At 66.6% G+C, this 52,343-nt stretch carries 45 protein-coding genes and 1 pseudogene; 23 read left to right on the top strand and 23 right to left on the bottom strand.

Annotation, left to right across the window (positions count from 1 at the left end; translation table 11 throughout):
- Positions 1 to 1,097: dimethylsulfone monooxygenase SfnG (gene sfnG, locus H3O04_RS09450; RefSeq protein ID WP_202587562.1), on the bottom strand; the 1,097-nt coding region annotated here is incomplete at its 3' end.
- Between the two features lie 37 nt (positions 1,098 to 1,134).
- A complete protein-coding gene (gene msuE / locus H3O04_RS09445; protein WP_185921428.1) occupies positions 1,135 to 1,695 on the bottom strand; it encodes an FMN reductase in 561 nt (186 codons plus the stop codon).
- A gap of 238 nt (positions 1,696 to 1,933) precedes the next feature.
- Between msuE and H3O04_RS09440 the strand changes: the two genes are divergently transcribed.
- The 3 genes from H3O04_RS09440 (at position 1,934) to dhaL (ending at position 5,230) form a co-directional block, all read left to right on the top strand.
- Entirely contained in the window at positions 1,934 to 2,152 is a 219-nt protein-coding gene (locus tag H3O04_RS09440; protein ID WP_185642901.1) for a hypothetical protein, read from the top strand.
- The gene (locus H3O04_RS09435) at positions 2,149 to 3,276 is read left to right on the top strand and encodes a sigma-54 interaction domain-containing protein (protein WP_124476948.1); all 1,128 of its coding nucleotides are present in this window, start codon (positions 2,149 to 2,151) and stop codon (positions 3,274 to 3,276) included. The genes H3O04_RS09440 and H3O04_RS09435 overlap by 4 nt, the downstream gene beginning before the upstream one ends.
- Positions 3,277 to 3,520: 244 nt before the next feature.
- A complete protein-coding gene (gene dhaL, locus H3O04_RS09430; protein WP_006481022.1) occupies positions 3,521 to 5,230 on the top strand; it encodes a dihydroxyacetone kinase subunit DhaL in 1,710 nt (569 codons plus the stop codon).
- A 17-nt stretch (positions 5,231 to 5,247) separates the two neighbouring features.
- Here dhaL and H3O04_RS09425 read toward each other — a convergent pair whose 3' ends face one another.
- Positions 5,248 to 5,535 (bottom strand): DUF1330 domain-containing protein, encoded by a 288-nt coding sequence (locus H3O04_RS09425; RefSeq protein ID WP_202587561.1) that lies wholly within the window; start codon positions 5,533 to 5,535, stop codon positions 5,248 to 5,250.
- A 262-nt stretch (positions 5,536 to 5,797) separates the two neighbouring features.
- On the opposite strand from H3O04_RS09425, the gene H3O04_RS09420 reads away from it, so the two are divergent.
- Positions 5,798 to 7,183: an MFS transporter gene (locus tag H3O04_RS09420; protein ID WP_105798406.1), complete on the top strand. Its 1,386-nt coding sequence runs from the start codon at positions 5,798 to 5,800 to the stop codon at positions 7,181 to 7,183.
- A gap of 303 nt (positions 7,184 to 7,486) precedes the next feature.
- The gene (locus H3O04_RS09415; protein ID WP_185921432.1) at positions 7,487 to 8,419 is read left to right on the top strand and encodes an MBL fold metallo-hydrolase; all 933 of its coding nucleotides are present in this window, start codon (positions 7,487 to 7,489) and stop codon (positions 8,417 to 8,419) included.
- Between the two features lie 140 nt (positions 8,420 to 8,559).
- Here the strand turns inward: H3O04_RS09415 and H3O04_RS09410 are convergent, their stop codons facing one another.
- From H3O04_RS09410 to H3O04_RS09355, 12 genes are all read right to left on the bottom strand, one after another.
- Positions 8,560 to 9,954 (bottom strand): aspartate aminotransferase family protein, encoded by a 1,395-nt coding sequence (locus H3O04_RS09410; protein ID WP_124548357.1) that lies wholly within the window; start codon positions 9,952 to 9,954, stop codon positions 8,560 to 8,562.
- A gap of 20 nt (positions 9,955 to 9,974) precedes the next feature.
- Positions 9,975 to 11,453 (bottom strand): NAD-dependent succinate-semialdehyde dehydrogenase, encoded by a 1,479-nt coding sequence (locus tag H3O04_RS09405; protein WP_202587560.1) that lies wholly within the window; start codon positions 11,451 to 11,453, stop codon positions 9,975 to 9,977.
- 121 nt (positions 11,454 to 11,574) lie between these two features.
- Complete coding sequence (locus H3O04_RS09400; protein WP_077220271.1) at positions 11,575 to 12,045, bottom strand: Lrp/AsnC family transcriptional regulator; 471 nt, start codon at positions 12,043 to 12,045, stop codon at positions 11,575 to 11,577.
- Positions 12,046 to 12,058: 13 nt separating this feature from the next.
- The gene (gene doeB, locus H3O04_RS09395) at positions 12,059 to 13,087 is read right to left on the bottom strand and encodes a N(2)-acetyl-L-2,4-diaminobutanoate deacetylase DoeB (protein ID WP_202587559.1); all 1,029 of its coding nucleotides are present in this window, start codon (positions 13,085 to 13,087) and stop codon (positions 12,059 to 12,061) included.
- 4 nt (positions 13,088 to 13,091) lie between these two features.
- A complete protein-coding gene (gene doeA / locus H3O04_RS09390; protein WP_202587558.1) occupies positions 13,092 to 14,300 on the bottom strand; it encodes an ectoine hydrolase DoeA in 1,209 nt (402 codons plus the stop codon).
- Between the two features lie 10 nt (positions 14,301 to 14,310).
- Complete coding sequence (locus H3O04_RS09385) at positions 14,311 to 15,315, bottom strand: cyclodeaminase (RefSeq protein WP_202587557.1); 1,005 nt, start codon at positions 15,313 to 15,315, stop codon at positions 14,311 to 14,313.
- A gap of 1 nt (position 15,316) precedes the next feature.
- Entirely contained in the window at positions 15,317 to 16,288 is a 972-nt protein-coding gene (gene eutB / locus H3O04_RS09380; protein WP_202587556.1) for a hydroxyectoine utilization dehydratase EutB, read from the bottom strand.
- 107 nt (positions 16,289 to 16,395) lie between these two features.
- On the bottom strand, positions 16,396 to 17,808 hold the full coding sequence (ehuR, locus tag H3O04_RS09375; RefSeq protein ID WP_202587555.1) for a MocR-like ectoine utilization transcription factor EhuR: 1,413 nt from the start codon (positions 17,806 to 17,808) through the stop codon (positions 16,396 to 16,398).
- Between the two features lie 181 nt (positions 17,809 to 17,989).
- Entirely contained in the window at positions 17,990 to 18,814 is an 825-nt protein-coding gene (locus H3O04_RS09370; protein WP_202587554.1) for an HpcH/HpaI aldolase/citrate lyase family protein, read from the bottom strand.
- A gap of 19 nt (positions 18,815 to 18,833) precedes the next feature.
- Complete coding sequence (locus H3O04_RS09365; RefSeq protein ID WP_202587553.1) at positions 18,834 to 20,012, bottom strand: CaiB/BaiF CoA transferase family protein; 1,179 nt, start codon at positions 20,010 to 20,012, stop codon at positions 18,834 to 18,836.
- A 12-nt stretch (positions 20,013 to 20,024) separates the two neighbouring features.
- Positions 20,025 to 21,188, bottom strand: a complete 1,164-nt coding sequence (locus H3O04_RS09360; RefSeq protein ID WP_202587552.1) for an acyl-CoA dehydrogenase family protein — start codon at positions 21,186 to 21,188, stop codon at positions 20,025 to 20,027.
- A 38-nt stretch (positions 21,189 to 21,226) separates the two neighbouring features.
- Positions 21,227 to 22,087, bottom strand: coding sequence for an FAS1-like dehydratase domain-containing protein (locus H3O04_RS09355; protein WP_202587551.1), 861 nt, complete (start codon positions 22,085 to 22,087; stop codon positions 21,227 to 21,229).
- Positions 22,088 to 22,410: 323 nt separating this feature from the next.
- Between H3O04_RS09355 and H3O04_RS09350 the strand changes: the two genes are divergently transcribed.
- From H3O04_RS09350 to H3O04_RS09320, 7 genes are all read left to right on the top strand, one after another.
- Positions 22,411 to 22,890 carry a MarR family winged helix-turn-helix transcriptional regulator gene (locus H3O04_RS09350; RefSeq protein ID WP_053526009.1) on the top strand — a complete coding sequence of 160 codons (480 nt, stop codon included), beginning with the start codon at positions 22,411 to 22,413 and terminating at the stop codon, positions 22,888 to 22,890.
- The gene (locus H3O04_RS09345; RefSeq protein ID WP_105798408.1) at positions 22,887 to 25,010 is read left to right on the top strand and encodes an FUSC family protein; all 2,124 of its coding nucleotides are present in this window, start codon (positions 22,887 to 22,889) and stop codon (positions 25,008 to 25,010) included. Before H3O04_RS09350 ends, H3O04_RS09345 begins: the two co-directional genes overlap by 4 nt.
- Positions 25,011 to 25,044: 34 nt before the next feature.
- Entirely contained in the window at positions 25,045 to 25,257 is a 213-nt protein-coding gene (locus tag H3O04_RS09340; RefSeq protein WP_006481008.1) for a DUF1656 domain-containing protein, read from the top strand.
- Between the two features lies 1 nt (position 25,258).
- Positions 25,259 to 26,233, top strand: a complete 975-nt coding sequence (locus H3O04_RS09335) for an efflux RND transporter periplasmic adaptor subunit (RefSeq protein WP_124591830.1) — start codon at positions 25,259 to 25,261, stop codon at positions 26,231 to 26,233.
- Entirely contained in the window at positions 26,230 to 27,726 is a 1,497-nt protein-coding gene (locus H3O04_RS09330) for an efflux transporter outer membrane subunit (RefSeq protein ID WP_202587550.1), read from the top strand. The genes H3O04_RS09335 and H3O04_RS09330 overlap by 4 nt, the downstream gene beginning before the upstream one ends.
- A gap of 174 nt (positions 27,727 to 27,900) precedes the next feature.
- Entirely contained in the window at positions 27,901 to 28,326 is a 426-nt protein-coding gene (locus H3O04_RS09325; RefSeq protein WP_200161106.1) for a TOBE domain-containing protein, read from the top strand.
- A 75-nt stretch (positions 28,327 to 28,401) separates the two neighbouring features.
- The gene (locus tag H3O04_RS09320) at positions 28,402 to 28,989 is read left to right on the top strand and encodes a nitrogen fixation protein NifQ (RefSeq protein WP_202587549.1); all 588 of its coding nucleotides are present in this window, start codon (positions 28,402 to 28,404) and stop codon (positions 28,987 to 28,989) included.
- A 94-nt stretch (positions 28,990 to 29,083) separates the two neighbouring features.
- On the opposite strand, the gene H3O04_RS09315 is transcribed toward H3O04_RS09320, so the two are convergent.
- The 3 genes from H3O04_RS09315 to H3O04_RS09305 all read right to left on the bottom strand — a co-directional run bounded on the left by H3O04_RS09315 (position 29,084) and on the right by H3O04_RS09305 (position 31,560).
- The gene (locus H3O04_RS09315) at positions 29,084 to 29,317 is read right to left on the bottom strand and encodes a hypothetical protein (RefSeq protein WP_201317202.1); all 234 of its coding nucleotides are present in this window, start codon (positions 29,315 to 29,317) and stop codon (positions 29,084 to 29,086) included.
- Between the two features lie 23 nt (positions 29,318 to 29,340).
- Positions 29,341 to 30,402 (bottom strand): DMT family transporter, encoded by a 1,062-nt coding sequence (locus H3O04_RS09310; RefSeq protein ID WP_201317201.1) that lies wholly within the window; start codon positions 30,400 to 30,402, stop codon positions 29,341 to 29,343.
- Between the two features lie 486 nt (positions 30,403 to 30,888).
- A complete protein-coding gene (locus H3O04_RS09305) occupies positions 30,889 to 31,560 on the bottom strand; it encodes a ProQ/FinO family protein (protein WP_202587548.1) in 672 nt (223 codons plus the stop codon).
- 654 nt (positions 31,561 to 32,214) lie between these two features.
- Here H3O04_RS09305 and H3O04_RS09300 point away from each other — a divergent pair.
- Positions 32,215 to 32,799: a DUF2889 domain-containing protein gene (locus tag H3O04_RS09300; protein WP_011549355.1), complete on the top strand. Its 585-nt coding sequence runs from the start codon at positions 32,215 to 32,217 to the stop codon at positions 32,797 to 32,799.
- Between the two features lie 117 nt (positions 32,800 to 32,916).
- Here H3O04_RS09300 and H3O04_RS09295 read toward each other — a convergent pair whose 3' ends face one another.
- Together H3O04_RS09295 and H3O04_RS09290 are read right to left on the bottom strand one after the other, a co-directional pair.
- Positions 32,917 to 33,408 carry a flavodoxin family protein gene (locus tag H3O04_RS09295; protein WP_011549356.1) on the bottom strand — a complete coding sequence of 164 codons (492 nt, stop codon included), beginning with the start codon at positions 33,406 to 33,408 and terminating at the stop codon, positions 32,917 to 32,919.
- 203 nt (positions 33,409 to 33,611) lie between these two features.
- Positions 33,612 to 34,265: a TetR/AcrR family transcriptional regulator gene (locus tag H3O04_RS09290; RefSeq protein WP_011549357.1), complete on the bottom strand. Its 654-nt coding sequence runs from the start codon at positions 34,263 to 34,265 to the stop codon at positions 33,612 to 33,614.
- A gap of 83 nt (positions 34,266 to 34,348) precedes the next feature.
- On the opposite strand from H3O04_RS09290, the gene H3O04_RS09285 reads away from it, so the two are divergent.
- From H3O04_RS09285 to H3O04_RS09270, 4 genes are all read left to right on the top strand, one after another.
- The gene (locus tag H3O04_RS09285; protein WP_200161102.1) at positions 34,349 to 35,473 is read left to right on the top strand and encodes an MBL fold metallo-hydrolase; all 1,125 of its coding nucleotides are present in this window, start codon (positions 34,349 to 34,351) and stop codon (positions 35,471 to 35,473) included.
- A gap of 127 nt (positions 35,474 to 35,600) precedes the next feature.
- Entirely contained in the window at positions 35,601 to 36,617 is a 1,017-nt protein-coding gene (locus tag H3O04_RS09280) for an AraC family transcriptional regulator (protein WP_011549359.1), read from the top strand.
- Between the two features lie 1,786 nt (positions 36,618 to 38,403).
- Complete coding sequence (locus tag H3O04_RS09275; RefSeq protein ID WP_202587547.1) at positions 38,404 to 39,099, top strand: ParA family protein; 696 nt, start codon at positions 38,404 to 38,406, stop codon at positions 39,097 to 39,099.
- The gene (locus tag H3O04_RS09270) at positions 39,092 to 40,123 is read left to right on the top strand and encodes a ParB/RepB/Spo0J family partition protein (protein WP_202587546.1); all 1,032 of its coding nucleotides are present in this window, start codon (positions 39,092 to 39,094) and stop codon (positions 40,121 to 40,123) included. The genes H3O04_RS09275 and H3O04_RS09270 overlap by 8 nt, the downstream gene beginning before the upstream one ends.
- Positions 40,124 to 40,218: 95 nt before the next feature.
- On the opposite strand, the gene H3O04_RS09265 is transcribed toward H3O04_RS09270, so the two are convergent.
- Positions 40,219 to 41,535 carry a replication initiation protein gene (locus H3O04_RS09265; RefSeq protein WP_006480994.1) on the bottom strand — a complete coding sequence of 439 codons (1,317 nt, stop codon included), beginning with the start codon at positions 41,533 to 41,535 and terminating at the stop codon, positions 40,219 to 40,221.
- 2,391 nt (positions 41,536 to 43,926) lie between these two features.
- On the opposite strand from H3O04_RS09265, the gene H3O04_RS09260 reads away from it, so the two are divergent.
- A complete protein-coding gene (locus H3O04_RS09260; protein ID WP_034175578.1) occupies positions 43,927 to 44,289 on the top strand; it encodes a hypothetical protein in 363 nt (120 codons plus the stop codon).
- 165 nt (positions 44,290 to 44,454) lie between these two features.
- On the opposite strand, the gene gcvA is transcribed toward H3O04_RS09260, so the two are convergent.
- The gene (gcvA, locus tag H3O04_RS09255) at positions 44,455 to 45,345 is read right to left on the bottom strand and encodes a transcriptional regulator GcvA (RefSeq protein WP_006480992.1); all 891 of its coding nucleotides are present in this window, start codon (positions 45,343 to 45,345) and stop codon (positions 44,455 to 44,457) included.
- 140 nt (positions 45,346 to 45,485) lie between these two features.
- Here gcvA and H3O04_RS09250 point away from each other — a divergent pair, with 140 nt between their 5' ends.
- The 3 genes from H3O04_RS09250 (at position 45,486) to H3O04_RS09240 (ending at position 49,279) form a co-directional block, all read left to right on the top strand.
- Positions 45,486 to 46,784, top strand: coding sequence for an adenylosuccinate synthase (locus H3O04_RS09250; RefSeq protein WP_202587545.1), 1,299 nt, complete (start codon positions 45,486 to 45,488; stop codon positions 46,782 to 46,784).
- Between the two features lie 300 nt (positions 46,785 to 47,084).
- The gene (locus H3O04_RS09245) at positions 47,085 to 48,035 is read left to right on the top strand and encodes a LysR family transcriptional regulator (RefSeq protein WP_006480990.1); all 951 of its coding nucleotides are present in this window, start codon (positions 47,085 to 47,087) and stop codon (positions 48,033 to 48,035) included.
- 272 nt (positions 48,036 to 48,307) lie between these two features.
- Positions 48,308 to 49,279 (top strand): sulfonate ABC transporter substrate-binding protein, encoded by a 972-nt coding sequence (locus tag H3O04_RS09240; protein ID WP_202587544.1) that lies wholly within the window; start codon positions 48,308 to 48,310, stop codon positions 49,277 to 49,279.
- A 61-nt stretch (positions 49,280 to 49,340) separates the two neighbouring features.
- Here H3O04_RS09240 and H3O04_RS09235 read toward each other — a convergent pair whose 3' ends face one another.
- On the bottom strand, positions 49,341 to 50,315 hold the full coding sequence (locus H3O04_RS09235) for an AraC family transcriptional regulator (RefSeq protein WP_202587543.1): 975 nt from the start codon (positions 50,313 to 50,315) through the stop codon (positions 49,341 to 49,343).
- 596 nt (positions 50,316 to 50,911) lie between these two features.
- Here H3O04_RS09235 and H3O04_RS09230 point away from each other — a divergent pair.
- Both H3O04_RS09230 and H3O04_RS09225 read left to right on the top strand, forming a co-directional pair.
- Positions 50,912 to 51,793 (top strand): LysR family transcriptional regulator, encoded by an 882-nt coding sequence (locus H3O04_RS09230; protein WP_012337166.1) that lies wholly within the window; start codon positions 50,912 to 50,914, stop codon positions 51,791 to 51,793.
- Positions 51,794 to 52,018: 225 nt separating this feature from the next.
- Positions 52,019 to 52,343: pseudogene (locus H3O04_RS09225) on the top strand (biotin/lipoyl-binding protein); the annotation flags it as partial.

Here is a 52,343-nt window from a genome sequence, read left to right as displayed (position 1 = left end):
GCAACGGCCTGCCGCTGCGCCTCGAGTTCGCGCACGAGCGGCAGCACGCGCTTGCCGAAATACTCGACTTCCTCGATGAAATGCAGGAACCCGGCCAGCACCAGATCGACGCCGATCGCCTTCAGCGCGACGATCCGCTCGGCGATCTGCTGCGGCGTGCCGATCAGGTTCGTGCGGAAGCCGTCGTTGTACTGCACGAGATCCTCGAACGTCGATTTCGCCCAGTTGCCTTCGCCTTCGGGCGACGCCTTGCCGGCCTGCTTCACCGCATCGCCGAACGCGTGCACGGCCTCGACGTGCGCATGCCGGATGATGTCGTCGAGCACGGCCTTCGCTTCTTCCTCGGTGTCGCGCGCGATCACGAACGCATTGACGCCGATGCGCACGCGATGGTTGTTCGCCGCCGCCTTCGCGCGAATGTCGTCGATCTGCGCCTTCAGGTTCTCCGGCGTATTGCCGTTCGTGAAATACCAGTCCGACACGCTCGCCGCGTTGTCGCGCGCCGCGCGCGAGCTGCCGCCCTGGAAGATTTCCGGATGCGGCTTCTGCACCGGCTTCGGGCTCAGCGTGTAATCGTTGAAGCGGTAGAAGTCGCCCTTGAACGTGAAATTGTCCTGCGTCCAGATACCCTTGAGCGCCTGGATGAATTCCTTCGAGCGTCGATAGCGTTCGTCGTGCTCGAGCCATGGCTCGCCGATCGCGGTGAATTCGCCCTTGAACCACCCGCTCACGACGTTGATCGCGATGCGTCCGTTCGAGATGTGGTCGATCGTCGCGAGCTGCTTCGCGACCACGGCCGGATGCCACGGCCCCGGCAGGATCGCGGCGAGCACCTTGAGCTTCGTCGTCGCATGCAGCAGCGCCTGGCTGAACGACACCGACTCGTGCTGGTATTCCGCGCCGTAGCCGGCCGTGAAGCGGATCTGGCTCAGCGCGTAGTCGAAGCCGGCCGCCTCGGCCGTGCGCGCGAGCTTCTGGTTGTATTCGAGGCTCCAGTCGGTGCGCTGCTCGATCGTGCTGACGACGAGGCCGCCGCTGACGTTCGGCACCCAGTACGCGAATTTGACGCCATCGGCGGAAGGGTCGGGAAGGCTCATGAAGGTGTCCTGGTCGAAGGGGAAACAAAAAAACGGCTTACGCGGCCGCGGCGGAAAGCACGGGCGCGCGCAGTTGCGGCACCGCGCGATTCACGGCGAGCGCGATGCGCTCGCGCAACGCCGGACTGGCGATCTGGTACTGGTCGAAATCGCTTTCGGACGCATACACGCCGATCGGCAGCGTGCGCGCCTGGAAGAAGCTGAACAGCGGGCGCAACTGATGGTCGATCACGAGCGCGTGCCGCTCGCTGCCGCCGGTGGCCGCGAGCAGCACCGGCACGTCGACGAGCGCGTCATGGCGCACGAGGTCGAACAGGTGCTTGAAGAGGCCCGTGTACGACGCGCGATACACCGGGCTCGCGACGACGAGTGCGTCAGCCGTCTCGATCGCGCGGATCAGCGCATCGAGATCAGGCGGTACCTGCGCACGCGTGAGCGCGCCGGCCAGCCGGCTGCCGATCTCGCCGAGTTCGATCAATCGCGTCTCGATCGGCAGCGCGGCGCCGAGCGCCGTGACGATCGCGTCGGTCAGCGCGAGCGTGCGCGACGGCCGCTGCAGGCCGCCCGATATCGCGACGACGTTGAGGGTATGGCTCATGCAATGCGTTCCCGTGGTGAAGCCGCGCGCAATGCGGCGATACCGGTTCGGGTCAGCAAGGAGCGTGCCATTGGTTCGGGTGCGTGACGGAAATTTCGTCTGCACCGCGAAGTTTCTCGCCATCGCCCGTCAGAAATGGCGCTCGACCAAATGCGCGGCAGTGGCAAGCGTTCCGGCTCACGCGTCACATCGATATTCCGTCACGCGATGAACCCCGTGCAGCGGATCTGCTGATGCGATGCTGATCAGGCAGCAGCGCATCACGCGCGATAGCGCTGAATTTGATGCCGTGACATCACTGCACCGCCGCTCTTCCGCGCCATGGCGGGTTCCGCAGCAATCGCGCTTTGGTTATCAGAAATCGATGCTTTTCGCGCGCGGCGAAACGTTCAACACTTTGCTGGTTACGCAGCAGCCGGCCCGCATTGCCCGGCCATCCAACGGTTCATCGCCATGACTTCCATTTCCGCATCGCCGCGCCCGCTCAATCTTCGTGTCGTTACCGCTTCCCGCGACCCCGCAGGCCTTCAAGCCGCGGCGCCCGTGCACACGCTGCCCGAACGTCACGCGCAGGCCCGCGCGCAGGCGCAGGTGTTCGCCGATCCGTGTTCGCTCGCGCTGCTCGAACAGGTTCGCCGCGTCGCGCCGAGTGACGCGAACGTGCTGATCGTCGGCGAGACGGGCACCGGCAAGGAACTGATCGCGCGCCACGTGCACGAGCTCGGCGCCCGTCGCGACGGGCCGTTCGTCGCGGTGAACTGCGGCGCGTTCTCTGAGACGCTCGTCGACAGCGAACTGTTCGGCCACGAGAAAGGCGCGTTTACCGGCGCATTCAGCGCGAAGCCCGGCTGGTTCGAAGCCGCGCACGGCGGCACGCTGTTTCTCGACGAAATCGGCGACCTGCCGCTCGCGATGCAGGTCAAGCTGCTGCGCGTGCTGCAGGAGCGCGAGGTCGTGCGGCTCGGTTCGCGCACCGGGATTCCGGTCGACGTACGGGTGGTCGCGGCGACCAACGTCGACTTGCAACAGGCGGTCGCGGCCGGGAAGTTTCGTGGCGACCTGTTCTACCGGCTCAACGTCGTGCAGCTCCCGGTCCCGCCGTTGCGCGACCGCCCGGGCGACATCCTGCCGCTCGCGCGCCACTTCTTCGACATTTACCGCGACCGGCTCGGCGGCGGCCCGCGCCGCATCGATCCGCGCGCCGAGCGACGGCTCCAGGCGCACGGCTGGCCCGGCAATATCCGCGAACTGGAGAATGTGATCCATCATGCGCTGCTCGTGAGCCGTCACGACGTGCTGCAGGACACCGACCTGCACATCGCGCCGCCGTGTGTGCCGGTCGTGACCGCGCAGGCAACCGAGTCGTCCGCCGATGCACAGGCGGCGCTCGAGCATGCGCTGCGCGACCTGTTCGATGACGGGCACGGCAACCTGTTCGAACACATCGAGGACACCGTGATGCGTGTCGCGTTCGAATTCAGTCACCGCAACCAGATCCGCGCCGCGCAGTTGCTCGGCATCAGCCGCAACGTGCTGCGCGCGCGACTGATTCGCGCGAAGGCGATCACCGCGCTGAAATAGCGGCACCCGGCGGGCGCCGTCGCTCGACCCCGGCGCCATCGCAGCGCGATCCGTGCCGCAACGTCCGAACCTGATGTATCTTGGCGCGAAGCGTACGTTTCGTTGTCCACCCCGCACCCGGTCGCCCGTTACGCGGCCATCCGCGACCGGCAACGACGCACGCACGATCCTCCGCAACACGAAAGCCGTCCGGCGCCCGTGCGCGCCCGGCCGAGCCCTGTTCACCCGTCCGGAATCCGTCGCCATGAAGAAGCTTGTGAACCGCCCGTCCGACGTCGTGCGAGAAATGCTGGAAGGCATCGCACGGCAATCGCCGCATCTCGCGATCCTCGGCGACGAGCACGTGCTCGTCCGCCAGCCGCTGCCGGAGCCGTCGCAGCGGCCGGTCGCGATCCTGTCCGGCGGCGGCAGCGGCCACGAGCCCGCGCACGGCGGCTACGTCGGCGAAGGGATGCTGAGCGCCGCCGTGTGCGGCGAAGTGTTCACGTCGCCGTCGACCGACGCCGTGCTCGCCGCGATCCGCGCGAGCGCCGGCCCGAACGGCGCGCTGCTGATCGTGAAGAACTACACCGGCGACCGGCTCAATTTCGGGCTCGCCGCCGAACTGGCGCGCGCGGAAGGCATTCCGGTCGAAACCGTCATCGTCGCCGACGACGTGTCGCTGCGCGGCCGCGTCGAGCGCGGCCAGCGGCGCGGGATCGCCGGCACGGTGCTGATCCACAAGCTCGCGGGCGCCGCCGCCGCGCGCGGACTGCCGCTGGCCCGCGTCGCGAGCATCGCGCGCGACGCGGCGGCCGAGCTCGGCACGATGGGCGTCGCGCTCGACGGCTGCACGATCCCGGGCGCAGACAAATCGGGCTTCAGCCTCGCCGATCACGAGATCGAGCTGGGCCTGGGCATCCACGGCGAGAAAGGCGTCGAGCGCCGCGCGCCGCTGCCGGCCGATGCGCTGGCCGACACGCTGCTGTCGAGCATCGTCGCCGATCTCGTGCTCGACCGCGACGAACGCGTCGCGCTGTTCGTCAACGGCCTCGGCGCGACGCCGGACATGGAGCTCGCGATCGTGCTGCGCGCCGCGTTCGACAACCTGAGCCGGCGCGGCATCGTCATCGCGCGCGCATGGGCCGGCACGTTCCTGTCCGCGCTGAACATGCCGGGCTGCTCGATCTCGGTGCTGCGGCTGAACGACGAACGCGCGGCGCTGCTCGACGCGCCGACGCAAGCGCGCGCCTGGCCGGGCGGCGGCCTCGTGAACACGCGGATTCGCATGGCCGCAGCCGTGTCGCAAGATGCACCGCCGCCGCCGCTCGATGCGGCCGGCCGCGCGTGGGCCGCGCGCCTGCAACCGGCGCTGCACGCGGTGGCGCAGACGCTGATCGACCACGAGCAGACGCTGACGGATCTCGACGCGGCAGCCGGCGACGGCGATCTCGGCGCGAGCATGCGGCGCGCCGCGCAGGCGATCCTCGAATTGCCCGACACCGCGTACGGCACGCCGTCCGGTGCGCTCGCGGCGCTCGGCGCCGCATTGCGCCGCGCGATCGCCGGCAGCTCCGGGCCGTTCTATGCGACCGCGCTGCTGCGCGCGTCACGCCGGCTGGCCGGTGGCGCCGATAGCGCCGAGCCGTCGCCGCGCGACTGGGCCGCGGCGTTCCGCGCGGCGGTGGATGCGATCAGCGAACTCGGCGGCGCGCAGGCGGGCGACCGGACGATGCTCGATGCGCTGGTGCCGGCCGTCGACGCATTCGGCCGCGCGCTCGACGGCGATCGCGATCCCGCGAGTGCCTGGGCGGCGGCCGTCGAAGCGGCGGAACGAGGCGCGGAGGAAACGACACGCATGACGCCGCGCGCGGGACGGGCCAGCTATCTCGGCGAGCGCGCGATCGGCACGCCGGACGGCGGCGCGGTGGCCGTGTCGTACTGGCTGCGCGCGCTGCTGCCGCACGTGCGATAACGCGCGCGCAGCCGCGCTCAGACGCCCTCGACCAGCACCGCGCGATAGCGCGCGCCCTTGAACCGGTGCTGGACAACCGCCTGGTATTCGGGGCCGCGATACCACGCGTGCGCGGCCTCCTTCGACGGGAACTCGACGATCACGACGCCTTCCGGGCCTTCACCCTCGAGGATTTCCTGCGGCCCATAGGCGGCGAGCACCTTCACCGGATGGCCGGCAAGGGTCGCGCCGACCTTGCTCGCGTAGATGTCGAGCTCATGCTGGTCCTGCGTGCTTTCCCGCGTAAAGACGATGTAGGTCGCCACGATATGCGCTCCTGATCAAGGGTGAAAAAAGGGACGCCACGCGCGGCACGGTCCGAGGAATCCGGCGTGGCAGCGCGCAGCTTACCGCCGTTCGCCGGCCGGCGCCGCGACGAGCCGGCCACGGCCTGCGCGTGCCGCCCCCCCGGCGCGGGAAAACCCCGATTCCCACATCGTCCTATGACATCCGGCATCGCAAATTGGCGGGATTACTTTGATCCTCGTCGGCGCCCGCCCGGGCGCATGCTGATAGCGAGGACCCCTCATGCGATACGTGCCATCGTGGACTTCCGTTTCCGCCGCGTCGTCGATTCCCGACGACGCGACCACCCAACGCGGCGACGAGCCGCACAGCCTGCCGCGGGTCGCGATCGCGGCCGCCGCGCTCGGCAATGCGACCGAATGGTTCGATTACGGCATTTACGCGTACGGCCTCGCGTACATTTCCGCCGCGCTGTTTCCCGGCAACACCGCGAGCGCGACGCTGTTCGCCCTCGGCACGTTTGCGATCTCGTTCCTGATCCGCCCGCTCGGCGGGCTGTTCTGGGGGCCGCTCGGCGACCGGCTCGGCCGCAAGCGCGTGCTCGCGCTGACGGTCCTGACGATGTCGGGCGCCACGTTGCTCGTCGGCGTGCTGCCGAGCTATGCGACGGCCGGCTGGCTCGCGCCGGCCGCGCTGATCGTGCTGCGCATGGTGCAAGGCTTCTCGACCGGCGGCGAATACGGCGGTGCAGCGACCTTCATCGCCGAATACGCACCCGATTCGCGGCGCGGCCTGTGCGGCAGCTTCCTCGAATTCGCGACGCTCGCCGGCTTCTCGCTCGGCGCATTCCTGATGCTCGGCTTCGCGCTGCTGCTCGGCGATTCGGCGATGCATGCGTGGGGCTGGCGCCTGCCGTTCCTCGTCGCGGCGCCGCTCGGCCTGATCGGCTTCTACCTGCGCTCGCGCCTCGAGGAAACGCCGGTGTTCCGCGAGCTGGAGGAACAGGCGCACCGCCGCGAGAAAAACGCCACCGCCGCGCTGCCGATCCGGCTGCTGCTGGTGCGCTATGCGAAGCCGCTGCTGCTGCTCGGCGGGCTGGTCGTCGCGCTGAACGTCGTCAACTACGTGCTGCTCGCGTACATGCCGACCTACATGCACAAGGAACTCGGCGTGAGCGAGAACATGTCGCTGCTGATTCCGCTGATCGGCATGCTCGCGATGATGGTGCTGCTGCCGTTCGCCGGCTGGCTGTCGGACCGCGTCGGCCGCAAGACGATGTGGTGGTTCTCGCTCGTCGGGCTGTTCGTCGCGGCCGTGCCGATGTTCACGCTGATGACGCACGGCCCGCTCGGCGCGTTCATCGGCTTTGCGGTACTCGGCGTGCTCTACGTGCCGCAGCTCGCCACCATTTCCGCGATGTTCCCGGCGATGTTCCCGACCCACGTCCGCTATGCGGGCATGGCGATCGCATACAACGTGTCGACGTCGCTGTTCGGCGGCACCGCGCCGATCGTCAACGACTGGCTGATCGGCAAGACCGGCAACGCGCTGATTCCCGCGTACTACATGATGGCTGCGTGCGCGGTCGGGCTGGTCGCGCTGCTGGCGGTGATCGAGACGCGCGGGTGTTCGCTGCGCGGGGAAACGCTTCCCGGTCAGCCGGGTTGACCCGCGCGCCGGCGGTTCCCGGCATCCCATAAACGGCATCCATTGCATCGCCCGCCTTCCGGCAACGGACGGCGGGCGATGCGCATTTCGGGCGGCGAAGGCCGCTGTCGGATTGTTGTCGTCCGGACAACACGATGTGCACCCCTGCGGCGCTGTTGGCGTGTGTAGGCCGTCACTACAATCGCTGACATGCTCGATCGGAATCCGGGCGCACCGAAATGCGCGACCTTCGCGATCGCGCTCGCGAACCGCTCTGCGCCGCGCAGTGCGGACTACCTCACTCAAAGAACAGGATTACTGAACATGAACGCACCCATCCGCAACGTCCAGCCGGTCATCGACCGCCTGGGCAACGAAGGTTCAGGCGAGCTCGTTCCGTCCCGCTACGCCGTGCGCATCGGCGATGTCGACGTCGTGCTGATCAGTGACGGCGTACTGCCGCTGCCGACTTCCACCATGTCCACCAATGTGAGCGAAGCGGACCGCAACGCCTGGTTCGACGGCCGTTTCCTGCAACGCGACATGTTCGACTGGGCGCTCAACATCGCGCTCGTGCGCAGCGCCGATCGCCTGATCCTGATCGATTCGGGCGTGGGCGATGGCTTCGAATACTTCACGCGCGCCGGGCGCTCGGTGATGCGCGTGGAATCGGCCGGCATCGACCTGGCCGCGATCACCGATATCGTGATCACGCATATGCACATGGATCACGTCGGCGGGCTGAACGTCGACGGCGTCAAGGCGAAGCTGCGCCCCGACGTACGCATTCACGTATCGGCAGCGGAAGTGGCGTTCTGGAACAATCCGGACTTCAGTAAGACGGTGATGCCGGACACCGTTCCGCCCGCGCTGCGCAAGGCGGCGGCGAGGTTCGTCGAACTGTATGGCGAAAACATCGTGCAATTCGACCGCACCGTGGAAGTCGCCGCGGGCGTGTCGGCGCGCGTGACGGGCGGGCATACGCCGGGGCACTGCGTGGTCGACATCGCATCGAACGGGGAAAAGCTGACGTTCGCGGGCGACGCGATCTTCGAAGTCAACTTCGACCATCCCGACTGGCAAAACGGCTTCGAACACGATCCGGACGCGGCGGTCGACGTGCGTCTCGCGCTGTTCAACGAAGCGGCCGACACTGGCGCACTGCTGGCCGCGGCGCATGTCGCGTTCCCGTCCATCGGGCATGTTGCACGGAACGGCGACGGCTTCCGTTTCGTTCCGGTCGTGTGGGATTACTGAATGACGATCGGTAGCCGGCGCGCACCGTACACCACGCATTGACGTTTTCCCGCACCGTACCGGCAAGAAAAAACGCCGCCGCACTTGCATGCGGCGGCGTCATCTCGCGCGTCGAAACGCGCATCAGGACCGCTCGAATATCACGCGACAGCCGAAATATTCCGCTCGGCGACCTCGTCCACCGCCTTCTTCACGATCCCGACGATCTCGTCGGCTTCCTCGCGCGTCATCACGAGCGGCGGCGCAAAGCCGAGAATGTCGCCGTGCGGCATCGCCCGCGCGATCACGCCGCGCTGCAGCGCGGCTGCCGACACCTGCGCACCGATCTTCAGCGCGGGATCGAACGGCGTGCGCGCGTCCTTGTCGGCCATGAACTCGAGCGCGGCCAGCATGCCGACGCTGCGCACCTCGCCGACGAGCGGATGCGTGCCGAAGGCGTCGCGCAGCTTTGCGCCGAAATACGCGCCCACTTCCGCCGCGTTGCCGACCAGGTTCTCGCGCTCCAGAATCGCGAGATTCGCAAGCGCGGCGGCCGCGCATACCGGATGGCCCGAATACGTCCAGCCGTGCCCCATCGGCCCGTGTTCCTGCGAGCCGCGCGCGATCACGTCCCACACCTTCTCGCCGACGATCACGCCCGACAGCGGCGCATACGCACTCGTCAACCCTTTCGCGACGGTAATCAGGTCGGGCTCGATCCCGAAGTGCTGCGCACCCATCTTCGAACCGAGCCGCCCGAACCCGCACACGACTTCATCGGAGATCAGCAGGATGTCGTGCTTGCGCAGCACGGCCTGGATCGCGGGCCAGTAGCCGGCCGGCGGCTCGATGATGCCACCCGTGCCCATCACCGGCTCCGCGATGAACGCGGCGACCGTATCGGCGCCCTCGCGCGCGATCAGCTTCTCGAGTTCGTCGACGCAGTACGCAACGAACTGCGCCTCGCTCATGCCCGCAGGCGCCTTGCGATACCAGTGCGGACACACCGTATGCTTCACGCGGTCGATCGGCAGGTCGAAATGCTGGTGGAAGCTCGGCAGGCCCGTGAGGCTGCCCGTCACGATGCCCGAGCCGTGATAGCCGCGCTCGCGCGAGATGATCTTCTTCTTGTTCGGGCGGCCGAGCACGTTGTTGTAGTACCAGACGATCTTGACCTGTGTCTCGTTCGCGTCGGAACCCGACATCCCGTAATAGACCTTCTTCATCCCCGCCGGCGACCAGTCGATGATGCGCGACGACAGCTCGATGATCGCGTCCGACGAATGGCCGACATACGTGTGGTAGTACGCGAGCTGCTTCGCCTGCTCGTACATCGCGTCGGCCACTTCGGTGCGGCCGTAGCCGATGTTCACGCAATAGAGCCCGGCAAACGCGTCGATATAACGCTTGCCCTGGTGATCCTCGATGCGAATGCCTTCGCCGCCGCGCACGATCTTGCCCGGCAGCGCGCCGGTCTCGTGGTCGTACGCGTGCGTCGACGGGTGCATGAAGTGGGCGCGGTCCTCGCGCAGCAGTGCGTCGATCGATTTTTGCATGGTGTGCTCCTTTGAATGGGTCAGGCCGTCGCCGCGACAGGCAGGCCGAGATTGCCGAGGCAGAAGTATTTGATTTCGGTGAACGGCTCGAAGCCTTCGGCGCCGCCTTCGCGCCCGAGGCCCGACGCCTTCATCCCGCCGAACGGGATCGGCGCACCGGTGAATTTCACGCCGTTGACCGACACCATCGCGAAGTCGAGCCGCCGCACGAGCTGGAAGATCGTGTCGATGCGCGTGGCGCACACGTAGGCGGCGAGGCCGTACTCGGTGTCGTTGGCCGTTTCGACCGCTTCGTCGAGCGTGTCGAACGCGCTGACGGCCGAGATCGGCGCGAAGTTTTCCTCGTCGACCACGCGCATGCCGGGCGCGGCATCCGCGATCACGGTCGGCTCGTAGAACCAGCCGCCGAGCGCATGCGGCCGGCCGCCCGCGACGATGCGCGCGCCGCGCGCCCGCGCGTCCTCGACGCGCGCCACGGTCGCGTCGAACGCGGCCTGATGCATCAGCGGCCCGACGTCCACGCCCTGCTCGAACGCCGGCCCCGTCTTCAGCGCGCGCACCGCGTGCGCATACCGTTCGACGAACGCGTCGTACAGCGGGCGCGCGACGAGCATCCGGTTCGCCGCGCAGCAGTCCTGGCCGGAGGTCTGGAACTTCGCGCCGACGGCAATCCGCACGGCCTGATCGAGATCCGCATCCTCGGTCACGATGAACGGCGCATTGCCGCCCAGTTCGAGCGCGACCTTGCGGATGCCCGCCTTCGCGGCGGTTTCGGTCACGAGCCGCCCGACGCGCGTCGAGCCGGTGAAGCTCACCGCACGCACGCGCGCATCGCCGACCAGCGTTTCCATCGCCATCTGCGGCTCGCCGAGCACCACGTTGAACACGCCGGCCGGCAAGCCGGCCTCGTCGGCGAGTTGCGCGAGCGCGAGCGCGGAGAACGGCGTCTCGTGCGCGGGCTTCACGACCACCGCGCAACCGACCGCGATCGCGGCCGCCGCCTTGCGCGTGATCATCGCGGCCGGGAAATTCCACGGCGTGATCAGCGCCGCGACGCCGACCGGCTCCATCACGGTGCCGAGATGCGCGCCGTCGATGTGGGTCGGGATCGTGCGGCCCGCGACGCGTTTCGCCTCGTTCGCGAACCATTCGACGAAGCTCGCCGCATAGCGGATCTCGCCGCGCGCTTCGGCCAGCGGCTTGCCCTGTTCGAGCGACAGCAGCGCGGCCAGATCGTCGACGTGACGCAGGATCAGCGCATGCCAGCGCAGCAATGCGGCGCTGCGAACGGCTTGCGGCGTCCAGCGCCAGGTGTCGTACGCGCGCTGCGCGGCGTCGACGGCCGCGACGATCTGCGCGCGTTCGAGCATCGGCACGTGGCCGATCACGGCCTGGTCGGCGGGGTTCACGACGGCGACCGTCGCGGCACTGTCGCTGTGGATCCAGCGACCGTCGACGTAGCAGGTCGACTTGAACAGAACGGGGTGTCCGGGCAGCATGCTGCGTCTCCTCGTTGGTGGGCACGGACTTCATTGTGTCGCGCCGGCGCATCCGGAAATTTCGGTTTGCACGGCTCGAAATGCCGGTTTTTTCCGTATTGCCGCGCGCCGGCGCGAACTTTTACAGCCAGTCCGGCGCGCCGCCGGATGCGCACTTCACGACCTTCGTCACGATGTACGTGAAGTAGCGCTCGATGCCGAGGTCTTCCATCAGCAACGCATCGATGAAGCGCTGGTAATGGTCGATGTCGCGCGCGACCACGTGCAGCACGTAATCGACGCCGCCGCCCGTCGCATAGCATTGCGCGACCTCGGGTGCCGCGGCCACGCGATCCTCGAAGCGTCGCATGTCGGGCGCGGTGTGCCGCGACAGCGTCACCTCGACGACGATGCGGCTGCCGGAGAACGTGCCGATCCAGTCGACGTCCGCGCGATAGCCGCGGATCACGCCGCTTTCCTCGAGCTTGCGCACGCGCTCCCATGCCGGCGAAATCGACAGGTTCACGGCTTCCGCGAGCTTCGACTTCGTGATGCGCCCGTCGCGCTCGAGCAGGCGCAGGATCGCGAGGTCGTATCGGTCGAGCTTGATCACGTCGTGCGTGTCCTCATACGGCCACCGGAATGTTGCGCTCGACGATGTCGGCGACCACCGCGATCGTGTCGCCCGGCTGCACGATGCCCGGGAAGTGCCGGGCCGCGAGCAGCCCGCGCCGCCGCGCGACGTATTCGATCGGCGTGACGCCCGTGCGATCGATGTCGTGCACGCGCGCGAGCACGTCGCCGGCCTCCACCTCGCTGCCGAGATCGCGGCACATTTCGAGCAGCCCGCGATGCTCGCTGGTCGTGAAGCACGAGCCGTCCGGCATGTCGAGCAGCGTCGTCGTGCTGCGACGGGCATTGCCGTCGATGACGTCCTTCGCGATCACGCCCGCATGCGCGAGAAATCCATATACGCCGCGCTCGGCGATCGCGACGCTCGCCGCCGTCGACGTGCCGCCACCGCCCAGCTCGGTCGACACGAACACCTTGCCGGCTTCCTCGGCCGCGCTGTCGTAGAGGCCGACGCTGTCGAGTTCCAGCATGCGCATCGAATACGGCGCGCCGAACGCGCGCATCGCACGCTCGCAGCGTGCTTCCTGATCGCGGTTCTCCAGCACGTGAATCGCCGCGAACGGCACGAAGTCGAGCGTGCGGCCGCCCGCGTGAATGTCGAGCACGTGCGTCGCGAGCGGCAGCAAATGGCGCTGGAAGTAGTCGGCGATCTTCTCGGTCACGGTGCCGTCCGGGCGGCCCGGGAAGCTGCGGTTCAGGTTCCCGGCATCGATCGGCGACGTGCGGCAACCGGCGCGGAACGCCGGGTAGTTCATGAACGGCACGACGATCACGCGGCCGGTCACGTCGGCCGCCTTCAGCGAACCGGCGAGCTTCGACAGCGCGACCGGCCCTTCGTATTCGTCGCCGTGATTGCCGCCGGTCAGCAACACCGTCGGCCCGTCGCCGCGCTTCACGACGGTCACCGGAATCATGATCGAGCCCCACGCGGAATCGTCGCGCGAGTAAGGCAGCTTCAGGAAGCCGTGCTGTTCGCCGTCCGCGTCGAAATCGACGGTCGGCGTAATCGGGGAAGCACGCATCGCCCTACTCCTTCACGAACAGCTTGCGCGGCACGTTGCAGAACGTCTCGGCGCCGGTCTCGGTGATCAGGATGCTCTCCGTGATCTCCAGCCCCCAGTCGTCGAGCCACAGCCCCGGCATGAAATGGAACGTCATGCCGGGTTCGAGCACCGTCCGGTCGCCCGGACGCAGGCTCATCGTGCGCTCGCCCCAGTCGGGCGGATAGCTCGCGCCGATCGGATAGCCGCAGCGGCTGTCCTTGTCGATACCGGCGCGGCGCAGCACCGCGAAGAATGCGTTCGCGATGTCCTCGCATACGTTGCCGGGTTTCGCGGCCGCGAGCCCGGCCTCGATCCCTTCGACCGCCGCGCGCTCGCCTTCGATGAAGTGCGCGGGCGGCTTGCCGAGATAGACGGTGCGCGACAGCGGGCAGTGATAGCGGCGGTAGCAGCCGGCGATTTCGAAGAACGTGCCGGCGCCGCGCGCGAACGTCGAGTCGTCCCACGTCAGGTGCGGCGCGGCCGCGTCGGCGCCGGTCGGCAGCAGCGGCACGATCGCCGGGTAGTCGCCGCCGAAGCCGTCGGCGCCGCCGATGCCGGTCGCGTAAATCTGCGCGACCAGGTCGCTCTTCTTCATGCCCGGCTCGATCGTCTCGACGATGTGCGCATGCATCCGCTCGACGATGCGCGCGGCCACGCGCATGTATTCGATCTCGCGCGGCGACTTCACCGCGCGCTGCCAGTTGACGAGCGCGGTCGCGTCGACCCAGCGCGCGCCCGGCAGATGCTTCTGCAACGACGCGTACGCCGCCGCGCTGAAGTAGTAGTTGTCGAGCTCGACGCCGATGCGCAACGTGTTCCAGCCGCGCGCCGCGATCACCTCGGTCGACAGGTAATCCATCGGATGGCATGCGCTCGACTGCACGTAATGGTCGGGATAGCCGACGATGTTCTCGTGCGCCATGAACGCGGTGCGCTTCGCGCCGTTCGCGTCCTGGTTGCGGCCGAACCACACGGGTTCGCCGTCCAGCGCGAGCAGCACGCACTGGTGCACGTAGAACGACCAGCCGTCATAGCCGGTCAGCCAGCCCATGTTGGTCGGGTCGGTGACGATCAGCAGGTCGATGCCGGCCCGCTCCATCGCCGCGCGCGTCTTCGCGATCCGCGCGGCATATTCGCTGCGCGCGAACGCGAGACGCGGCGCGGCTGTCTGGGTTTCGATGACTGCGGACATCTGTCTCCTCTCAAGTCGTGAGGTCGTTGTGAAAGATCGTGCCTGCTTGCGCCGCCCGCGCGCGTTGCAGCGCGAGCACGGCGATTGCGGTGTCCTGCGCGCCGGTGCCGGTCAGGTCGCAGATCGTGATGTCGTCGCGATGCGTGCGGCCGTCGCGGCGGCCGGCGATCACTTCGCCGAGTTCGGGAAACACGGCGTCGGCTGCAACGGCCCCGGCCGCGATCGCGTGCGCGAGTTCGCCGGCCACGCGGGTCTGCTGCAGCCGGTCGCAAAAATACCGTGCGGCGCCGAACACCGACGGCGCGAGTTCGGTCTTGTAATCGGCGTCCGAGCCCATCGCCGTCACGTGCAGCCCCGGGTGCAGGTCTTCCGCGTGCACGAGCGGCGCTCGGCTCGGCGTGGTCGTCACCGCGATGTCTGCGTCGGCCAGTGCCTCATGCACCGAGCGCGCGACGATCGCGTCGATTCCATGCGCGGCACGCACGTCGGCCGCGAAGCGCGCGGCACGTTCGGCGTCGCGCGCCCACACCGTCACGTGCGAGATGTCGCGCACCAGCATCAGCGCGGCCAGTTGCAGCCGTGCCTGCTCGCCCGCGCCGACGATCGCCGCGCGGCGCGCATCGGCGCGCGCGAGCCGGCGCGCGGCCACGGCGCCGGCCGCCGCGGTGCGCACGGCCGTCAGGTAGCCGTTGTCGAGCAGGACGGCCTCGGTCAGGCCGGTGCGCGCGGACAGCACGAGCATCAGCCCGTTCAGGCTCGGCAACCCGAGCGACGGGTTGTCGAAGAAGCCGGGGCTGACCTTGATCGCGAAGCTGTCGAAGCGCGGCAGGTATGCGGTCTTCACGTCGACTTCGGCGTGGCGCGCCGGCAGCGCGAGATTCAGGATCGGCGGCATCACGACCGCGTCGGTCGCGAGCGACGCGAACGCGGCCTCGACCTGGTCGATCGCGGCGAGATCGAGCGGCACCAGCGCACGCAATTGCGCCTGGCCGAGCAACGTGACGGGATGGGCCATGTCAGTTCTCCGAAACGAGCCGGCGATGCGCGGCCATGTCGATGTTCGCGCCGCTCACGACGACCACGATCGGGCCGCCGCGGTCGCGGCGCACGATCCGCTCGTCCAGCAACGCGGCGAGGCCGACCGCACCGGCGCCTTCGACGACGAGCCGCTCTTCGCGATACGCATGCGCGATGCCGCGCGCGATCGACGGCTCGTCGAGCAGCACGACGTCGTCGGCCAGCGCGCGCGTCATGTCGAACGTGTAGCGGTTGTCGAGGCCGATGCCGCCGCCAAGCGAATCGGCCAGCGTCGGCTGCTCGGCGACGTCGACCGGGCGGCCGGCCGCGAGGCTCGCATGCATCGCGGCGCCGCGCGCCATCGATACGCCGATCACCTCGATCGGCGGCCGAATCGCCTTCGCGGCAAACGCGACGCCGCTGAACAGGCCGCCGCCCGACAGCGGTACGACGAGCGTCGCCGTATCGGGCAGCGCTTCGAGGATCTCGACGCCGATCGTCGCCTGGCCCGCGATGATGCGCGGATCGTCGAACGGCGGTACGTACGCATAGCCTTCGTCGCGCACCAGGCGCCGTGCTTCGGCCTGCGCGTCGTCCTGGCTCTCGCCGACGATCACCACGCGCGCGCCGAGCGCCGCGACCGCCTCGACCTTGTTGGCCGGCACCAGCGACGACATGCAGACGGCCGCGTCGATGCCGAGCGCGCGTGCCGCATGCGCGACAGCGCGGCCGTGGTTGCCGGTCGACGCGGTGACCACGCGCGTCACGCGTTGCGCGGCGATTTCCGCGAGTGCATTGGTCGCGCCGCGCAGCTTGAAGCTGCCGGTCGGCTGCAGCGTTTCGAGCTTCAGGTAGACGGGGGCGCCCGCGCGCGCGGACAGCGCGGCGGACGCGACGAGCGGCGTACCGTCGGCGCGCCCGGCGAGGCGACGGCGCGCGCGGTAAACGTCGGACAGCGACAGGAAAGACATGGAACGCGCGCCTCGCGACGAATGTGATGCGATCCAGTCTAATGTTCCAAATCGCGCTTTCGAATGTCCTGATACATTGCGCGCGACATCGCGGCAGCGCCGCCGGTTCAGTGGAAATCGTTCAGGTGCGGATACTGTTCGAACACGCCCGCGATCGTCTCGAGCGCCGCGTTGCACGCGGCATCGGAGGTTTCGGCGCCGATGCACACGCGTACCGCGTTCGGCCGCTCCGTGCCGCCGACGAGAAACGGATCGGGCGACGTCACCGCGATCTTGCGGGAGCGCAGTTCGCGCACGATCCGCTCGGCCTGCCAGTAGTCGGGCACGCGCAGCCAGGCCGACAGCGCGTTCGGGTGCGCACCGAGCACATACGGCCCCAGCGCGGCCTTCACCCTCTCCTGACGCGCCGCGAGCCGCTGGCGCTGCAGTTCGACGAGCCGCCGCGCGGTGCCGTCGGCGATCCAGCGCGTCGCGATCTCCGCGATCGGCGACGTCGCCATCCAGCAGCTCACGCGCAGCACGCTCTCGACGCGCAACGCGAGCCGCCGCGGCATCGCGAGATAGCCCGTGCGCAATCCGGTCAGCACCGATTTCGTCATGCTCGTGCAGTAGAAGCCGAGCTCCGGGATCAGGCTGGCGATCGGCGTGCCCGTCTTCTCGGGCAGCGGGCCGTACACGTCGTCCTCGATCACGTACACGCCGTAGCGCGTCGCGATGCGCGCGATCGAGCGCCGCCGCGACTCGGGCATCAGCGACACGGTTGGGTTATTGAGGGTCGGCGTGCAGACGAGCGCACTGATCCGTTCGCTGTCGCACATCTCCTCGAAATGTTCGGGACGGATGCCGTGCTCGTCCATCTCGAGCCCCTTCAGCGTAAACCCGAGCACGTTCGCGGAGCCGATCACGCCGTGATCGGTCAGGCTCTCGCACAACACGGTGTCGCCCGGCCCGACGATCGACGCGAGCGCGAGAAAGATGCCATGCGCCGCGCCGTTCGTGATCAGCAATGATTCGCGGTGCACCGGCATGTTCAGCGACGCGAGCCATGCGGCGCCGGCGTCGCGATGCGCATCGAGGCCGGCGATCGGCCGGAACGAGCGAATCCACGGCTGATCGTCGGTGCCGGCCAGCGCCGTGCACACGCTGCGCCACGCGGCATCGTGCTCGGGCGTGTGCACGATGCGGGCGATCGAGAAGTCGACCAGTTCGCGCTCGGTCGTATCGAGGATGTAGTTCGACATCGATTCCGTCACGCGCGCGGCCACGAAGCTGCCGCGGCCGACCTCGCAGCGGATCAGCCCCTGGCGCTCCAGTTCCTTGTACGCGTTGGTGACGGTCTGCACGCTGACGCCGAGGCTCGACGCGACGTCGCGCTGCGGCGCGAGCCGGGCGCCCGGCGCGAGCGCGCCGTTCTCGATGTCGCTGGCGATCGCCTTCACGAGCCGCTTGTATTTCGACTCGATGCCGTGCACCGCGCCGAGCGCGTCGCGCCAGCCTGCCGATACCTCGGTCCGTCCCATCTCGATGTCTCCGTCGTGGCTTCCGCATGGTCGCTCAGAAAGACACCCTGAAAATATTGTCCTAGTGCAATCGCGCGCGCGAAAGCAGGACGTTGCGGGTCGAATCGGACGGTGCAATCGGCGTGCCCGCACGGACGCCGGCGCGGCACCTCGATTGTTCGGAGGAATGTCGCGGGAGCGGCTACCCGCGCAGAATGCGCCGTGCCTTCAGGATCACCGGCATGTCGACCATCCTGCCGTCGAGCGCGACCGCCGCGCCGCCGCTCGCGTCGACGGCATCGAGCACGCGCCGCGCCCACGCATGCTCCGCGTCGGTCCACGCATACGCGCGATGCACCGCGTCGAGCTGCTTCGGGTGAATGCACAGTTTTCCGCCGAAGCCGAACCGCCGCGCGTGGCGCGCATGCCGTTCGATCGCGGCGGGATCGTCGATGATCGTCGACACGCCGTCGACCGGCGGCGCGATGCCGGCCAGCCGCGACGCGAGCACGATCCGCGAGCGGAATGCGTTCAACTCTTCCCCGTCGCCGTCGATGCCGAGATCGACCTGGAAATCGAGCGTGCCGAACGCCACGCGCACGACGCGCGGCGCGGCACACACCTGATCGAGCCCTGCGATCCCGGCCGCCGTCTCGACGATCGGCAGCAGTTCGAGCGCGCCGTGCGCGTGCGCGAGCACGGCATCGAGCTGCGCACGTGTCTCGCATTTCGGCAGCATCACGCCGGCTGTGCCCGGATGCGCGGCGATCGCGGCGAGGTCGTCGGCGAACCACACGGTATCGACCGCATTCACACGCACCCACACGGGCCGCGCGGCATCGAGCCGCGCGACGACCGCGTCGCGCGCCGTCGGCTTGCCGTCCGGCGGCACCGCGTCCTCGAGATCCACGATCACCGCGTCGGCGCCGGCCGCGCGCGCCTTCTCGAAGCGCTCCGGCCGATTGCCGGGAACGAAGAGCCACGAACGGGCGCAGGCGGAGGCAGTGGCGGGAATCGTGTTGGTCATCGTCGTCGTGAAAGCGCAATCAGATCGTGCCGTTCGCGCGCAGCGCATCGATCCGCGCGCGGTCGTAGCCGAGTTCCGTGAGGATCGCGTCGGTATGCTGGCCGAGCGCCGGCACCGCATCCATGCGCGGCTCGACGCCGGCGGGCAACCCGGGCGGCAATAGCGCGGGCACCGGGCCCGCGGCCGTGTCGACGCTGCGCCAGCGCACCCGCGCCTGCAATTGCGGGTGCCGCCATACGTCGTCGAGCGTGTTCATCCGTGCGTTCGCGATCCCGGCCGCGTCGAGCCGCTGCATCACGTCGGCGGCCGTCAGCGTCGCAAATGCATCGACGATCAGCGCATCCACCACGTCGCGCGCCGCATGCCGTTTCGAATTCGCATTGAAACGCGGATCGTCGGCCAGCGCCGGCTGCCGCAGCACCTGCTCGCAGAACAGCTTCCATTCGCGCTCGTTCTGCAGCCCGAGCATCACGGTCTTGCCGTCGCCGGCCGGGAACGGCCCGTACGGGCAGATCGTCGCGTGCGACGCGCCCGACGGCGCGGGCGAGCTTTGACCGTCGATCGCGTAGTAGAGCGGGTAGCCCATCCACTCGACCATGCTCTCCAGCATCGACACGTCGATCCGGCAACCTTCACCGGTGCGGCCGCGCATCAGCAGCGCGCTCAGGATGCTGGTGTACGCGTACATGCCGGCCGCGATGTCCGCGATCGAGCAGCCGGCCTTCGCCGGTTGCCCGGTCGAACCCGTGATCGACAGGAACCCGGCTTCGCTCTGGATCAGCAGGTCGTAGGCCTTGCGGTCGCGATACGGGCCGTCGCCGCCGTAACCCGAGATGTCGCAGACGATCAGGCGCGGATGCGTGTGCTTCAACGCGTCGTGGCCGAGGCCGAGCCGCTCGGCCGCACCGGGCGCGAGATTCTGCACGAGCACGTCGGCATCCGCGAGCAGCGCGTCGAGCACGGCGGCCGCATCGGGTTGCTTGACGTCGAGCGTCAGGCTCTCCTTCGAGCGGTTCACCCACACGAAGTGCGACGACAGCCCGTGCACGCGTTCGTCGTAGCCGCGCGCGAAATCGCCGCTGCCGGGCCGTTCGATCTTGATCACGCGCGCGCCGAGATCGGCGAGCTGGCGCGTGCAGAACGGCGCCGCGATCGCATGTTCGAGGGTGATCACCTTGATGCCGTCGAGGGGTCGCATCGTCGGCCTCCGTCAGAACGAGCGCGGCAGGTCGAGGATGTGCTCCGCGACGTAGGCCAGGATCAGGTTGGTCGAGATCGGCGCGACCTGATACAGCCGCGTCTCGCGAAACTTGCGCTCGACGTCGTATTCGCATGCGAAGCCGAAGCCGCCGTGGAATTGCAGGCATGCGTTCGCGGCCTCCCACGACGCGTCGGCCGCGAGCAGCTTCGCCATGTTCGCCTGCGCGCCGCACGGCGCGTGCGCATCGAACCGGCGCGCGGCGTCGAAACGCATCAGGCTCGCGGCCTCGACGTTCACGAACGCGCGCGCGATCGGAAACTGCACGCCCTGGTTCTGCCCGATCGGGCGACCGAACACGACGCGCTCCTTCACGTACTGCGACACCTTGTCGATGAACCAGTAGCCGTCGCCGATGCATTCGGCCGCGATCAGCGTGCGCTCCGCGTTCAGCCCGTCGAGGATGTACTTGAAGCCTTGCCCCTCCTCGCCGATCAGGTTCTCGGTCGGAATCTCGAGGTTGTCGAAGAACAGCTCGTTGGTCTCGTGATTGACCATGTTCGGAATCGGCCGCACCGTCAGCCCGTGACCGATGGCGTCGTGCAGGTCGACGACGAAGATCGACATCCCTTCGGACTTTTTCTTCACGTCGGCGAGCGGCGTCGTGCGCGCGAGCAGGATCATCAGGTCCGAATGCTGCACGCGCGAGATCCATACCTTCTGCCCGTTGATCACGTAACGATCGCCGTGCCGCTCGGCGGTCGTCTTGATCTTCGTCGTGTCGGTGCCGGTGGTCGGCTCGGTCACGGCCATCGACTGCAGGCGCAGCTCGCCGCTCGCGATCTTCGGCAGGTACGCGCGCTTCTGTTCGGCCGAACCGTGGCGCAACAGCGTGCCCATGTTGTACATCTGTCCGTGGCACGCGCCGGAGTTGCCGCCCGCGCGGTTGATCTCCTCCATGATGATCGACGCCTCGGTGAGGCCGAGCCCCGAGCCGCCGTATTCCTGCGGAATCAGCGCGGCGAGCCAGCCGGCCTTGGTCAGCGCGTCGACGAACGCGTCGGGATAGCCGCGCGCGTCGTCGATCTGGCGGAAATACTCGCCGGGAAACTGGCTGCACAGGTCGCGCACCGCTTCGCGGATGTCCTGGTACGGGTCGTGTTGCGTCGTCTGCATGTCCGTCGTCGATGAAGGAAGAAAGGAAAGGAAGCGCGTCATGCGAGGGCCGCGGTGGCCTGCATCGTCAACCAGCCGTCACGGTCCTTCGCCCACAGCTCGATCGTGCGGCCGTCGTCCGACGGCTTGCCGCACAGCGTGAACGGCTGCCCGTCGAAGGTCGGGCGCACCGCGCGAAACGCAAAGCTCGCGAGCGTCGCGTCCGGCCGTTCGCGGTGCACGAGATCGACGAGCAGCGTCGCGATCAGCGGGCCGTGCACGACGAGCCCCGGATAGCCTTCTTCCTGCGTCACGTAGCTGCGGTCGTAGTGAATGCGATGGCCGTTGAAGGTCAGCGCCGAATAGCGGAACAGCATCACCGCGTCGGCCGTGACCGTGCGCGACCACGCTTCGCCGGCAGGCGGCGCGACCGGCTTCGGTGCGGGCGCACCCGGCTGCGGCGCGTCGCGATAAACGATGTCGTGCTCCTCCTCGACGCACAGCGCGCCGCCGGCTTCGATCCGGTGCTGCACCGTCACGAACACGAGCCGGCCGCTGCGACCGGTCTTGTCCTCGATGTTCGCGATCGTCGATTCGCGTGTCGCACGCTGGCCGGCGCGCAGCGGCGCATGGAACGTCAGCCGGCCGCCGGCCCACATGCGGCGCGGCAGCCGCACCGGCGGCAGGAAGCCGCCGCGCTTCGGGTGGCCGTCGGGGCCGACCTCGGCCAGCGGCGCGACCGGCAGAAAGTAGAGCCAGTGCCACATCGGCGGCACGACGTCGCCGGGCGACGGGCGGTCGAGCGTGGCGGCCAGCGCGTTCAGCGGGAACGCGGTGATGTCGTCGCCAAGCGTTTCGGTCTTGCCGAGCCACGCGTCGAGCGACGCGGGGGCGGCAGGCTGCGGGGATGAGGTCGGCACGTCGGTCTCCGGTGCGCTTGCAATGACCCTGAATATGCACGCCACGCGCGGCTTCGCGAAGTCGGCTTTCCCGAACCGGGGCTTCGAATTTGCTTAACGCGCGCGGGCATGTGCCGTGCTGCCGGACGGTTCTCGTCTGACTATTCAATATAGTCGGCCCGCCGAACGTGCGCGGTTCGCGGTCGCCGGCCTTGCCGCTTGACCCCGGACGACACGCCGCCTAAATTGCTTCAGACTGGCCGGCCGGGCCGCATGCGACGTGTCATCCGGGTGACAAAAACGATAGTTTGCTATCGAATGTTTTTGCCCCTATCATCTCGCCCATGACCAATCTGCACGACCTCCGCCTCGCCGTCAGCAGCCTGCTCGTGCTCACCGCGCGCAAGTGGCGCCGCACCAGCGACGGCGTGCTGACCGCGTACAACGTGTCCGAGGCCTGCGCGACGCCGCTGCTGATCGCCGGGCGCCTCGGTGAAGGCGTGCGGCAAGGCACGCTCGCCGAGCACGTCGGCATCGAAGGGCCGTCGCTCGTGCGCCTGCTCGATCAATTGTGCGCGGCCGGCCTCGCACGCCGCGACGAGGACCCGCACGATCGCCGCGCGAAGACGATCTCGCTGACGGCTGCCGGCCGCGCGGTCACCGCGCAGATGGAGGACGACCTGCGCGCGCTGCGCGCCCAGGTACTCAAGGGTGTGTCGCGCGCCGATCTCGAAGCCACGCTGCGCGTGCTGAACGCGTTCAACGCAGCCGACCCGCATCCGCCGGCGTCGCGCCCGCCCCACTCCGCCGATTCCGCGTCATGACCTATCCGAGCCTCCGCGACTGGCTGTTCTCGGGCAAGACGTTCGCCGCGTCGATGCTGGCGCTGTACCTCGGCCTGTATTTCCAGTTGCCGCGCCCGTACTGGGCGATGGCGAGCGTCTACATCGTGTCGAACCCGTTCGTCGGCGCGACGCGCTCGAAGGCGCTGTACCGCGCGCTCGGTACCGCGCTCGGGGCGGCCGCCGCGATCTTCTTCGTGCCGCCGTTCGTCGAGACGCCGCTCCTGTTCAGCATCATCGTCGCGACCTGGTGCGGCACGCTGCTGTACCTCGCGATCTCCGACCGCACCGCGCGCAGCTACGTCTTCATGCTCGCCGGCTATACGATGCCGCTGGTCGCGCTGCCCACCGTCACCGATCCGTCCACCATCTTCGACGTCGCGATCGCGCGCACCGAGGAAATCGTGCTCGGCATCGTGTGCGCGAGCGTGGTCGGCAGCGCCGTGTTCCCGAACCGGCTCGCGCCGACGCTGATCGAGCGCACCGACGCGTGGTTCAAGGACGCCGCGTTCTACGGCCGCGAAACGCTGTCCGGGCACCTGGCCGGCAAGGCGCTGTCCGCATGCCGGCAGCGGCTCGCCGCGACCATCACCGGCCTCGAGTTCCTGCTGAGCCAGCTGGGCTACGACCATGCGCATCCGCGCGTGCTGGCCCGCGCGCAGGCGCTCGCGGGCCGGATGCAGCTGTTCCTGCCGCTGATGTCGTCGCTCGCCGATCCGCTGATCGCGCTGATGCGCGACCTACACGTGCGCCCGCCCGCGCTCGACGCGCTGCTGGCCGACGCCGCGAAGTGGTTCGACGCGCCGCTGCCGGCGGTGAAGACCGGCACCGACGGCGCCATGGCGCACGATCCGGTCGCGGACGACCTGCGCGAGCGCATCGCCGCGCTGCAGCCGCCCGACAGCGCACTGGCGAGCTGGGACGGCGCGCTGCTGTCGAATGCGCTGTGGCGGCTGCGCCAGGTCATCGACATCTGGCAGGACTGCCGTTCGCTGCGCGCATTGATCGCGAACGAGTCGGGCGTGTGGCAGCCGCGCTACCGGCACTGGCGGCTCGGCGGCACCGAACGCTTCTTCGATCGCGGGATGATGCTGTTCTCGACGCTGACCGTCGTGTTCGCGATCGTGTTCGCGTGCTGGCTGTGGATCTCGTCCGGCTGGCACGACGGCGCGGCCGCCGTCACGCTCGTGGCGGTGTCGTGCAGCTTCTTCGCCGCGCTCGACGAGCCCGCGCCGCTGGTGTTCAAGTTCTTCCTGTCGACCACCGCGAGCGTCGTGTTCGCGGGCCTGTACCTGTTCGTCGTGCTGCCGCACGTGCACGATTTCGCGATGCTCGTGCTGATGTTCGCGGGCCCGTTCATCCTGATCGGCACGCTGCTGCCGCGCCCGCAGTTCAACATGGTGACCATGCTCGTCGCGGTGAACACGGCTACCTTCATCAGCATCCAGAGTGCGTACGAGGCCGATTTCTTCGTGTTCCTGAACAGCAACCTCGCAGGCGTCGCCGGGCTGCTGTTCGCATACGTGTGGACGCGCGCGACGCGACCGTTCGGCGCCGAACTCGCGGTGCGGCGCCTGCTGCGCTCGGGCTGGGAGGACGTCGCGCGCTCCGCATCGACGCAGCCGCTCGACGATCAGCGCAACCACGCATCGCGGATGCTCGATCGCGTCACGCAACTGCTGCCGCGCCTCGGCGCGTCCGACGACCACCGCCACCCGTCGATCGAAAGCTTTCGCGACCTGCGCATCGCGCTGAATGCGCTCGACCTGCGCCGCTCGCGGCGCCGGCTGTCAGGCGACGTGCCCGACGCGATCGATCGCGTGCTGGCCGGCGTCACCGATCACTACACCCGCTGCGCGGCCGCGAACGCGCGCCAGCCCGTGCCGCCCGCGCTGCTCGCGACGATCGACGACGCGCTGCGGCGCGTGGCCGGCCGCAACCTGCCGGCCGCCGCGCAGGCCGACGGCGCGGCCGCGCCCGCGGTGCCGGCCACGCATCGCCGGCTGCGCGACACGCTGCATGCGCTCGTCGGCCTGCGCCTGTCGCTGTATCCGGCCGCGGCCGCGCAAGCGCCGCAGGCGCCGGACGGAGCGCGCGCATGAGCCGGCTTTCCACCTTGTCATTCCGACCGCGACCATGATCGGCGAAATCGATATCTTCGGCGTGTTCGTGCCGGCCCCGCTCGTGCTGATGCTGATCGCATACCTGATCAACATCGTCGTGCGCGCGGTGCTCGAACGCGTCGGCTTCTACCGCCTCGTCTGGCACCGTTCGATCTTCGACCTCGGCATCTATGTATTCGTGCTGGCCGCCGTCGTGATCGTGTCCCACCAACTCGTGGCTACCTAACGTGAAAAAAACCTGGCTCTCGGCAGGGCAAGTCCTGCTCACCCTGATCGTCGTCATCGTGGCCGGCCTCGTGCTGTGGCGCATCATCAACTACTACATGTTCTCGCCGTGGACGCGCGACGGGCACGTACGCGCCGACGTGATCCAGGTCGCGCCGGACGTGTCGGGCCTCATCACGTCGGTGCAGGTGGCCGACAACCAGGAGGTCAAGCGCGGCCAGGTGCTGTTCGTGATCGACCAGGCGCGCTACACGCTCGCGGAGCGGCTCGCCGAAGCGACGCTCGCGCAGCGTCGCGCGACGCTGGCGCAGGCGAAGCGCGAATACGCGCGCAACCTGCAGCTCGGCAACCTGGTCGCGAGCGAACAGGTCGAGGAAAGCCGCACGCGCGTCGAGCAGGGCGAAGCCAGCGTCGCCGATGCGCAGGTGTCGCTCGACACCGCGAAGCTGAACCTGCAGCGCACGACGATCGTCAGCCCCGTGGACGGCTACCTGAACGACCGCGCCCCGCGCGTCGGCGAATACGTGCCGGCCGGCCGCGCGGTGCTGTCGGTGGTCGACCGCAACTCGTTCCGCGTCGACGGCTACTTCGAGGAAACCAAGCTGCGCGGCATCCATATCGGGCAGCCGGTCGACATCATCGTGATGGGCGAGCCGCATGCGTTGCGCGGCCACGTGCAGAGCATCGTCGCCGCGATCGAGGATCGCGACCGCACGCAGGGCGCGAACCTGCTGCCGAACGTGAACCCGGCGTTCAGCTGGGTGCGGCTCGCGCAGCGCGTGCCGGTGCGCGTCGTGCTCGACGAGGTGCCCGACGATTTCCGGATGATCGCGGGCCGCACCGCGACCGTGTCGATGCGCGGCGCCGACGCGCGCCGCAACGACGCGAAGCCGGCTGGCGCCAGCACCGCATCGGCGGCCGCGCCGGTTCGCGCTGCGTCCGGTACGGCCGCGAGCGCTGCGGGAGCATCGCAATGAAGCGGCACGGTCTGCGCATCGCGGCGACGCTCGCTCCGCTTGCACTCGCACTCGGTGCGTGCAAGTCGGTCGGCCCCGACTACAAGTTGCCGCAGCACGCGTACGTCAATGCGCCGCTGGCGAACCATGCGCTCGACGACGCGAACGGCGCGCTGGTGTCGCGCGACGCGGTGCCCGGCAACTGGTGGCAGCTGTACGACGACCCGGTACTCGACGGGCTCGTGCGCGATGCGCTGAAGTCGAACACCGACCTGCGCGTCGCCGCGGCCAACCTCGCCCGCTCGCGCGCGGCGCTGGTCGTCGCGAACGAACAGGGCGGCTTCTCGGGCAGCGCGGAAGCGGCCGTGCAGCGCGCGCAGGAATCGGCCGAGCAATACCTGCTCGATAACAAGCTGCCGGTCGTCAACGAAGGCACGGTCGGCATCAACGTGTCGTACGAGCTCGACCTGTTCGGCAAGCTGCGGCGCGGCGTCGAAGCCGCGCGCGCGGACAGCGAGGCCGTCAAGGCGGCCGGCGACCTGGCACGCATCACCGTCGTGGCCGACGTCGTGCGCGCGTACGTCGAAGCGTGCTCGGCCGGCGACGAACTGGCGATCGCGAAGCAGTCGCTCGCGCTGCAGCAGCAGCGCGTGAAACTGTCGCAACGACTGCGCGATGCCGGACGCGGCAACCAGACCGACGTGACCCGCGGCGTCACGCAGGTGCGCACGCTCTCCGCCGACATTCCGCGCTTCGAAGGCCGCCGCAAGGTCGCGCAGTACCAGCTCGCCGCGCTGCTCGCGCGCGCGCCGGCCGACCTGCCGAAAGCCGCCGCCGAATGCGAACGCCTGCCGAAGCTGCGTCAGCCGATTCCGATCGGCGACGGCGCCGCGCTGCTGCGCCGCCGCCCCGACGTGCGCGAGGCCGAGCGGCAGCTCGCCGCCGCGACCGCGCGGATCGGCGTGGCGACCGCCGCGCTGTACCCGTCGGTCAGCATCGGTGCGTCGGCCGGCTCGGTCGGCGTCGCCGCCGACCTGTTCTCGTCCACCACGAATCGCTGGTCGTTCGGTCCGCTGATCAGCTGGTCGTTCCCGGTCAACGGCCAGCGTGCGCGCGTGCGCGAAGCCGAAGCCGCGACGGGCGGCGCACTCGCACACTTCGACGGCGTCGTGCTGAATGCGCTGCGCGAAACGCAGTCGAGCCTCGCGACCTACGCGGCCGACGTGCAGCGCACGGACGCGCTGCGCACCGCGTACGAATCGGCCCGCAATTCCGCCGACGAAACCCATCGTCTCTATGCGGCCGGCCGCGAATCGTTCATTTCCGATCTCGACGCAACGCGCACGTTGACGAGTGTGCGGGCGCAGGTCGCGGCGGCCGAAGGTCAGGTCGCGGCCGACCAGGTGCGGCTCTTTCTCGCGCTCGGCGGTGGATGGGACGGCGACGGTGCGGCAGCCGCCGCGGACGCCGGCTCTGCGGCCTCGACACCCGCGGCCGCCCAGTCGACGCCGTAGCACCGTCGCGGTCGGGATATGACGCCTGCGTGACGACACGCCCTGCGGCGACGCGTTTTACCGATTCGCACCATCGCATTCGCAGTGCCTGCGTTGACGGTACACTGGCCGATGCATTTCCATTCATCTGCTACCGCGGCCGGCCCGGCCGCGGCATCCACCCGGAGAGTCATCATGCGAACCAGCGCCCGCAACCAATTCGCCGGCCAGATCGGCGCCGTCAAACCCGGTGCCGTCAACGACGAAATCACGCTGCGCACGCAGGACGGCCTCGAGATCGTCGCGGTGATCACCCACGGCAGCGCGGCATCGCTGGGCCTCGCGGCCGGTACGAAGGCGTTTGCGCTCGTCAAGGCATCGTCGGTCATCGTGATGGTCGACGTCGACAGCAGCAAGGTGTCGGCCCGCAACTGCGTCGCGGGCACCATCGCGTCGGTCGCGAAGGGCGCGGTCAATTCGGAAGTGGTGATCAAGGCCGCGGGTGGCGCGGAAATCGTCGCGATCGTCACCAACGACAGCGTCGATCGTCTCGGCCTCGCGAGCGGCACCGCTGCCTCCGCGATCTTCAAGGCATCGAGCGTGATCGTCGGCGTCGAGTGATCGCATGACGATCGCGATGGCGATTCGTTGTGCCCCTCGCATGCGTGCGGTCTGGTTCTCGTCCGGAGGCTGACGATGACCGCTTCGGCCGATCGCACGTACGAACAGGCGTTGCAGTCGCTGCAATCCGCGGCAGCCAACGCCGACGTGCCCGACGCCCAGCTGTTCTGCACACTCGTTACGGCACGCGCCGGGCGCAACGAACTCTCGCTGCTGGGCTTGCCTCCCGATCAGTTCGCCGGCCTGCTGGCCCGACATTTTCCGCATCTGCGATCCGTCGACACCATTGCACTCACGTCGGCGGTCGCACCGCTACCGTTGCCGGCCACCCACTCGGCATTCGTCGCGACGCTGCATGCACGGCTGATGGACGATGCGAATCCCGCCGTCGCTCGTGACGATGCCGACTGCCTCGCCGCGATCATCGCGCATGCGTGTCTGCGCCCCGATCATCTGTGGCGCGACCTCGGGCTCGACGGACGCGACGCGGTGTCCGCGATGCTCGCGCGCTTTTTCCCGGCGCTCGCCGCGCGCAACATCGCTCATCTGCGCTGGAAGAAATTCCTCGCGCAGGAAGTGGCCGTATCGCTCGGCGTGCCGCCCGGGCCCGCACCCGGATGTCCGGGCTGTGAGGATTTCGGTTTCTGCTTTCCTCGTACGTGACGGGTATCGCGGCAACGGGCGGGCCGATATCTGTTTCGTCGCATCGCCGGCCGGAAAAGCCGCGTTGACCGGCATGGCGAGCGCGAACGTGCCGTTACGCGACTTCGACGCCACATTCGGCTTCCGCGAAAAAACCGCGGATCACTTCCATTCGGCGCAACGACGGTTGGATGATCCGGCACGCGTTGCGCTCCTCCAACCTGAGCGGCAACTCACGGCTTGCGGCACACAAATGCCAGCGGTGCTTCGGCAACATGTCGGCAACCGACATTACCGAACCGATGACCGGCTTTTCCCGCTTCCCATAAACGGTCACCTTGCGACGCAAGGCACGCGTCGCTCACGACACCGTCAATGTCGATGCCGGTGATGAATGTCCGGAAAATGCGCGTGGCTGTGCGTGATCGGCAGATGCACGTGCGGATGCGCGTGCGGTTCATCGCCGTCATACGGAAAGTCGTGCATGTGCTGGTGATGGTCGTCGTGCCGATGCCGATGCGTATGCTCGAGTCGCTCGTGCGCATGCGTGTGTTCGTGCCGTTCGCGCACGTGCAGCCAGAGGCCGAGCGCCATCAGCGCGGCCGCGATCCAGAACGTCGCGGGCGGCAGCGCGGGCCAGATCAGCAGCGACAGTGCAACTCCGAATAGCGGGGCGACCGAAAAATATGCGCCGGTGCGCGCGCTGCCGAGATGACGCAGCGCGACCACGAACAACACGAGGCTGATCCCGTAGCCGCCGAGCCCCGTCAGCATCGCTGCGGCCGTGACCGGTAACGCAGGTAGCGTCGCGCCGGCCGCCAGCGCGATGCCGATGTTCACCGGCCCCGCGATCAGCCCTTTCATGCAGGCGATCACCATCGCGTCGTTCGCGGCCACCTTGCGGGTCAGGTTGTTGTCGACCGCCCAGCACAGGCACGCAGCGACGATCAGCAGCGCGCCGACCGGCACGCCGGCCCGGCCTGGCGTCCACGACAACAGCGTGCCGCCAGCGACGATCGCCGCCATGCCGAGGAACACCTGCGTATCCACGTTCTCGCGAAACACGACCCACGCGATCACCGCCGTCAACACGCCTTCGAGATTGAGCAGCAACGCGCTCGTCGCCGCCGGCGTACTCGACAGCCCGAGCATCAGCAAAGCGGGGCCGGCCACGCCGCCCGCCGCGATCGCACCGGCCAGCCACAGCAGATCGGCACGATGCAACGGCGCGGCGTCCGCGGCCGATGCGCGACGGCTGTGCCAACCGCGCAGCAGAATCCCGATACCGAGCCCGACGCCGCTGCCGAAATAGAAGAGGCCGGCAACCATGAACGGCGACATTGCACCGATTAGCGCCTTGGCGAGCGGTGTCGCGGCGCCGAACAGCGCGGCGGCGGCGAGCGCGACGAAAATCGCGGAATGTCTCGGGTTCACGGTCCGGGGCGAATTGAGGTTGATGAAACTGGGCGTGGCTTTGGGTCGAGGCGGGCTTGCCTTACCTTTCGAAAGGCTGGCTGTATCGTGCTCGGCTTGCCTGCGGCCGGACGCTCCCATCGTGATTATCGCGCGCCGTTTTGTCGCGGTGGGCAGGCGGGATCGCGCGCACGTCGATCGACGATTTCCGCTTCATCATTTCGGAAAACGAATTATATGGTCAACGCGTTTTCATGATCAGTTATGCATATTATTGATGCTCGATCAGCACGATCGAAACATCATGTGCATGGAGGCCGGTCGACGAATGTGGGTCGTCCGGTCGCGTTGTCTGTTCGACGAGGGAGGGGATGTACCAGCAGGTTCAGCGCCGGTGGAGACAGTCCCGACCTGCCTCTGACGAGGCAAGTCGATCTGGAGTGCCATGCACCGCACGCGACTTGCATGCGGCTACGCGCGGCTCGACGGACGGCAGCGCGGTGCGGATTACTCGTTGCCGGCCGATTGCTGCTCGACCTGCGGCGCGGCGTCGGTCTGCACCGGCGCTTCCGCTTCGGCCTGCGCCGGTTGCGGCGCGGCAGCGGCCTCGGCCTGCTGCTCGGCCTTCGGCTGCTGCGGTGCGCCCTTGGCCGATTGTGCCGCGCCCTTGCCCGGGCGGCGGGCCTTCAGGCGGCGCGCACGTGCCGCGTCGTCGTGCGTCACGCGCCCGGCTTCGTTGCCCTGCAGGTCGACGCGCACCGCGTCTTCGACGAGGCAGGACCAGTAGCGATTGCCGCGGCACCACGTCGACATCGCTTCGCGCAGTTCGGCTTCGTTGAGGCCGACGGCCTGCGCTTCGCGTGCGAGATCGTCCCAGATGCCGACCTTGAGCGGTACTTTGGGGGCCGGATTCTTCGGGAACGCGCGCGGAAACTTCCGCTGCAGTTTGCCGATCGCGACGATGACCGGATCGACCGGCGCCGCCGGCTTCGCCGAAGCAAGCTTCGCCCGAGGCTGCGTCTTCGCGCCGGCACCCGGCTTGGCGCCGCGGGACGGCTGGTCGCCGGACTTCGGCTTCGCGCCGGCGTCCGTCGGCGCTGCCGGCCGCTTTGCGTTGCGCTCCTGCTTGGCCTTCGCCGCGAGCTGCGCCCGCAATTCGGCAAGTTGTTCAAAACCCATAAATTCAATCCACCAGGAATATAAGGTGTGGTTCGTGCGGCCATGCCGCGCGGCACAACAGCTTCGCCGCCATGCGTGCGGCCGGCCTGCCGCCGGTGCGGAACACTACGGGGCCGCATCGCGCACGCCACTCTGTTTTCAGGCACCCGGCCTCGATGCCGGACAAGGCAGGAGTGGAAGTATACCGGTACGCGCGACAGGCGGTTGACTCGCCGGTCTGCATTTGTCCGATCCGCGGTGCCGGAAATGCGTCCGCGCGGTCGTGTTGCGCATTATATGGATACGTTTCCGGATGTCACGCCATTCGCGGCCCCTGCTGGGAAATTGCAGCGGGCCGGGCCGACGCGCAAGGCGCAAAGTGCGATCTTCCGCGCGACGGACGTCGAACGGCGTCGTGTCACAACCGCCACGCGTGGCGTAGCCGCCGACCTCGCACGACCCGCCCGCTCGACACGCGTTTGCGCCGGCCGCGATACGCGACTCGTTGCGTGCGCATCGATCGCGTCGCGGACGAAGATCTCGGAAAGTGCGTAGTATGGCCGAATCGACTTCGTTGGCAGCATGTCCCCGCCTGCTTTTCTCCGCGCGCCCGATCGACCGGGCGCGATTCCGTTGCCTGCGAAACGACCTGGTTACACGAGATGGAGCGCAAGCATGGTTTCCCAAGACGACACCCCGCATGACGGCCTCACGCGCGAGGAGATTCACCATCGGCAGATCGACATGCGCGGCTATCGGCGCAGCGATGGCCTGTTCGAAGTGACGGCCTGCCTCGCGGACCGCAAGACCAGCGATTTCACGCCGCCCGGCGGCGCGCGAACGGTCGCGGCACTGACACCGCTCCACGATCTCGGCGTCACGCTGGTGTTCGACGTCGACATGGTCGTTCGCGGCGTCTCCACGTTCATGCGTTCGCATCCGTATGCGCAGTGTTCGGGCGGCGGCAACTCGCTGCAGGCGCTCGTCGGATTGAACATCGGCGCCGGCTGGAACAGCGAGGTTCGCAAGCGCCTGCCGTCCTGCGATACGTGCACGCACTTGAAGGAACTGCTCGGCCCGATCGCGACGACGGCCTATCAGACGATGGTCGGCATGCGGCGATCGTCGCTCGATTACCGCGACAGCGAAGGAAAGCCGCTCAAGATCGACAGTTGCTACGCCTACGGTGCATCGCGCGATCTCGTGAAACGTCTTTGGCCCGAGTACCACCAGCCTTCGGCACCGACGAAGGGCAGTTGAAGTTCCGACGCTCGGCGGTTCGGCGCTGTTTGCGGAAGTTTGCGAAACCGATAGTGCGCGAACGGCTGCGGGCCGTGCCGGTGTCGATCCGGCAGATCGGAGCCGCCGCACTCGTGATCAGAACACGCCCAGTGCCAGCCCTGCAGCAAGACCCGCGCCGAGTTCGGCGCAGCGCGCGAGCGCGTCGCTGTCGATCGTCTTCGTTGCGAGAATACGCTCCGGCGTCTGCGCATGCGTGCAGACGATCAGGCCGGGCGCCACGTTCTTCAGCCGCCATCCGGTCGCGATCCGGTCGATCTGGCGCAACGCGTTCTGCCCGTCGCTTCCCGCGCAGATCATTGCCGCATACGGGCGGCCGTTCACGCGATCGAGCGCCGCGTAGTAGCAGCGATCGAAGAAATCCTTCATCAGCCCGGACATCGCCGCAAGGTTCTCCGGCGTCGCGAACAGGTATGCGTCGGCGGCCAGCACGTCGTCGGCGCTCGTCGCGTCCGCACGCTGCATCCTGACGTCGACGCCAGGCTGCTCGCGAGCTGCACCGGCAGCCGCTTCGGCCATCTGTTGCGTGCCTCCGGTCATCGTGTGATAGACGATCAACAGCGTTTTCATGGGTCGTTGCTCGCATTCGGCTTCGGGTGCGCCGACGGTATCGTCGAGTCCAGGCCAGATGGCCGGCCGGCACGGATGGGCGTCATTTGGCGTTCGTTTTTCCCCGGATCGACCGGTTTGCCTGCTCGCCGACAACGCGCGCATCGCAATGGTTTCGATCTGCCCGGGGAGCCGGATGCTTCCGGATGTGTCCGGGACCGCGTTCAGTCTTGCCGGCGATGCCGTGCAGCGCCGTCGTCGGGTCGCGCGTAGTACGCAAGGAACATATCGGCAGCCGATTCCGCGACCTTCTGCTGCTCCTGCGCCGTCAGCGGCGGCTGGCCCATCGTGATCTGCGGCCAGAACGCGAATGCCTTCACCGCGCCATGCAACTGATGCGCGGCGAACACCGGATCGGTGACCGACAGGCGACCGGCCGCCGCGGCCGCGCGCACCCAGACCGTGACATCTTCCTCGCGCTCGCCGAGACGCTCGACCATGTCGCGCGCCCGTTCCGGCGAATGGATGGCCGCGCCGATCGCGACACGCGCCAGCGCGAGAAAGGCCTCGTCGTTCATCAACCGCAATTTGCGGTCGAGCAACGCGAGCAGTTGCTCGCGCAGCGGCACGTCGGCGCGATAGGTCGGCGAACTGCCGGTGCGAGTCGCATCCCACAACTTGTTCAGGATCGCGGCGAACAGCGTCTCCTTACCGGGGAAGTGGTTATAGACGGTGCGCTTCGACACGTCCGCGCGCGCAGCGATACGATCCATGCTCGTCGCATCGTAGCCCGCGGCGAGAAATTCCTCGATCGCCGCATCGACGATGGCCGCGCGCTTTCGGTCGGTCAGACGCTGAGGGGGAGTACTGGTATCCATACAGAAATTTTACACCGGGCAGTTTACTTACCCCAAAAATAAACTACACTGTTTAGTGTACTTTATTCTCCGGACGAACCGACATGGCATCGCCTCTCGTTTTGATTCATCGCATTCTGGGTTTCGCGGCCGCCCGACGTGGCCGGACGCTCTCCGGCAGTTCGCCGCAGCACAACGGCGAGCGCTTTGCCAATGTCGCGCCGCGCCCCGCCGAAGGATTGGGCAAGACGCTGGGAATCGCGTGGAACATGCTGGTCAACAAGCCGCGTCATACCGTGCCCGCCGGCGCGTTGCCCGTCGATTCGCTGACCCGCGCGGAACTCGACGCGGCACCCGATCGCAGCCTGTATCGGCTCGGCCATTCGACGCTGTTGCTGAAGCTGCGTGGCGAATTCTGGCTGACCGATCCGGTGTTCGCGGAGCGCGCGTCGCCGTTTCGGCGTATCGGCCCCAAGCGCTTTCATGCGCCGCCGATCGCGCTGGAAGATCTTCCGCCGCTGCGCGGCGTGATCCTGTCGCACGATCATTACGATCACCTCGACCGCGACACGGTGCTCGCGCTGGCCGCCACCACCGACGTGTTCGTGACGACGCTGGGCGTCGGCGACCGGCTCATCGAATGGGGTATCGACGCGAACAAGGTCCGCCAGCTCGACTGGTGGCAAAGCATCGATGTGGCCGGGCTGACGCTGACAGCGACGCCTGCCCAGCACTTCTCCGGGCGCAGCCTGTTCGACGGCAACAGTACGCTGTGGGCGTCGTGGGTGATCGTCGACGACGACCTGCGCGTGTTCTTCAGCGGCGATACGGGTTATTTCGACGGCTTCCGGGAGATCGGCGAGCGCCTCGGGCCGTTCGACGTCACGCTGATCGAAACGGGCGCCTATGATGCGCAATGGCCGTACGTTCACATGCAGCCGGAAGAAACCGTGCAGGCGCACATCGATTTGCGCGGGCGCTGGTTGATGCCGATCCACAACGGTACGTTCGACCTCGCGATGCATCGCTGGCAGGAGCCGTTCGAGCGGGTCACGGCGCTGGCGCTCGTGCGCGGTATCGAGCTGTCGACGCCCAGAATGGGCGAACGCCTCGATCTCGACGCGCCGCATCGCGGCGAGCGCTGGTGGCGCACGGTCGACGAGCACGCGGCAACGCCGGCGGCGAAATCGCGACGCTGGCAGCTTTGCGCATCGCAGGCGACGAAGTAGTCCGCAATCGCCGCACGCGCCTTCCGGGAGGATGGCCGTGCAGCGGCGCCGGGTGGTGCATTCGTTGCCGGCTTCCCCGGCACGTCGACGGCCTGCCTGTCGACCCGATTACTAGAGTAGAGAAGTCATGCATCCGGCATCCCTCCGATACATATCCGGCCAACGCAATGATGACGTCGCCATCGCGGCATTCGACCAGGCGAGCGACCGTTCGACCGGTCGCAGCCGCGAGAACGAGCTACGACAGTCGCTCGCGGAGCGCGTCGCGAGATGGACCGAAGGAGTCGATCATCTCGACACGGCCATTCCCAACCTGAGCTTTCATCGAAGGGAAGCGCCGACGCAGCCGATGGAATGCATGGTCGAGCCGAGCTTCGGTCTCGTCGTTCAAGGCGCGAAGCGGGTCATGCAGAGCGGAGACGCCTATATCTATGACACGGACCGCTTTCTGATCACGTCACTCGACCTGCCCGGTTCGACGCAGATCATCGAAGCCAGCCCCGACAAACCGTTTCTCGGGCTCGGCCTCAAGCTCGATTTTCGCGTCATGGCCGAATTGATGATGCAAGTCGCGCCGGATCACGACGATGCGCCGGCCGGCCGCGGGCTCGTCGTGGGCGACATGACCGAGCCTCTGTACGACGCGCTGAACCGGTTGCTCGCGCTGCTGGACGACCCGAACGCGATTGCCGTTCTCGCACCGTATGTCGAGCGGGAAATTTACTATCGGCTGCTGACGAGCGACCAGGGCGCCCGCCTGCGTCAGATTGCGTCCGCCGGCAGTCAGTGCAACCGCGTGTCACGCGCGATCCGGTGGTTGCGCGCTCACTACGACGAGTCGTTGCGTGTCGATGATCTCGCGGCGCAGGTTCAGATGAGCAGTTCGACCTTCCATCACCACTTCCGTCAACTCACCGGCATGAGTCCTCTCCAGTACCAGAAATGGATACGCCTCAACGAGGCACGTCGGCTGATGCTGGCGGAGCGGCTCGACGCCGCGTCGGCAGCATTCAGGGTCGGGTATGCGAGCCCGACCCAGTTCAACCGGGAATATAGCCGGCTGTTCGGTAACTCTCCGCGAAGGGATATCGATAGCCTGCGAGGTGGCGGGGATGTCGCCTTGTCGATCGTCGCGAGTTATTGATGGCGGCACGGTGGGTGGGAATGTGTCGGCTATTACGGGTGAACGGCGCAGGACTGGCGCCTCGCATGCGGGATCGAGCGGACTCAGACTGAAATGCAGCGCCCAACGCCGATATGTTTTCAACTCGGATGAATTGCTCGGCGTCTCCCTTCCTGCTTATCGTCAAACATCGCCGACGTGTATCGTGCGGCCGGGTCCCATACTTTCACCTCTCCTTTGGCTACAGACGAACCGCCCGGAGCTGACGATTTCGGCGGACCGCCCCCTCCCCTCCCAACGGCTACGTCGGACCGGCCGCCTATAAATCCCCAATGTCAGCATCGTCTCGCGATGCTTCGCGACTCCGTTAATAGGAAGGCCGACGCATGCGTTGTCACGTGACAACTGGCGCTAAATATCAGAACTCCCACCAGTCAATGGACGGGGCGACGCGATCCAGTGATGCACTGATCCCCGCACTTCGACACCCGGAACAGTTGCTCCACCGCGAAACGTATTGAAAACTACGAATTACGTATTCGCCACAACGAATCTCGGTGAAGCCGCGCCAATCTTCGTTGCCCACATGCCAAAAAACCATACGCCCCCATTTCCGGGCATCACCAAGCTCATTTGCCGTGAAACAGCATGAAGAATATGGCGCAAACCATTGCCACACAAGGATTTCTGGCAAGCGTCGATTTTCGGAAAATGTTTCACGAACCGACCCGTTCGCGTTGCTACACGTCGCCAACACATGGATTCGACGCCAATAGTGACCCAGATTGCATGAATCTCCCTGCATATCGGGGCCCTCCAGCGCGGAAATCTGATATTCGCTACGAAACCAGCCCCCTGCCCTATTGGCCCATGCGAGCGGCAATGCAGGGTTTCGTACTCTCTATAAATAGGGACACATCATAGTCATCCCTATATCCCGCACGAACATGCGCAGCAATCGCTCAGCGCGTTGCGCCAGCACCCCGAGCGTACACACGAAGATAAGGGAATCAAGCTGCTGACTACACAGTTCGTACCGCGCCACCCCAGACGCGCCTTGCAACGCCTCCCCGGGATACTCCGCTCCCATATAGCCATCCGTTGCCCGAGCTTTCAGGCGCCCGCTCCCGTTGTCACGTGACAACCGGCGACTCACCCACGAGCCGGCGGGACCAGAAATATCCCCACCGGCTTTCTTCCTGAGCAACATGCCAGCTACGCACCGGGCATCGGCAATCACGACTACGTCTTGACGATCGAAAGGTTGCTCCTGGGAGGCGCGCTTGAATGTGTTTGTCACGTGACAACCCGTCTCATCGCCGGATAGACGTACGTCAGGATTATGTGAAGCACCTCTGTAATTGAAATGAAGCGATTCTTCCGCAGCCCACGTCGCAATCGCATCGAGAACTTTCGCTCGATATGGCCAGACCTCGAAGCAATCAATGCCCGGAGACTTGTCACGTGACAACCGGCTTCTTCCTCGAGACCGCGCAACATCGTCGTCTCGGGTTCGTATCGAATTCCGTATGAGACCAAGTGCGACGAGACATCAATTCTCCACGCAACGGTTTCATCGTCGATGTTCAACGCCAGCTGAATTTGCCCGCGTTCGCTGCGCGTTCGTGCAGCCGTGATTGGTTATTTTGTATTTTTTTAGTCAATACGCGTAAATGACGCCTTGGCCGTTCGGCCTATTTGTCACGTAACAACCGCGGAGATCAAAAGATATTCACTCCATCGAACACTTTTCTGGACATTTCGGTAATAACTGCATATATTACGCAAAACTCCTTGGAGGGATTTAATGGCTTTCAAGATCGCCGTCAGTAATCAAAAAGGTGGGACGGGAAAGACGACCATCTCCGTCAACATCGCGGCTGCGTTCGAAGCCGGCGGCAACAAAGGCGCGTTGATCGATGCCGACCCTCAGGGCACTTCCGTCCGTTGGGTCACGAGCGGCGAGAACACGCTGCCGATGACGGTCCTTTCGCTGGCTCCCGCCGGCCGCGGCATCGGGGGCGAGATCAAGAAGCAGGACGCGAACTTTGATGTGATCGTCGTCGACTGCCCCGGCAACCTCGAAGATCCGCGTATCGCATCCGTCCTGGAAGTGGCCGACTTCTGCCTGGTGCCGCTTTCGCCATCGCCGGCCGATCTGTACAGCACGGTCGCGATGATCCGCATGATCGAATCGATGCGCGCCGTTCGAAATCCTCAACTTTCTTCCGCATTAATGCTGAATAGCGTCAATGGAAAAACTAAAATGCGTGAAGAAATTTTAAAAATTCTACGGGCTGAAGAAATAGGGGAGCATCTGCTCGACAGCCAGATCGCGCAACGCGAGGTCTATCGTCAGACGTTCGCGCTCGGCACCACGATCCATCACCACAATCGATACCTGAAGGGCCTGAAGGAAGCCCGCGCGGAAATCGAAAAGCTGGTCACGGAAATGGCCCAATACATCGCGTCGACGCGCGCTACCGGAGCCGCCCATGGCTAAGGACTCCTCGAAAGACAAGAAACCGACCGGCAACCTGCATCTCGCAGCCGGCCTGTTGCGCGGACTCGCGCAGGAAAATGCGGCGCTCGAAACGCGGCTGCCCGAGCCGGCGGCCGCACCGGCCGCCGTCGTCGACACGGCGCCTGCCAGTGGCCCGGCCGGAACCGCGCCCGCCGGTACGCCCGAGCTTGGCGCGCCGCAGAAGGTGCTGGTCAAGGACTGCATCCCGAACCCGTTCAACCCGCGCGTGTTCTACTCGGAATCGAGCCTGCACGAGCTCGCGCTGACGTTGAAACGAGAAGGGCAGATCGAGCCGATCAAGGTCACGCGGCTTCCCGAGTTCCCCGGCAAGCTCGTCGTAATCGACGGACAACGCCGGCTGCGCGCGACGAGCATTAACGGCGACGAAACGATTAATGCGACGTTCCGCACCGATCACACGCCCGAGCAGCTCTACACGATCGCGTATCGGGCGAACCACGACCACGAACGCCAGACGATCTTCGATGATGCGATCGCGTGGAAACGTCTCCTGGACGAGAAGGTCTTTTCCGACCAGAACACGCTGGCGGAGAAAATCGGCAAGGACAAGGCCTCGATCAGCAAGACGCTGTCGCTCAACGCGCTGCCGAACACGCTGCTGGAGCGGATGGCCAGTGCGAACGACGTGGTCGGTCTGCAGGCTGCGTACTTCCTGAAACTGATCTTCGAACGCCTCGGCGAGGCGACGGCCGATCGGCTGCTGACGGCCGTGATCGACCGGAAAAAATCCGTCCGCGATCTCGAGAATTTCCTGCGTGCGCAGAGTGACGGCACCAAGAAGGCCGGGCGTACGCGCTATAGCGTTCGTCATGATTTCGCGCTCGAATCGCGCGCGATCGGCCAGTTGAAGACGTATCCGGACGGGCGTCTGGACCTGCAGCTCAAGGGCGTCGACGCATCCCACCAGGAAGCGCTTGCCGACAAGCTCAAGACCGTCATCGACGCGTACGTCGCGGAGCTGGCCACGGCCCCGTCGAAGTAACGCGCTAGCGGCAAAAGGCCTCGCCTTCGCGCTGCGCCGTCAAGCCCGACCGCGACATGGTCCGGCGCATGGTGCGCACAACGGCGAGGCCTCGTTCAGTTGCCTGCGAGACTGCTTTTGAGCAGGAATTCCAGCAGGTCGTCCGAGGTCGGCTCGCCCCACGTATCGAGCGCCAGCCACCGGAAGAAACTGGTTTGCGCCAGCTTGCTCGCCTTCTTCTTCGGCGACAGCGTCAGGTCCTTCGAACCCGCCACCGTCTCGTTGTAACGCTCGATCAGCTTGGTCTGGTCGTCGATCTCCAGTTCGCGGAAATACGCGCCGGCTTCCTCGACCTTCGCCGCCAGATACTTGTCGCGAATCTGTTCCTGCTTACTCTGCGCGGATTCCTTCGCCGGTGCAGCCGCCTCGGTTCCCTGCCCATCGGCCAACGTGTAGCCGTGCGTCAGCGCCTTGCGGAAGTACGCGGCGACGTTGTCGACCGGCGTCGCATTCTTCTTCGTAGTCCGATTGAGCGTATAGGCGATCGCCGCCTTGATGCGCTGCACGCCGTATTGCGTGATCAACCGGCGCGCTTCCGAGCGCGGAATGCCGAACTTCGCGACCTCCTCGACCAGCGCTTCGTTCTTGACGTCGCCGTCTTCGACCGTATCGGTGCTCTGCTTGCGCGTCACCTTGAACTGCACGGCTTCCACGCTGCGGCCGGATTTGTGTTCGATCAGCTCGAGCGTGTGGTCCGATACTTCGTTCACCTCCTGGATGCACGGCACCAGGACCTTGCTCTTGAACAGCTTGTATTCCTTGTACGACTGCGACGCCTTGTCCTGGCCGAGAATGAGGTCACGGAATTTCGGCAACGGAATCTTCGCGGTGATGCCGATCCCCTCGTAACGCACCGTGTTTTCCCACAGCGCGAGCGAATGCGACCGCCGGAACTCGCGGGCGATCCGCATATCGATCAGCGCGTAGATTTCGGGATTGAGCAGTTCGCTGCGAATCTGGTCGGAGAAGCTGTACTTCAGCACCGATTGCTCGAGCTCCGCGCCGGCGAGCAGGCCCGACGCTTTCCAGACCGTCGAACGGTCCGCGGCCAGGTAGTCCCAGTTGACGACGGTACTGATCAACGAGTTGACCGTGTCCTTCACGTACTTCGTGTTGTTGCTGTTCAGCCCGCTCTCGTGCGACAGCGACGCGATCGAAATCGAGAAGCTCGTTCGGCCCGGTTCGAACGCCTCCTGCCGAAGCGCGTTCTTGATCAGCGAGCTGAACATCTTGCGCTGCTGCAGACCGATCTTGCCGGACTTCGGCGCGATATGAATCGCCTGGACCGCCTTGCGCAGCAAGTCGGGCGGCTCGGGGGTCTGAAACAGCGAAACCTGTTTGTCTGAGCCTTTGCTTGCGGGCTTGCGCGGCATCGTGGTGTCCGGGTAAGGTTGCCTTATTGAGAGCGGACTTTATACCTTTTCGCGCCACGGAGCAACGTCCTTGCTCTAGCATCACTTTCACTATCTTGTCTAAGTATCAGATATGGAAGGAAAAACCTTGTTTCAACGATTTGCGCCGAGCCCCATATCCGTCTACCTGTTGATCAAAATTCCTCCCAAAAGCCGCTACCTTTCCCGCCCGCGTCGCGAAACCCGGCACAAGATTTGCCACCACGAAGGTACCCATCCATGGGGGAAAACGAATGGAATCGAGATCGCAAGAGGGATACGTGGTGCCCTGCAATACGGCCGCGATTTCTCCCATAACTTGCTACCTTTGTCGGTTCCCATACGAGGGTACCTGTCAGCGTCGTCAACCGCATTGCTTTCCGGCCCGAAGGGAGAAATCGCTCCCATAAAAGGCAACCTTCCGATTTCCCCATAAAAGGTAACCTGTCCGGAGCCCCGCTCCTGTCTATGGGAAAGCTTTATAGGACTGTTGAGCGAAGGACAGCGAATCGATCGAAACCAGCTCCCATACATGGGTACCTTTGAAATGCCCCATAACCGGCTACCCGAAGAAAATCTCTGTGCATCGATTCGACTATCGACGCAAAAAAGCGCCCCATAAAAGGCTACCTCCATGCGTTCCCATAGACGACTACCTCACGCGATTGACGGTCGATTTCCCATAACCGGATACGTTCGCCCCATATCCACAACCCTGATTTCCCACAACCCGGTACCCCAAACCCCAAATCCACAGACCTGAAGCCCCAAACCCTTCCACCTGTGCTCCCATAAATGGGTACCGAACACCGCTCAAACCCATGCCAGGCAAGGCTGTGAGCCGTCTAAAAGTAGTTAAAGAAGTAAACGTGGTTTACCAAAGATGTAAACACACGTATGCTTGCACAGAAAGACGAACCCCATAAACCGCTACCAATGGGAGTCGTCTATGGGAAGCCAACCGCCCAGATTTCCCCTCCACGCTCCCTTTGGCCCTGTTTGACCCGCCGTTCCTGAAAGGCTTCAGGCGTGGCAAGGCATTCCGAGGAGGTGAGTACCCACTCACAAGCACCGAAACGTAGAAACTTATGGGAGGAAATCCCTGGATTCGACGTAGAGGTTCCCGTTTATGGGACCCGAAAACGGGCCGCGTGACCCTCCTGCCGCCTGTGATCGACCAGCCGAACGGATCGTTCGCTTTCCTTCACAGCAGTTCGAAATCATCCGGGACTGCCCGCGAATGGTTTTTTGTACTCGCACGGCCTCGTCTACGGACAAATTATTGTCGATCGCCTGTGACGCTGCTCGCCAAATTTAGCCTGTGGACTGTGCCCGGAGGAATCCGCGCCGGGCTGTTTTTCATCCCCACGCCCCGTCTGTTTTTCTACCTTTAAACCACGGCCGGGAAGTTTTGCTGTGGCCGCTGCAGGCAACGAGGGACTCATACCACGGCCCGAAAAGCAGACCGGATGCCGAAAAGCCATCGCACAGTGTGCCCCTTGGGACGACTTGGCACACTTCATCGATATCGTTGCCACCCAACGTGAAGATGCCGTCGGTGCCGAAGCTCACCGCAACCGATTTCCACGATGCTCCCGAACCTGCTCACCTTTCCCCCGAAGCGGAATCCCGGAAAAGCTCACCGATCGGATAAGGTACAGGTATAAGCAAGCTGTGCAGATCGCCGCTCCGTCCACATAAGGCACTCTCGATGGGAGCAAACAAGAAACGATCGGCATCGATATGTGACGCCCGACGCGTCGGCAAGCACGGCCGCATCGACGGACAAGCCTTCGCTCCATATGTATCTCCACCGGACGCGCGCTGATCGCTCATGTCGGGTTGTAGCGCATGCGTGCAACCAATCGAGCCGACGTCTTCACCGCTCGCACTAGCCGGCCTTTTTCGTCAGACCTGTCCATCGACAGAGAGCCTTGTCTCCACAGGTAACCTTTTGCATCACGAGGTGGCAACGGTTGCCGGACGAATCGCCGCACGCCGAAACGACGCAACGTAATCGTCTTGCTCGTCGACGAAGCGAATCGTGGTCGTTTATGGGAGGAACCGTCGCTCGAGCCGCATCGAACGATGACGTGACGTGTGGACAGACTGCCGCTGCGGTGATCGCGCAAGCACGACGATACTCACATCGTGTATCAGCGTATCGGTATCACCACCCGTGAAACAGCCATCGGGGCCTCGCGCCGTATCGCGTACCGCGATTCCCGTCATCGAGCGCAGGACCCACGTTGTCTCCCATACGTATATCCCCAATTCCGTCAGCACGTTGACGCCACAATTCTTGCGACACGGTTATGATGCACAGGTCCTGATCGCGACATGACGACCGATCAGGGCAGGGGCGGTATCTCGATGGTTTTTCAAACCGTGATGGTCATCAAAAAAGAGAGTTCAGCGATGCGAATCCAGATCAGAAAACTCACGCTGGCTGCTACCGCAGCCGCTTTCCTGTTCGGCTCGGCTGTTCCGGCTTTTGCGCAGGAAACCGCCAGCGCACCGGCTGCACAGGCTGCACAGGACGCCAAGGCCGCGAAGAGCGAAGCGCGCAAGGCGGCCAGGGCCAAACGCAAGGCCGAACACAAGGCCGCGCGTGCGAAGAACACCGCCGAGCTGAAGAAACTCGAAGACGCCGGTTACAAGCCGGCGGCCAATGATCCGAACTATCCGCAGAACCTGCAGAACGCGGAGAAGAAGGCCGGCGCAGCCAGCCAGTAAGCGTTGTCCGGCGGCAAGCCACGGCCCCATCCGCGGCTTGCCGCGTGCGTCGCGATCATGCGATGCACGAAGGCAAACACGTTCCGCAGGTTTATCCAATTTGATTTGGAGTCCTGCTCATCTTGAAAATGTACGACACGCAGGCAGGGGCGAGCGCCACCCACCCTACACAGTCGCCCTTCCCGTTGCCTTCAGCCAGTCCTTGAACGCGCGTACGGCGTCATCGTCCGCCCGTGCGGACGCCACATACGTGAAGTAGCGCCATGGCGGCAGCGCCGGTTCGCTGAACGGCTGCACGAGCCGGCCTTCGGCGATGTCGTCGGCGACGAGCGCGATCGGCCCCATCGCGACGCCGAGCCCGTCGAGCGCGCCTTGCAGCGTCAGGTAGAAATGCTCGAGGGTGAGCGAGTGCCGCGGCACGAGGTTCGGATGCCCGGCCGCCGCGAGCCACTCCGGCCACATGCCCGGATAGGTTGCCGCGTGCAGCAGCGTGAAGCCGGCGAGATCGGCGGGTGTATCCAGCGACCGGCCCTCCAGCAACTTCGGCGCACACACCGGCAGCCGGACTTCGGACAGGAATTCCTCCGCGACGTACCCGTCGATGGCCTGCGGGCCGCCGCGAACGATCAGGTCGACCTTGTCGCGCAACTTGTCGATCGGCTCGTTCGACGTCGACAGCCGCACCTCGATGGCCGGATGCGCGACCTGGAACGACGACAGCTTCGGGACGAGCCAGCGCAGCGAGAACGTCGCGGGCGCGCTGACGCGCAGCACGCGCTGCTGTGCGTGGCCGAAATGCTGTGCGGTGGCGAGCGCGATCCGGTCGAACGAAGCGCCGACCTCGGCGAGGTACGCGCGGCCGGCCGCGGTCAGTTCGACGCGCCGGTTGTGGCGTTCGAACAGCGGCCGGCCAAGCCATGCTTCCAGTTGCTGCACATGCCGGCTGATCGCGCCGTGCGTCACGCACAGCTCGTCCGCGGCCAGCGTGAAGCTGCCGAGCCGCGCGGCGGCTTCGAATGCGCGCAGCGAATTCAACGGAGGGAGTCGTCGGGCCATTGCATCGTTTCGCGTGAAATTTACTCACACGATGGTTCAGGTTTAATCGTTTGATCGGGTGATCCGGCTCCGCCAATATGGCACACAAACGGCCGACCTGGCCGAACCAGTGTCTGAATTTCTCACATGGAGTACGGAGCATGCCGAACGTGGTGGTAGTGGGCGCCCAATGGGGCGACGAAGGCAAGGGGCGCGTCGTGGACTGGCTGGCGGCGCAGGCCGATCTCGTCGCACGCTACAACGGCGGCCACAACGCGGGCCACACGCTGGTCGTCGGCGGCAACACGTACAAGCTCGCGCTGCTGCCGAGCGGCATCGTGCGCGGCAAGCGTGGCGTGATCGGCAACGGCGTGGCGCTCGACCCCGAAGCGCTGCTCGCGGAAATCGGGCGGATGGCCGAGCTCGGGCTGTCGGTGACGCCGGACAACCTGTCGGTTGCCGAGAACGCGACGCTGGTGCTGCCGATTCACCGTGCGATCGATGAGGCGCAGGAGCGTTTGCGCCGCGAACCGATCGGCACCACGCTGCGCGGGATCGGGCCGGCCTACGAGGACAAGGTCGGGCGTCGCGGGCTGCGCGTCGGTGATCTCGCGGAACCGGACGGACTCGCCGCCAAACTGGACGTGCTCGTCGACCATCACAACGCGTGGTTCCGCGGCCTGGGGCTCGACGAGTACGATCGCGACGCGATGCTCGCGACGCTGGTCGCGCTCGCACCGAAGATCCTGCCGTTCGTGCGTCCGGTCTGGGCCGACCTCAACGACGCGACCGATCGCGGCGCGCGCATTCTGTTCGAGGGCTCGCAGGCCGTGATGCTGGACATCGACTGGGGCACGTACCCGTTCGTGACGTCGTCGGGCACCGTGGCCTCGGCCGCGGCGGCCGGCACCGGGCTCGGTGCGGCGAAGCTCGGCCACGTGCTGGGTGTCACGAAGGCGTATGCGACGCGGGTCGGCGGCGGCCCGTTCCTCACCGAGCTGACCGACGCCACCGGCGAAACGCTGCGTGCGCGCGGACAGGAGTTCGGCGTGAATACCGGCCGGCCGCGACGCTGCGGATGGCTCGACGCCGCGCAACTGCGCCAGGCCGTCAGGATCTCCGGCATCGATTCGCTGGCGCTCACCAAGCTCGACGTGCTCGACGGCTTCGAGTCGATCGCGCTGTGCGTCGGTTACGAATTCGACGGCGCGCGCGTCGATCATCTGCCCGCGAGCCTCGATGCGCAGTCGCGCGCGAAGCCGCTCTACGAACGGTTCGAAGGCTGGCAAGGCTCCGTGAAGGGCGTGCGCGAGCGGGCGGCGCTGCCGCGCGCCGCGCAGGATTTCATTGCGCGCATCGAAGCCGTGGCGGGCGCGCCGGTTTCGATGATCACGACCGGCGCGGAGCGCGACGACACGATCGTGTTGCGCAAGCCGTTCGATGCGGTCGCCGCCGCGTAACGCGCGAGACGCGAAGAGCGTCGATCGACGCGCGGTATCGTGGTCGGCCGGTCGTTTTTGCCGACCGTTCCCGTTGGTTCGTCGACCCACTCGGTACGGATGGACGACCGGCCCGGATGACGCGCGACGAACGGCTCGGCAGCGCGATTCGGCATCCGGATCGTGCCGCATACGGCGAACTGGACACGCCTGCAACGCTGCTGTACTGTTCCGCACAATTCGCGCCAGACCGGCTCGTGCCGGCGCCGCCGGCCCCCTGGCCGCACGGCGGTGCGACGTGACAATCCCGGGGGCAGGTCGATGGATACGTTACAGATGATGCGCATTTTCGTCCGGGTCGCGGAGGAGGGCAGCTTCACGAGCGCGGCCCAGCGCCTGGACATCACGACGGCCTACGCGTCGCGCTCGGTCGCGCAACTGGAAACGCATCTGCGCACGCGCCTGCTCAACCGCAGCACGCGCCGTATCGCGCTGACCGACGCCGGGCAACGCTATCTCGACCGCTGCCAGCGCATCCTCGGCTATATCGACGAAGCGGAAGCCGAGGCGGCCGATGCACAGGCGAAGCCGTCCGGACGGCTGCACGTTCACGCGACGACGAGTTTCGGCCAGTCCTACGTGATGCCCGCGGTCGTGCGTTACCGCGAACGCTATCCGTCGGTGGCGGTCGAGCTGACGCTGTCGCAGCACGTGCCCGACATCATCGACGAAGGCTACGACGTGTCGCTGCAGCTGAGCACGACGGAGCTGCCCGATTCCGGGCTGGTGTCGCAGCGGCTCGGTGACGTGGGCAGCGTGCTGTGCGCGTCGCCTGCCTATCTGAAGGCGCGCGGCACGCCGCGCACGGTGAGCGATCTCGCCGGGCATGCGTGCCTGCGGCTCGTCACGCCGCTCTTTCCGCGCGACCGCTGGCATCTCGATGGCCCGAACGGCCGCGAAACGGTCGAACTGCCGCTGCCGGATTTCCAGGTGAATATCGCCGATGCGCTCGGCACCGCGCTGCGCGCGGGGCTCGGGATCGGCTCCCTGCCGATGTCGGCGGCGTTGCCCGCGCTCGCGAGCGGCGCGCTGGTGCGTGTGCTGCCCGATTACCGGCTGCAGAAGCTGACGGTCTACACGTTGTATGCGTCGCGTCAGTATCTCGATGCGAAGATCCGCACGTTCGTCGATTTCCTGCGGGAATGCGTGCCGGAGATGCTGGCCGCCGACGAGGCTGCGTTGAACGCTTGTTGCGCCTCCCATCATTCCTGAGTCAGGCAGGGTCGGTGCGTGAATGCCGCGCACGGTCTTACGGCTTGACGGAAATAGTTTGCACTCCTTTGTTAAAAGCGAGTGGCGCTGGAATGTGTGCGGACCGTTCCGGTCAACGATGCCCGTGCCATCGGCATGCCTTTATGAAAACGCCCGCTTTCGATATCGAACATCGTTGGTTCGGCCAGCGGTAGGCGCCTTTTAGAATCGGTTCGACCTGCTTCATCGCATGCGCGCTTCGTGCGCGCCCACTTCATCGAACCCGAAACGACATGGCAGATCGACACTCCAGCATCCGCCGCCGGCTCATTCATGCCGGCCTGGCGATCGCGGCAGGCGCCGCCGCCCACCCGGGCCTTGCGCTGGCCAGCGCGGCCGGCGCGCGGACGTTGCGCATCGGTTATCAGAAAGGGCCGCTCAGCCTGCTGAAGGCGCGCGGCACGCTGCAGGGCAAGCTCGCGACACTCGGCGTGAACGTCACGTGGACCGAGTTCCCGTCGGGCCCGCCGCAACTCGAGGCGCTGAACGCGGGATCGATCGATTTTGGCGACGTCGGCGAAGCGCCGCCGATCTTCGCACTCGCGGCCGGTGCGCCGCTCGTCTACTACGCGCAGACGCCGGCCGGTCCGGCAGCCGAAGCCGTGGTCGTCGCGAAGGATTCGCCGGTCAAGACCTTTGCCGACCTGCGCGGCAAGCGCATCGCGCTGGTGAAGGGATCGAATACGCATTTCTTGCTGGTCAGGCTGCTGCAGGCCGCGAAGCTCGGCTATACCGACGTCACGCCGGTCTGGCTGTCGCCGTCCGATGCGCGAGCGGCGTTCGAGAACCGCTCGGTCGATGCGTGGATCATCTGGGATCCGTTTCTCGCGGTGGTCCAGCAGGCATTCGGCGCGCGCATCGTCGCGGATGGCACGGGGCTCGTCGAGAACCGCAGCTACTACTTTGCATCGCGCACGTACGCGCAGCACAATGCCGACGTGCTCGATGCGGTCGTGTCGGAACTGGCGACGGTCCAGCGCTGGCTCGACGCGAACCGCGCGCAGGGCGCGGCCGAATTCTCGAAGCTGTGGGGCATTCCGGAGCCGGCCGTGGCGCTCGCGTTTCGCCGCGCGCGCTTCGGCGTCGAGCCCGTCACCCGCGACACGCTCGCGTACCAGCAGCGCATCGCGGACGTGTTCTATCAGGCCGGCATCCTGCCGAAACGCGTCGACGTCAGCCTCGCTGCGCCGCCCTCGCTCGCGTGAACGTGTAGCCGGCCCGACGATCGGGGGCGCGGCGAGCAACTTCCTCGCTTGCGAAATCCGGTCATGGCGCGACCCGCGACAGCGGCACCGCTTCGCCGCGCAGCCTCGCGACGTCGCGGCCCGGTGCGTCGCCGAACAGCCGGGCGTATTCGCGGCTGAACTGCGACGCACTCACGTAGCCGACGCTTCGGCACGCCTGCCGCGCATCCATCGCCGACAGGCACATCAGGCGGCGCGCCTCCTGCAGCCGCAGCACCTTCTGGCATTGCAACGGACTCATCGACGTGACCGCACGGAAGTGATGGTGGAAGGTCGACGGGCTCATCTCCACCTGTCGCGCGAGCGCGTCGACCGCCATCGGATCGAGGTAGTGGTCGCGAATCCATGCGACGGCGCGCGAGATGCGCTGGGTCGTCGAACCGGCGTCGCCGATCTGCGCGACGCGCGCGCCCGACGGGCCGCGCAGCAGCCGGATGAGGATTTCGTCGACGATCAGCGGTGCGAGCAGGTCGAGGTCGTCCGGTTGTGCGATCAGTTGCATCAGCCGCGCGACGGCGTCGACGATTTCGGGCGTCGCATCGAGCGTGTCGAGCGCGCCGTAGTCGACCGCCTTCGGCAGTCCGTGCGGAAAGACGACCGGCGTGAGCGCCGCGATGCGGCGCGGATCGAGTTCGAGTTGCGCGTAAAGGAACGGCTCGGCCGGGTTCGCGCGCGTCACGCGTCCGGTCACGGGCAGGTCGGCGGTGGCGACCAGCATCCGCGATTCGTCGATCCCGTAGGTAGCGTCGCCGACCCGCATCGATTTCGCGCCTTGCCCGACGAGGCTCAGGCACGCGTGGTGCACACCGTGGTTCCACTGCGGCGACGGTGCGGAAGCGCGCGCGATGCGCATGCCGCGCAGCGGAAGGTCGAACATGCCGTCGTGCGGCGCGTACGTGGCGATCAGCGCCGCGAGCCGGGCCGTGAGTGACCGGGCGGGCCACCGGGCATCGTGATCCGGCGGGGTGCGCGGCGGCGTTCGGGCGTCGATTTCCATGTTGGGTAAGCGGTTGGCGGAGTGAGCGATGCAATGCGTGCGGCCGCGATCCCCTGTCGAGGCGCATGGCACGGCGCTCACATCGTACGGCGAGTCGAGCGCGCGGGATTGCCTAAACCTGTCCGAAATTAGCCCGATCATCCGGACCTGCATGGTCGGCGGCCGCGTCGCCCGTCGGTGCAGGGTGTGCAGCGCACAAATTCGGAAATTAAGGCAAAACAATCGCAGGATCGGGCAAGCCATTTTCCAGCGGTTTCCCTACCATTGCACCTGCTGAAGGAAATGCGATTCAGCTCGCCCGGATGATGCGGGCCACACCGTCCGCGTGATGCGCGGACGCCGCCGGCCTTGCCGCGTGCGTCGCCGCCGCGAATCGCCGGAAAAGACTCAGGACTGCTACTGAACGATCGTGCATCGGGCTTGCCGATGCCGGTTTGCGCCCGTTGCAAGCCGGCGCGTGCTCGTCGCGAGCGTGCCGACCGACCCGGCTGAGCCGGTGGCGGGGCCGCTGCATTGGCCGGCCGATGCGGGCCGGCTGCGGCGCGGTGTCGGGTGCAGGTAGACGGGCAGTCGTCCGCGCAGGGGAATCCGGACAAATGGACCAACTTCAATCGATTCGGGCATTCGTGACGGTGGCAAGGGAAGGTGGGTTTCGCCGGGCGGCGACGCGGTTGCGCGTGTCTACCGCGATGGCGAGCCGGCTGGTCGACGCGCTCGAGACGCGCCTCGGCGCGCGCCTGCTTCAACGCAGTACGAGCCATCAGTCGCTGACGGAAATCGGCGAGCTGTATCTCGCGCGCGTCGAGCGGATTCTCGGTGCGATCGACGAGATCGACGGTCGTTTCGTCGCGATGGGCAGCAAGCCGGAAGGCGTACTGCGCGTGGCCGCGCCGGTCGCGTTCGGGCTCAGCCAGTTGAGCGCGCTGCTCGATCGTTTCGTGCACCGGTTTCCGGACGTGCGGCCGACCGTGACGCTGACCGATGCCCACGTCGATCTGACTGCCGAGGACATCGACGTCGCGTTCCTGACGGACGGCATGCCGGTGTCCGGCGCACACGCGCTGCATACGCTGGCCGCGTACGAATCCGTGCGGGTCGCGGCGCCCGATTATGTCGCCGCGCACGGCGGCGCCGCGGCATCGGGCGACTGGCCGGACATCGCGGCCGTGCGGCTGGAGCTGCCGGCGGCCGACGACGATCCCATGGCCGGGATGCGATCCGGTGCGGCAACCAGTAATGCGGGCGTCGGCCATCTCGAGATGGCGCGGCGGCTGGCCGTGGCCGGCATGGGCGCCGCGGTGCTGCCCGCATATCTCGTCGATGCCGATCTGGCAGCCGGCACGCTGGTGCGCGTGGCCCCACTGCACCCGCTCGCGCCCGTCACGCTGAAGCTCGCGCATGCGCGTGCCGCGCGTTTGCCGGCCGCCGCGCGCGCGTTCATCGAATTCGCCGGCGCCGCATTCCGGCCCGCGCGCTAGCAGTCTGGCCGAACCCCCGGCACCGCGCGCCCGCCAAGGCCCGCGGGCCCGCCGTTCTTTTTCGGAAGCAGTTCGGCAAACGAACGCTCCGCAGGGTGCAACGCACACCCGCAACACGCGTCCGCATCCGCGGCGGACAGGACATTGCAGGTCCGCCGCGCGTCAGGGCCATGAGGAGATCTGGTGATTCCCATTGAAGGTCGTCTAATTGTGAGAGGTCGCTCCATGCGCGTCGAACGGGTTCCATACCGCTTAATCACTGCCGCAACGGCCGCCGTTTTCCTGGCCGCGTGCGGGAAAAAAGAATCGGCACCGCCGCCGCAAACGCCGGAAGTCGGCGTCGTCACCGTGCAGCCGCAAGCCGTGCCGGCGGTGACCGAACTGCCGGGCCGCACCAGCGCGTTCCTGGTCGCGCAAGTGCGCGCGCGGGTCGACGGCATCGTGCTGCGCCGTGAATTCACCGAAGGCACCGACGTCAAGGCCGGTCAGCGCCTCTACAAGATCGATCCGGCGCCGTACATCGCGGCCCTGAACAGCGCGAAGGCGACGC

Origin of the sequence: Burkholderia sp. KCJ3K979 (assembly GCF_016759955.1) — a bacterium.
Classification (GTDB): Bacteria; Pseudomonadota; Gammaproteobacteria; order Burkholderiales; family Burkholderiaceae; genus Burkholderia; species Burkholderia orbicola.
This window is presented reverse-complemented; position numbering and strand designations above follow the sequence as displayed.

Coding starts and splice junctions, on each gene's coding strand:
- doeA (WP_202587558.1), bottom strand. CDS start 14,300: ATGTCCGCAGTCATCGAAACCCAGACAGCCGCGCCGCGTCTCGCGTTC.
- H3O04_RS09280 (WP_011549359.1), top strand. CDS start 35,601: ATGCATCCGGCATCCCTCCGATACATATCCGGCCAACGCAATGATGAC.
- H3O04_RS09230 (WP_012337166.1), top strand. CDS start 50,912: ATGGACCAACTTCAATCGATTCGGGCATTCGTGACGGTGGCAAGGGAA.
- H3O04_RS09265 (WP_006480994.1), bottom strand. CDS start 41,535: ATGCCGCGCAAGCCCGCAAGCAAAGGCTCAGACAAACAGGTTTCGCTG.
- H3O04_RS09325 (WP_200161106.1), top strand. CDS start 27,901: ATGCGAACCAGCGCCCGCAACCAATTCGCCGGCCAGATCGGCGCCGTC.
- H3O04_RS09365 (WP_202587553.1), bottom strand. CDS start 20,012: ATGCGACCCCTCGACGGCATCAAGGTGATCACCCTCGAACATGCGATC.
- H3O04_RS09290 (WP_011549357.1), bottom strand. CDS start 34,265: ATGGATACCAGTACTCCCCCTCAGCGTCTGACCGACCGAAAGCGCGCG.
- H3O04_RS09300 (WP_011549355.1), top strand. CDS start 32,215: ATGGTTTCCCAAGACGACACCCCGCATGACGGCCTCACGCGCGAGGAG.
- H3O04_RS09415 (WP_185921432.1), top strand. CDS start 7,487: ATGAACGCACCCATCCGCAACGTCCAGCCGGTCATCGACCGCCTGGGC.
- H3O04_RS09340 (WP_006481008.1), top strand. CDS start 25,045: ATGATCGGCGAAATCGATATCTTCGGCGTGTTCGTGCCGGCCCCGCTC.
- H3O04_RS09285 (WP_200161102.1), top strand. CDS start 34,349: ATGGCATCGCCTCTCGTTTTGATTCATCGCATTCTGGGTTTCGCGGCC.
- H3O04_RS09305 (WP_202587548.1), bottom strand. CDS start 31,560: ATGGGTTTTGAACAACTTGCCGAATTGCGGGCGCAGCTCGCGGCGAAG.
- ehuR (WP_202587555.1), bottom strand. CDS start 17,808: ATGGGACGGACCGAGGTATCGGCAGGCTGGCGCGACGCGCTCGGCGCG.
- msuE (WP_185921428.1), bottom strand. CDS start 1,695: ATGAGCCATACCCTCAACGTCGTCGCGATATCGGGCGGCCTGCAGCGG.
- H3O04_RS09410 (WP_124548357.1), bottom strand. CDS start 9,954: ATGCAAAAATCGATCGACGCACTGCTGCGCGAGGACCGCGCCCACTTC.
- H3O04_RS09330 (WP_202587550.1), top strand. CDS start 26,230: ATGAAGCGGCACGGTCTGCGCATCGCGGCGACGCTCGCTCCGCTTGCA.
- gcvA (WP_006480992.1), bottom strand. CDS start 45,345: ATGGCCCGACGACTCCCTCCGTTGAATTCGCTGCGCGCATTCGAAGCC.
- H3O04_RS09295 (WP_011549356.1), bottom strand. CDS start 33,408: ATGAAAACGCTGTTGATCGTCTATCACACGATGACCGGAGGCACGCAA.
- H3O04_RS09385 (WP_202587557.1), bottom strand. CDS start 15,315: ATGGCCCATCCCGTCACGTTGCTCGGCCAGGCGCAATTGCGTGCGCTG.
- H3O04_RS09370 (WP_202587554.1), bottom strand. CDS start 18,814: ATGACCAACACGATTCCCGCCACTGCCTCCGCCTGCGCCCGTTCGTGG.
- H3O04_RS09240 (WP_202587544.1), top strand. CDS start 48,308: ATGGCAGATCGACACTCCAGCATCCGCCGCCGGCTCATTCATGCCGGC.
- H3O04_RS09270 (WP_202587546.1), top strand. CDS start 39,092: ATGGCTAAGGACTCCTCGAAAGACAAGAAACCGACCGGCAACCTGCAT.
- H3O04_RS09235 (WP_202587543.1), bottom strand. CDS start 50,315: ATGGAAATCGACGCCCGAACGCCGCCGCGCACCCCGCCGGATCACGAT.
- H3O04_RS09345 (WP_105798408.1), top strand. CDS start 22,887: ATGACCTATCCGAGCCTCCGCGACTGGCTGTTCTCGGGCAAGACGTTC.
- H3O04_RS09435 (WP_124476948.1), top strand. CDS start 2,149: ATGACTTCCATTTCCGCATCGCCGCGCCCGCTCAATCTTCGTGTCGTT.
- H3O04_RS09320 (WP_202587549.1), top strand. CDS start 28,402: ATGACCGCTTCGGCCGATCGCACGTACGAACAGGCGTTGCAGTCGCTG.
- H3O04_RS09260 (WP_034175578.1), top strand. CDS start 43,927: ATGGTTTTTCAAACCGTGATGGTCATCAAAAAAGAGAGTTCAGCGATG.
- H3O04_RS09275 (WP_202587547.1), top strand. CDS start 38,404: ATGGCTTTCAAGATCGCCGTCAGTAATCAAAAAGGTGGGACGGGAAAG.
- eutB (WP_202587556.1), bottom strand. CDS start 16,288: ATGTCTTTCCTGTCGCTGTCCGACGTTTACCGCGCGCGCCGTCGCCTC.
- H3O04_RS09250 (WP_202587545.1), top strand. CDS start 45,486: ATGCCGAACGTGGTGGTAGTGGGCGCCCAATGGGGCGACGAAGGCAAG.
- doeB (WP_202587559.1), bottom strand. CDS start 13,087: ATGCGTGCTTCCCCGATTACGCCGACCGTCGATTTCGACGCGGACGGC.
- dhaL (WP_006481022.1), top strand. CDS start 3,521: ATGAAGAAGCTTGTGAACCGCCCGTCCGACGTCGTGCGAGAAATGCTG.
- H3O04_RS09350 (WP_053526009.1), top strand. CDS start 22,411: ATGACCAATCTGCACGACCTCCGCCTCGCCGTCAGCAGCCTGCTCGTG.
- H3O04_RS09405 (WP_202587560.1), bottom strand. CDS start 11,453: ATGCTGCCCGGACACCCCGTTCTGTTCAAGTCGACCTGCTACGTCGAC.
- H3O04_RS09440 (WP_185642901.1), top strand. CDS start 1,934: ATGCTGATCAGGCAGCAGCGCATCACGCGCGATAGCGCTGAATTTGAT.
- H3O04_RS09360 (WP_202587552.1), bottom strand. CDS start 21,188: ATGCAGACGACGCAACACGACCCGTACCAGGACATCCGCGAAGCGGTG.
- H3O04_RS09245 (WP_006480990.1), top strand. CDS start 47,085: ATGGATACGTTACAGATGATGCGCATTTTCGTCCGGGTCGCGGAGGAG.
- H3O04_RS09420 (WP_105798406.1), top strand. CDS start 5,798: ATGCGATACGTGCCATCGTGGACTTCCGTTTCCGCCGCGTCGTCGATT.